We start from the raw sequence: 53,975 nt of genomic DNA on the forward strand, positions 1-53,975 counted from the left end.
CAACAGAAAAATACACATGCAAAGACGAGGCCGTGGAGCTGCGCCGCGCGGGCCGCGGCGGCGGGGGCGGGACGAACATCGTCGGCGCACCCGAGGTGGGGGCCGACGGCGCCGGGGCGGGCGGGCGCAGGAACGGCAGCGGGCCCGGGTCGGCGGCGAGCTCGCTGCTCGACGCCTCGGCCTTCTTCTCCGCCTTCGCCTTCTCCGGCAGGACGGTCTTGATCACCTGCGTGTCGGTCGCGTCCGGCTGTGCGGACGTCTTCTTGCCGTCCGGGGTGTGGAACAGCTCGGGCCCGAACAGGTCGAGCGGCGTCTTCGTCTGCAGCGGGTACAGCCGGTGCCGGACGTCCCGCAGCGTGATCCGCCGCCCGGGCTCCTTCGTCATGAGTGCGCTGATGACGTCGGCGAGCGGGCCGGCCTTCGGCTTGGGCACCTTCCCGTTGACGACCTTGCCGACCGTCTCCAGCGGATCGCCGTCGGCGTCGTACGGCGGCGCGCCCTCGACCGCGGCGAACAGCGTCGCGCCGAGGCCCCAGAGGTCCGCGGCCGGCGTGACGGCGCCGCCGGAGGCCACTTCCGGCGCGATGTAGGCGGGCGAGCCGAGCATGATCCCGGTGCGGGTCATGGTCGCCTCGGAGACGTTGCGGGCGATGCCGAAGTCGGTCAGCTTGATCCGGCCGTCGCTGGCCACCAGGACGTTGCCCGGCTTGACGTCACGGTGGGTGATCCCGGCGGCGTGCGCGGCCTCCAGCGCGGACGCCACGGCGATGCCGACCGCGGCGGCCTGCCCGACGGTCAGCGGCCCGTGGTCGCGCAGGATGTGCGCCAGGCTGCGCGAGGGCAGCAGCTCCATCACCACGAACGGCTGGTCGTCCTCGCGGGCGACGTCGTGCAGGATGATCACGTTGGGGTGGGAGAGCACCGCGATCGCGCGCGCCTCGCGCAGCGTGCGCTCCCGCAGCTCGTCCGCCTGCGCCGCCGGGATGCCCGGCGGCACCTTCATCTCCTTGACGGCCACCTGCCGGTGCAGGAACTCGTCGTAGGCCGACCAGACGGTGCCCATCGACCCGGAGCCGAGCACCGAACGCAGCCGGTAACGACCGGCGACCACTCGCGTCTCTTCGCTGGATGGGGGCACCCGCCAATTGTGGCGTACGGGACCGACAGTCCCTGCAGGCTGGCCCCCAACCTCGCCGCGGCCCGTCCCCGGCGCGACCAGACTCACAGGTCGAGCGCGCCGAGTGCCTCTACCATCACAGGTTATGACTGATGTGGCCGGTCCGGAGTCAGTGCCGATCTCCGAACTCGACCTCGCGGCCGAGTTCCCGCAGGCGACGCGCGCGCAGTGGCAGGAGCTGGTCGCGGGCGTCCTGCGCAAGAGCGGGAAGCTGCCGGAGGACTTCGCGGGCGCCCCGGAGAGCAAGCTCGTCACGCGGACCTACGACGGGATCGAGATCCAGCCGCTGTACACGGCCGAGGACGTCCCGGGCGACATCGGCTTCCCCGGTCTGCCGCCGTACGTGCGCGGAGCCCGCCCGGAAGGCCAGGTCAGCACCGGCTGGGACGTCCGCGCCCGGTTCACCGGCGACGACGGCCGCGCGGTCAACCAGGCGATCCTCGCCGACCTCGAAGGCGGCGTGACGTCGATCTGGCTCTCGGTGCCGCCTCCGGCACTGGCCGACGCGCTGAACGAGGTCTACCTCGACCTGGCGCCCGTGGTCCTGGACGCCGGTGCTTCGTACGAAGCCGCGGCTTCGGAGCTGCTGACGCTCTTCGACGAGCGGGAGATCCCGCCGAGCGAAGCCACCGCGGTGCTCGGCGCCGACCCGATCGGGCTGGCGGCCCGCTCCGGCACCGAAGTGCCGCTGGAACCGGCCGCCGCGCTCGCGGCGCGTGTCGCCGGGAAGTACCCGAAAGTGCGGACGATCGTCGCCGACGGCCTGCCCTTCCACGAAGCCGGCGGGTCGGACGCGCAGGAGCTGGGCGCGCTCGTCGCCGCCGGCGTCACCTACCTGCGGGCGCTGACCGAGGCCGGGCTGGCCGTCGAAGCCGCCGCCGGGCAGCTGGAGTTCCGGCTCGCCGCGACCGCCGACCAGTTCTCCACCATCGCGAAGCTGCGCGCGGCCCGCCGCCTGTGGGCGCGCGTCGCCGAGGTCTGCGGCTTCACCTCGCCGATGCGCCAGCACGCCGTGACGTCGCCGGCCATGCTGACCAGGCGTGATCCCTGGGTGAACATGCTGCGCACGACCGTGGCCTGCTTCGGTGCGGGCGTCGGCGGCGCGGACGCGGTCACCGTGCTGCCGTTCGACGCGGCGATCGGCCGTCCGGACGCTTTCTCCGCTCGGATCGCCCGCAACACCCACGCCGTGCTCCTGGAGGAGTCCAAGCTGGCCGGCGTCGCCGACCCGGCGGGCGGCTCCTGGTACGTCGAGAAGCTCACCGACGACCTCGCGCACGCCGCCTGGGCCGAGTTCACCGCCATCGAAGGCGCGGGCGGCCTGGTCGCCGAGCTTTCTTCGGGTGCGCTCGCCGGGCGGCTGGCTTCAACGTGGGAGAAGCGGTCCAAGCGGATCGCGACGCGGCGCGACCCGCTCACCGGCGTCAGCGAGTTCCCGAACCTGGCCGAGAAACCGGTGGTCCGGACGCCCGTGGAGGCCACTGTGGAAGGTGGGCTGCCGCGGCACCGGTACGCCGAAGGGTTCGAAGCCCTGCGGGACGCTTCGGACGCGTACCTCGCTTCGCACGGTGAACGGCCGAAGATCTTTCTCGCGACCCTCGGCCCGGTCGCCGCGCACACCGCGCGCGCCGGGTTCGCCGCCAACCTGTTCCAGGCGGGCGGGATCGAAGCCGTCAACCCGGGCGCGACCGACGACCTGCCCGGCGCGTTCCGCGCGTCCGGCGCCCGCGTCGCCTGCCTCTGCGGCACCGACGACGCGTATGCGGCTCAGGCGGCCGACGTCGCCGCGGCCCTCGGCGCCGAGTACGTCCTACTGGCGGGGAAGGGCTCCTACGACGGCGTGGACGGGAACGTCTTCGCCGGCTGCGACGCCCTGGAAGTCCTCGACGGCCTGCACGCCAAGCTGGGAGTTGCGCGATGACCATCCCGAACTTCGCCGGTCTCGACTTCGGCACGCCGTCACCGGGCGACCGCGACGCGTGGGCCCGCGCGGTGGAGAGCGCCACCGGCAAGGGCCCGGACGCCCTCGCCTGGGAGACGCCCGAAGGCATCGGCGTCAAGCCCGTCTACACCGCCGCCGATCTGTCCGATGTGGACTTCCTCGGCACCTACCCGGGCATCGCGCCCTTCCTGCGCGGGCCGTACCCGACGATGTACGTCAACCAGCCGTGGACCATCCGCCAGTACGCCGGGTTCTCCACCGCCGAGGAGTCCAACGCGTTCTACCGGCGCAACCTCGCCGCCGGGCAGAAGGGCCTTTCGGTCGCCTTCGACCTGGCCACCCACCGCGGCTACGACTCCGACCACCCGCGCGTCTCCGGCGACGTCGGCATGGCGGGTGTCGCCATCGACTCCATCTACGACATGCGGCAGCTCTTCGACGGCATCCCGCTCGACAAGATGTCGGTGTCGATGACGATGAACGGCGCGGTGCTGCCGGTACTCGCCCTCTACGTGGTGGCGGCCGAGGAGCAGGGGGTGAAGCCGGAGCAGCTCGCGGGGACCATCCAGAACGACATCCTCAAGGAGTTCATGGTCCGCAACACCTACATCTACCCGCCGCAGCCGTCGATGCGGATCATCTCCGACATCTTCTCCTTCACTTCGCGGCACATGCCGAAGTACAACTCGATCTCCATCTCCGGCTACCACATGCAGGAAGCCGGGGCGACCGCCGACCTCGAGCTGGCCTACACGCTGGCCGACGGCGTCGAGTACCTCCGCGCCGGCGTCGACGCCGGGCTGGACGTCGACAAGTTCGCGCCACGGCTGTCGTTCTTCTGGGCGATCGGCATGAACTTCTTCATGGAGGTCGCGAAGCTCCGCGCGGCGCGCCTGCTGTGGGCGAAGCTCGTGAAGGGCTTCAACCCTGCTTCGCCGAAATCGCTGTCGCTGCGGACGCACTCCCAGACGTCGGGCTGGTCGCTGACCGCTCAGGACGTCTACAACAACGTCGTGCGCACCTGCGTCGAGGCGATGGCCGCGACCCAGGGTCACACGCAGTCGCTGCACACCAACGCCCTGGACGAGGCCCTCGCCCTGCCGACCGACTTCTCCGCGCGGATCGCCCGCAACACGCAGCTGCTGCTGCAGCAGGAGTCCGGCACGACGCGCGTCATCGACCCGTGGGGCGGCAGTGCCTTTGTCGAGAAATTGACCTACGACCTCGCGCGCAAGGCGTGGGGGCACATCAGCGAGGTCGAGCAGGCCGGCGGGATGGCCAAGGCGATCGACGCGGGCATCCCCAAGCTGCGCATCGAAGAAGCCGCCGCGCGTACCCAGGCGCGTATCGACTCCGGTCGGCAGCCCGTGATCGGCGTCAACAAGTACCAGGTCACCGGCGACGAAGACATCGACGTCCTCAAGGTCGACAACGACGGCGTCCGGGCCCAGCAACTGGAGAAGCTGCGCCGGCTGCGTGCCGAGCGCGATTCGTCGGCGACGGAAGACGCGTTGCGACGGCTCACCGAGGGCGCCCAGCGGGGCGGCAACCTCCTGGAACTGGCCATCGACGCGGCCCGCGCGAAGGCCACGGTCGGCGAGATCTCCGACGCGCTGGAAAAGATCTGGGGCAGGCACGCCGGCCAGATCCGGACCATCTCGGGGGTGTACCGGGAGGAGGTGGGGAAGACGCAGAACGTCGAGAAGGCCCGCAAGCTGGTCGAAGAGTTCGCCGAGGAGGAAGGACGCCGTCCCCGGATCCTCGTCGCGAAGATGGGCCAGGACGGCCACGACCGCGGCCAGAAGGTGATCGCCACCGGCTTCGCCGACATCGGCTTCGACGTCGATGTCGGCCCGCTGTTCTCCACCCCGGCCGAGGTCGCCCGCCAGGCGATCGAGGCGGACGTCCACGTCGTCGGCGTCTCGTCGCTGGCCGCCGGGCACCTCTCGCTGGTGCCCGCACTGCGCCACGAGCTCGCCGAGCTGGGCCGCGAGGACATCATGGTCGTCGTCGGCGGCGTCATCCCGCCGCAGGACTACCCGGCGCTGCGCGAGGCCGGAGCGGCGGCGATCTTCGGGCCCGGCACGGTGCTCGCGGACGCGGCCATCGACCTGCTCGGCCAGCTGACGGCGCAGGAGTCCTGACCCTTGCCGCGCAGGATCGACGTCACCGCCTACGCCAAGGGGGTGCTCGCGGGCGACCGCGGGACGCTGTCGAAGGCGATCACGCTGGTCGAGTCGCAGCGTGAAGACCACCGGGGTTTGGCCCAGGAATTGCTGGTCGAGCTGCTGCCTTCTTCGGGTGGCGCGCGGCGCGTCGGCATCACCGGCGTCCCCGGTGTCGGCAAGTCGACATTCATCGACCAGCTGGGCACCGACCTGACCGCCGCCGGGCACCGCGTCGCCGTCCTGGCCGTGGACCCGTCGTCGACGCGGACCGGCGGGTCGATCCTCGGCGACAAGACCCGGATGGCGCGGCTGGCGGTGGACCCGCAGGCCTTCATCCGGCCGTCGCCGACGTCCGGAACCCTGGGCGGCGTCGCGCGGGCGACCCGCGAGACGATCGTGCTGATGGAGGCCGCCGGCTACGACATCGTGCTGGTCGAGACGGTCGGCGTCGGGCAGTCCGAGGTGACCGTGGCGAACATGGTCGACTGCTTCCTGTTCCTGACGCTGGCCCGCACCGGCGACCAGCTGCAGGGCATCAAGAAGGGCGTGCTGGAGCTCGCCGACGTCATCGCCGTCAACAAGGCCGACGGTGACCACGAACGCGATGCCCGGCGGGCGGCGCGGGAGCTGGCCGGCGCGCTGCGGATGATCTACGGGCCCGAAGCGTCGTGGACGCCCCCGGTGCTGACCTGCAGCGGCCTGCACAACCTGCGGCTCGACGAGGTCTGGGGCGCGATCGAGCAGCACCGCGACACGCTCACGGCGTCCGGCGAACTCGACGCCCGGCGGCGGCAGCAGCAGGTCGACTGGACCTGGGCGATGGTGCGCGAACAGCTGCTGGGTCGGCTGGCGGCGCATCCGGACGTGCGAACGGTCGTTCCCGACGTCGAACGGGCGGTGCGGGACGGTGAACTGACGGCTACCCTCGGTGCACAGCGGATCCTCGACGCGTTCGGTCCACCGCGTGGTGGCTGACGGGCCGGGTGTCCGCGGGCAGAATGCCTGGTCGTGGCGAAAGGATGACATGGCGAAACTGCGGGGTCTGGTCCTGGTCGCGGTGCTGGGAGCGGTGCTGTTCACCGCGTCGCCGGCGCGGGCCGAGCCGGTGCGTCCGGCCGCCGTCACGATGAGCGTGGCGCACGCGTCCGCGGCGCTGGTCCCGGCGCAGACGCAGCCCCCGGGCCCGGTACTCGACCCGGCCCAGACGGACAAGGCCAACAGCGAAAAGACCAAGAACAAGCTGATCGCGGGCCTGCTCGCGGTGGTCCTGCTCGGCATCGTGATCTGGGGGCGCAAGATCCGTTCGAAGCGGACCAAGGGGACCTGAGGTTTTCGGCTTTGCCGAACTAGCGCACGCCGTTCAACGCAGATCCGGTACCGGCCGTCTAGGACGGCCGTTTTCGAGGCGCGGCTTGCCGCCTGCATGGTGCACGATCGTCTGCAAATGCGTACGACAGATCGATCGGCACGACGCGTGACCCCAGCCGCTGCGCGGGTTACCCGTGTTGCGGGAGGAGGTGCGGCGTGACGGTGTTGGATTCACGGCCGGACGTTCCAGGCGACCCCCATGGGCGCATCATCAACCCCATGGAGGGGTCGGAGGCGCTCATTTCCGAAGCCGGCGTAAGCATGGCTCCCGTGGAGGACCTTGGTGCGGGCCGCGGCCCGTTCTGGCTGGACGACTGGCTGCGCGCCAACGCGACCGACGTGCTCGCCTGGCGGCGGCACATCCACGCGCACCCGGAGCTGTCGCGGCACGAGTTCGCGACCACGGAACTGGTCGTCACGCTGCTGCGCTCGGTCGGGCTCAAGCCGTGGGTGCTGCCCGGCGGCACCGGGGTCGTGTGCGACATCGGCAGTGGTGAGCGGTGCGTGGCGCTGCGCGCGGACATGGACGCGCTGCCGCTGACGGAGGCGACGGGCCTGCCGTACGCGTCGACGATCGAGGGCGCGGCCCACATGTGCGGCCACGACGCCCACACGGCGATCCTGCTCGGCGCGGCCCGTGCCCTGGCCGGCGCGCCGGAGCTGCCCGGCCGGGTGCGGCTGATCTTCCAGCCGGCCGAGGAGGTCATGCCCGGCGGCGCGCTGGACATGATCGCGGCGGGCGCGCTGGACGGCGTCGAGCGCATCTACGGCCTGCACGTCGACCCGCGGCTCGAGGTGGGTTCCGTCGGGATGCGCGTCGGCGCCTTGACGTCGGCCGCCGACCTGATCGAGCTGCGCCTGACGTCGCCGGGCGGCCACACGTCCCGCCCGCACCTGACGGCCGACCTGGTGCACGCGCTGGGCACGGTGATCACGTCGCTGCCCGCGGTGCTCTCCCGCCGCGTCGACCCGCGGTCGGGAACGGTCCTGGTCTGGGGAGCGGTCCACGCGGGCCAGGCGGCCAACGCGGTCCCGCAGGACGGCGTCCTGCGCGGCACGCTGCGCACGGCCGACCACGAGGTCTGGACGGCCCTGGAGCCGCTGGTGGCGTCGTCGGTGGAGTCGCTGCTGGCTCCCACCGGTGTCGGCTTCCACCTGGACTACCGCCGCGGCGTCCCCCCGGTGGTCTCGGACCCCGAGTCGACGGCCCTGATGCGCGCGGGCACCGAAGCGGCCCTCGGCGAGGGAGCGGTGGCCCCCACGGAGCAGTCCTCGGGCGGCGAAGACTTCGGCTGGTACCTGGAGCACGTCCAGGGAGCCTTCGCCCGCCTCGGCGTCTGGTCCGGCCACCCGGCCCCCCAATCGGACATCCACCGCCCCACGTTCGTCCTCGACGAGCGAGCCCTCCTCTGCGGAGTCCGAACCCTGGTCCACACAGCCCTAACCACCCTCGCCTAACCCGTGTCGTCCGCCTACGTACGCGTGTCGTCCATCTAGGTACGCGTGTCGTCCGTTTGTGCACAGGAGTTGTCCCCAGGGTTATCCACAGGCGGGTAGTTATCCACAGTCGTTGAATCAGGCTCTTCCGGAGATCACGGAAGGGCCTGATTCTTGATGCTGTGACCGGGTGGGGAGGACGGCATGGTGCGGCTTCGCGTCGACGTGCCGTGGAGGTAATGGGGCAGCGTGCAGTGCGTGAGGCGTTGGCCAGCGGCTTGCTGGCGCAACCGTGGCGAGGCGTCGTCATGCGCTCGAGCGATGCACTGAAACTGAGGACGAGAGCTGAGGGAGCCCTGTTGGCGGTGGGTCAACCTGCAGTGTTGTCCGGCCCCACATCGCTTGCCCTGCATGGGATTTCGGCGTCAGCATGCGCGAGCATTCACGTCACGGTGCCCTATGAACGCCGGATCAAGTCAAAGCCCGGCCTCGTCGTTCACCAGGGCTACTACCGGCCGACGGACGTGATCGAAATCGACGGGCTTGCCACGTTTCCGATTGACCTCGCGTTGGCGGAGTTCCTCTGTGATGGTGATCGGCGAACGGCGTTCGCCGCTGTGGACGAGTGGCTCCGAACCTTGCCGCCGGACCACGACGGGAAGCTCCGGGAGAACATTCGGGACCGTCTCGAAGACCGTCGGGATCGACGAGGTATCCACAGGGCTCTGACACTGTTGGAACTCGCCACCGGCAAGGCCGAGTCGCCCCCGGAGAGCGTCCTGAGACTGATCGTGGTTGAGGCAGGGTTTCCCGTACCGGAGCCGCAGTACGAGTTGGCAGCCGTTGACGGTCGACTTCTCTACCGGCTTGACATGGCCTGGCCATCCCGGCGTATCGCCCTGGAGTACGACGGTTACGCGGCACACGAAGATCGAGTTGCCTACGACGCCGAGCGAGACGCCCGTATGGCGGCGCGTGGCTGGATCACGATTCGCGCCGTTGCTGCGGATCTTCGCGACTCGAGTCGGCTACTGCGGGACCTCGGCGAGGCGTTCCGGCTCCGCTCCACCTAGACGTCGTACCAACCGGACGACACGCGTACTCAGATGGACGACACGAGTTAGCCGGTTATGCCGGAGCAGGGGCGGGTGCGGAGGTCGTCGACGTAGTCGGCCGGGGCGCCGGCCGCCTCGGCGGCGTCGGCCAAGACGCCCAGGTAGCGGGCGGACGGGAGGCCGCCTTCGTAGCCGTCCAGGACGTACAGCCAGGCCAGGACCGAGCCGTCCATGGTCTGGACCCGGAGGCGGATCTTCGAGTGGATCCCGAGCTCGCCGCCTTCCCAGCGGTCCAGCCCGGTCTCGTCCAGCGGGGTGACGTCGTAGAGCACGACGAACACCCGCGATCCGGGGTCCTCGACGATCGTGGCCAGGGCACCTTCCCAGCCGATATCTTCTCCGCCGAAAGTCAGGCGCCACCCCTCCAGCCAGCCGGAGCCGGCCATCGGGGAGTGGGGCGCGCGCTCCAGCATCTGGGCGGGCTCCATGTTCGATCCGTACGCGGCATACAACGGCACGACTACAGCGTAGCGACACCTTCCTCACCCGAGTGGACGCACTCGCCGTGTTCGCCCACTTCAGTGTCCGGTCACCTTCGCCGCGTACGGTGAGAGCACCGCACGGACTGCCAGAGGAGGACCCAGGTGACCAGGATCGTGATCATGGGCGGGGGCCCGGCCGGCTACGAAGCCGCGCTGGTCGCAGCCCAGCACGGGGCCGACGTCACGATCGTCGAGCGGGACGGCCTCGGTGGCGCCTGCGTCCTCTACGACTGCGTCCCCTCGAAGACGTTCATCGCGAGCTCCGGCGCCCTGGCGAAGATGCACGACCTCGGCGAGCTCGGCATCAACACCGACATGGCCGACACCAGCATCGACCTCCCGACCGTCCACGGCCGGGTGAAGGGGCTCGCCCTCGCCCAGTCCGCCGACATCCGCGCCCGCGTCCAGCGCGAAGGAGTCCGCGTCATCGCCGGCGAGGCCCGCTTCTGCGACGAAGAGCCCGGCCTGGCCACGCACAAGGTCGCCGTCACGACGAAGGACGGCACCGAAAAGCTGCCCGCCGACGTCGTCCTCATCGCCACCGGCGCCACCCCGCGCGTCCTGCCCGGCGCCGTGCCGGACGGCGAGCGCATCCTCGACTGGCGCCAGCTCTACGAGCTCCAGGAGCTGCCGGAGCACCTCGCCGTCATCGGCTCCGGCGTCACCGGCGCCGAGTTCGCGTCCGCCTACACCGAGATGGGCGTCAAGGTCACCGTCGTCTCCAGCCGTGACCGCGTCCTCCCGCACGAAGACGCCGACGCCGCCGCGGTGCTCGAGGAGGTCTTCTCGCAGCGCGGCACGACCGTCGCGAAGCAGGCGCGCGCCGACCGCGTCGAGCGCACCGAAAAGGGCGTCGAGATCTTCCTCGCCGACGGCCGCGTGATCGAAGCCAGCCACGCGCTGATGACCGTCGGGTCGGTCCCCAACACCAAGGACATCGGCCTCGACAAGGTCGGCATCTCGCCCGGTCCCGGCGGGTTCATCACCGTCGACCGCGTTTCGCGCACCTCCGTTCCCGGGATCTACGCCGCCGGCGACTGCACCGGCGTGCTCATGCTGGCCTCGGTGGCGAGCATGCAGGGCCGCATCGCGATGTGGCACGCGCTGGGCGAAGGCGTCGCGCCGATCAAGCTCAAGACCGTCGCCGCCAACGTGTTCACCCACCCGGAGATCGCCACCGTCGGCATCAGCCAGCAGGCGATCGACTCCGGCGAGGTGCCCGCGCGCACCATCATGCTGCCCCTGGCCACCAACGCGCGCGCGAAGATGGAGGGCCTCCGCCGAGGCTTCGTGAAGCTGTTCTGCCGCCCCGCCACCGGCGTGGTCGTCGGTGGTGTCGTCGTGGCGCCGCAGGCGAGCGAGCTCATCCTTCCCATCGCGCTCGCCGTCCAGAACCAGCTCACAGTGGACCACCTGGCACTGACATTTTCGGTGTACCCGTCGCTCTCGGGCTCGATCACCGAGGCCGGGCGCCAGCTCATGCGCCACGACGATCTCGACTGATCCGGCACGCAACCCGGGCGCACCCGTCGCGTCTTGTCGGTTGTAAGGCTGAAGGACGCGAAGGGTGCGAACGTGCGCAAGACGGTGGTTTTCGTTGCGGCAGCGGTGATCGGCGCGACGGCGCTGACGGGATCGGCGATGGCGCAGAGCACCGGCCCGACGCCGAGCACGAGCGCGAACGCGAAGGCAGGCAGCGTCCAGCTCAACGTGAACACCGCGATCAACCAGACGCTGGTGGACAAGTACGTCCGCGACGCACCGAACGTGGCGCTGGCGAAGTGCGAGGGTCCTTCGCCGGCGTTCTCCTCGCCGGCGCTGACCTTCACCAACTACACCCCCGGCCCGTTCATGGGCGCCGACGCGAACATCAGCGCCGACGCCGAGCTCAAGCCCGGCACCGAGGCGGGGACGTACCCGCTGACCGTGACCTGCGGCGGCCAGACCTACACCACGCAGTTCACGGTGCCGGCCGCGCAGGTCGCGAAGGTGCCCTCCGGCGCCGCGAAGGCCGGCGACGGCAGCATGGCCGGTTGATTTCCCGGAAACGCCACGACCACCCCGGAGTCCTGCTCCGGGGTGGTTTTTTTAATGTCTCAGGCAACCTCTCCGCAGGTGGAGCGTCTTTCGAAGCACAACTCCCGGGGGAGGGAAAATGTTGCGAACGAAAAAGATCTTGGTTGTCGCCGCCGTTTCCGGTGGATTGCTGCTCTCGGCGCCGGCGGCCTTCGCGGCCACGCCGGCCGGGCACGCGGGGAACCCGAAGGCCTATCTCCGCGTCATGCCGAACGCGGCTCGCCCGGGTGCGAAGGTGCAGATCCGGCTCGGCTGCGAAGCCGGGAGCACGCGCGACCTGGCGTCCCAGGTCCTCACGATCGGCGCGCTCCGGCGCGTCGGCCCGCAGAATGATCCCGCCAAGGCCCCCGCCGCGGCCGCGGCGGCGACCGTGACGCCGGCGAAACCCGGCGTCTACCAGGTGTCGTTCTCCTGCGGCGGCGCGGAACTGACCACGAAGTTCACCGTCCTGGGTGAACGTCGGCAGGTCGCGAAGGTACCGTCGGGAGCGCCGCAGACCGGTGGCGGCCCGGTCGGCCACGGGCCGCTCGCCGCTGCGGGCGCCATGGGCGTGCTGGCCGTCGGCGGTGGTGGTCTGGTGCTGGCGCGGCGGTCGTGGCGACGCTGACCGCGGCCCGGCTCAACCGTCCGGCCCCACCGGACGTGTGGCCCGTGAGCGAGGAGGGGAGAGCATGAGCACGAGGAGCGCGGGCAGCAGACGAGGCTTCCTGATCGCCCTGGTCGTGGCGTTGGTGGCCGCGCTGGTGGTCCTGGCGCTGACGCTCGGCGGGCACCGCGACCCGGGCACCGCGCAGCCACCGCCCGCCCAGCCGGTCGCGGTCGACCCGGCGCCCCGGTCAGGCAGCCAAGACGCCGTCGCGGCGCTGCCCAAGGTCGAGCCCGTCTCGATCGACATCCCGAAGATCGGCGCGCACTCGTCGCTGGTCCCGCTCGGCCTCAACCCGGACAACACCGTCGAGGTGCCGCCGGTGACCACGCCGCTGCAGGCCGGCTGGTACACCTACGCGCCGACGCCGGGCGAGACCGGCCCGGCCGTCGTACTGGGGCACGTCGACGGCAACCACCAGAAGGGCATCTTCTTCCGCCTCAAGGAGCTGGCCCCCGGCGACCGGGTCTCGATCGCCCGCAAGGACGGCACCACGGTGGTGTTCGAGGTGACGAAGGTGCACCAGGTGCCGAAGAAGGACTTCGAGGGCGAAGGCGTCTACGACGACACGGCCGGTCCCGAGCTGCGGCTGATCACCTGCGGTGGCGTCTTCGACCGGAACGCGCACAACTACGTCGACAACATCGTCGTCTACGCCCGCCTGGTCCAGGCCTGATTTTCGGTTTTTGTCGGTGCCCGGTGCCAGACTGTCCCGGTCGTCACCAGCGGCGGCACAGACGAGGGGTTGGGAGTCGGCATGGTGTTCCGGGACGAAAGATGGCCCGACGGTACGCCCGGCTGGGTGGACCTGATGGTGCCCGATCAGGCGAAGGCGATCGCCTTCTACAGCAGCCTGTTCGGCTGGGACGTGCACCGGGGCGGTGAGGAGACCGGCTTCTACGGCATGGCGGAGCTGCGGGGACGCCCGGTCGCCGGCATCGGCCAGACCCCACCCGGCCAGGACATCCCGCCGTTCTGGACGACCTACCTCGCGGTGTCCGATGTGGACCGGACGGCCGCGGCCATCACCGAGGCAGGCGGGCGGATCGTCATGCCGGTGATGGAGGTGATGAAGGAGGGCCGGATGGCCGTCGCGGCCGATCCGGCGGGCGCGGTCTTCGGCCTGTGGGAGGCCGGGAACCACATCGGCACGCAGGTCACGGCGGCCCCGGGCACGCTGGCCTGGAACGACTGCATGAGCCGTGACTACGCGGCGGCGAAGCCGTTCTACGAGGAGATCTTCGGCTACGGCTTCCAGGACATCTCCGGCGACGACTTCACGTACGCGGTGGTGCTCATCGACGGGCGCCCGGTCGGCGGCCTCGGCGCGATGCCCGCATCGGTGCCACCGGAGGTGCCGTCGTACTGGGGGGCGTACTTCTGGGTGGCGGACGCCGACGCGAGCGCGGCCAAGGTGGCCGAGCTCGGCGGCACGGTCGACGGGAAACCGTTCGACTCGCCGTACGGGCGGCAGGTGCGGGTCGCCGACGACCAGGGCGTGCCGTTCATGGTCATCGCCCCGAACGAGCAGTCGGGCGAGCCGGAGGGCTGGGAGGTGTGAAGGGACGGGCCGGGAGAGCCACGAGGCGGCACCCCCGGCCCTCGCCGGTCAGTCCTCTTCGGAGACCCAGTCGAAGGTCTTGGTGACGGCCTTCTTCCAGTTGCGGTACTCGCGCTCGCGGCGGGCGTCGTCCATCGACGGATCCCACTGCTTGTCCTGGGCCCAGTTGGTGCGGATGTCGTCCTCGGACTTCCAGAACCCGACGGCGAGACCGGCGGCGTACGCGGCACCCAGCGCGGTGGTCTCGTTGACCACCGGGCGGATCACCGGCACGCCGAGGATGTCGGCCTGGAACTGCATGAGCAGCTCGTTGACGACCATGCCGCCGTCGACCTTGAGCGACTTCAGCGGGACTCCGGAGTCGGCGTTCATCGCGTCGATGACCTCGCGCGACTGGAAGGCCGTCGCCTCCAGTACCGCGCGGGCCAGGTGGCCCTTGTTGACGAACCGGGTGAGCCCGACGATCGCGCCACGAGCGTCGGAGCGCCAGTAAGGAGCGAACAGGCCCGAGAACGCCGGGACGAAGTACGCGCCGCCGTTGTCCTCGACGCTGCGCGCGTGGTCCTCGATCTCGGCCGCGGTCGTGATCATGCCGAGGTTGTCGCGCAGCCACTGCACCAGCGAACCGGTGACGGCGATGGAGCCTTCCAGCGCGTAGATCGTGTCGTTCGAGCCGATCTTGTAGCAGACCGTGGTGAGCAGCCCGTTCTGCGACATCACCTTTTCGGTGCCGGTGTTGAGCAGCATGAAGTTGCCGGTGCCGTAGGTGTTCTTGGCCTCGCCGGGCGAGAGGCAGGCCTGGCCGAACGTCGCGGCCTGCTGGTCGCCCAGGATGCCCGCGATCGGGACGCCGGCCAGCGCGCCCTTCTCGCGGACCTTGCCGTACTCCTCGGACGAGGAGCGGATCTCCGGCAGCATCGAAAGGGGGATGCCCATCTCGCCGGCGATGTCGGCGTCCCACTGCAGGGTGTCGAGGTCCATCAGCATGGTGCGGGAGGCGTTGGTCGGGTCGGTGACGTGCACGCCGCCGTCCGTCCCGCCGGTCATGTTCCACAGCACCCAGGTGTCCATGTTGCCGAAGATCAGGTCACCGGCCTCGGCCTTCTCGCGCGCGCCCTCGACGTTGTCCAGGATCCACTTGATCTTGGGGCCGGAGAAGTAGGTCGCGAGCGGGAGGCCGACCTTGTCGCGGTAGCGCTCCTGGCCGCCGCCGAGGTTGCCGAGCTCGGTGACGATCTTGTCGGTGCGGGTGTCCTGCCAGACGATCGCGTTGTACACCGGCCGGCCGGTCGTCTTGTCCCAGACGAGTGCGGTTTCGCGCTGGTTGGTGATGCCGACGGCGGCGATGTCCTTGGCGGTGAGGTCGGCCTTGGCCAGCGCGCCCGCGGCGACCCGGCGGGTGTTCTCCCAGATCTCTTCCGCGTTGTGCTCGACCCAGCCGGCGCGCGGGAAGATCTGCTCGTGCTCGCGCTGGTCGACCGAGACGACGCGGCCCTCGTGGTTGAAGATCATGCACCGGGTCGAGGTGGTGCCCTGGTCGATCGCGGCTACGTACGAAGTCATGTGTGCTCCCGGAATTGGCGTCGGAGGAGGCGATCAGGTCAGGTTGTGGACGGCGAGGTAGACGAGCGCGGCGAGGGCGCCGCCGGCCAGCGGGCCGACGACGGGGATCCACGAGTAGCCCCAGTTGGCGTTCGCCTTGTTCCGGATCGGCAGCAGGAAGGCGTACGCGATGCGCGGGCCGAGGTCACGGGCCGGGTTGATGGCGTACCCGGTCGGCCCGCCGAGCGAGGCGCCGATCACGAGCACCACGAACGACACGCCCGCGTAGCCCAGCGCGGAGTTGCCGAAGGTCGGCGTGCCGCCGTCGCCCATGGCGTAGGTGGGGCTGAGCAGGATCCACACGACCAGGACGAAGGTGCCGATGATCTCGGTGACGAGGTTCCACGCGGTGTTCGGGATCTGCGGTCCGGTGGAGAAGATGCCGAGGGTGTTCTCGGGCTCGGGGTGGTCGTCGAACTGCAGCTTGTAGGTGGCCCAGCAGAGCACCGCGCCGATGATGGCGCCGGCCATCTGCCCGATGATGTAGAAGGGCACGTCGGCCCACGGCGTCTTGTCGGCGATGGCGAGCCCGAGGGTCACCGCCGGGTTCAGGTGCGCGCCGCTCGGCGCGGCGATGCTGGCGCCGGTGAAGACCGCGAACGCCCAGCCGAGGTTGATGAAGAGGAATCCCGCGTTGTGACCGTTGTTCTTGCGCAGCACGTGGTTGGCCACCACGCCGTTGCCGAGCAGGATCAGCGTCGCCGTTCCCAGTAGTTCCCAGACGATTATTGCTCCAGCACTCACCGCTGCACCTCCACACTGGACACTCTGCGCAGGGTCGATCACGGCGTGCCACGGCACCGTTGCCGACCCACGTCCGCGCGACGTTACCGGGGCGTAGAAGCTAACTCCAAGCGCCGCGCAGCCGAATCTTTTCAAGATCGCGGAGGGTTACGCCACAAGTGTCATCCGTGGACGGGCGGATGATCACCGGGTCGTGCGATGCTGGAAGCCTCGCCGGCACGAGGAGGAAGTCACGTGGCTCAGCACGCAGCGGAGACCAACCCGGCTCGACTGGGCCCGGTCAAGCGGGAAGAGACGTGGCAGCGGCTCGGCAAGGAGACGTTCGACCTCGTCGTCATCGGCGGCGGCGTGGTCGGGGCGGGCACGGCGCTGGACGCCGCGACGCGCGGCCTGCGGGTCGCGCTCGTCGAGGCCCGCGACCTCGCGTCCGGGACGTCGAGCCGGTCGAGCAAGCTCTTCCACGGCGGCCTGCGGTACCTGGAGCAGCTCGAATTCGGCCTGGTCCGGGAGGCGCTGCGCGAGCGCGAGCTGATGCTGACGACCATCGCGCCCCACCTGGTGAAGCCGGTGAGCTTCCTGTACCCGCTGACGCACCGCGTCTGGGAACGGCCGTACACCGCGGCGGGCCTGCTGATGTACGACACGATGGGCGGCGCCCGCAGCGTCCCGGGGCAGAAGCACCTGACCCGCGCGGGCGCGCTGCGGATGGTGCCGGCGCTCAAGCGGTCGGCGCTGATCGGCGGGATCCGCTACTACGACGCGCAGTCCGACGACGCCCGCCACACGATGACGGTGGCGCGGACGGCGGCGCACTACGGCGCGGTCGTGCGGACGTCGACCCAGGTCGTCGGGTTCCTGCGCGAAGCCGACCGGGTGTCGGGCGTGCGCGTGCGCGACGTCGAGGACGGCCGCGAAACGGAGATTTCGGCGGCCGCGGTGATCAACTGCACCGGCGTCTGGACCGACGAGCTGCAGCGCCTGTCGGGCGGCCGCGGCCGGTTCCGGGTGCGCGCGAGCAAGGGCGTGCACATCGTCGTCGCGCGCGACCGGATCGTCTCGGAGTCGGGGATGATCCTGCGCACCGAGAAGTCGGTGCTGTTCGTCATCCCGTGGCGCAACCACTGGATCGTCGGGACGACGGACACCGACTGGGAGCTCGACCTGGCCCACCCGGCGGCGACGAAGCACGACATCGACTACATCCTCGAGCACGTCAACACGGTCCTCGCGACACCGCTGACCCACGACGACATCGAAGGCGTGTACGCCGGCCTTCGCCCGCTGCTGGCGGGGGAGAGCGAAGAGACGTCGAAGCTGTCACGCGAGCACGCGGTGGCGAGGGTGGCCCCGGGCCTGGTGGCGATCGCGGGCGGCAAGTACACGACGTACCGGGTGATGGCGGCGGACGCGGTCGACGCGGCGGCGGTGGACCTGCCGGGCCGGTCCCAGCCCTCGATCACGGACAAGGTCCCCCTCCTGGGTGCGGACGGTTACCACGCGCTGGTCAACCAGGCCGATCACCTGGCGGCGGAGCACGGCCTGCACCCCTACCGGGTGAGGCACCTCCTGGACCGTTACGGCTCACTGGTCCACGAGGTCCTGGCCACGGCGGAGGGCCGCCCGGAGCTGCTGAAGCCGATCGAGCACGCCCCGGACTACCTGGGCGTCGAAGTGGTGTACGCGGCTTCGCACGAAGGGGCGCTGCACCTGGAGGACGTCCTGGCCCGCCGGACGCGCATCTCGATCGAGTACGCGCACCGGGGAGTGGACTGCGCCGAGCAGGTCGCGGCGCTGGTGGGCGAGGTCCTGGGCTGGTCGCCCGAAACGGTGAAGCACGAGATCGAGGTCTACCGGGCCCGGGTGGAGGCGGAGCGCAAGTCCCAGTCCCAGCCGAGCGACGAGGCAGCGGACGCGTTGCGGTCGGCGGCTCCGGAGGCCCGCGCGGGCATCGTGGAGCCGGTGAGCTGAGGTCCTCCCGGGGGTGAACCCTCGGGAGACCCCGTCATCGCGGGATTTTCGCCGACGCGGTGGCGGTCAAGCTCAGCAGTTCGCGCAGCACCTGCGCGGCGATGTCGGCGAATGACCGCTGCTCGTCCTCGCGGATCCACTGGGTGAACGCGATCGCGAACACGGTGGAGCCCGACTCCGCGGCCAGGGTGGCGGCCACCTCGTCGACGCCCCGGCGGCGCAGGGCGCCGGCGACCGTGGTGGCGATGCTGGCGAGCTTGTGCCGCTCGCGTTCCTGCAGCGCCGGGTTCTGGTCGATGACCGATTGCCGGAGCCGGGAGTGGGCGCGGCGCTCGGCCGGGAAGGCGGACGTCGCGGTCTTCAGCGCGGAGGCGACGATCTCGATCGGGGACGCCTCCGGTGGCGCCGCGTCGACACCGGCGAGGAACGCTTCCGCCAGCAGCTGCTGCCCGTGGAAGAGGACCTCGCGCTTGTCGCTGAAGTGGCGGAAGAAGGTGCGCTCGGTCAGGCCGACGGACTCGGCGATCTCCGTGGCGGTCGTCTGCTCGAACCCGCGCGAGGCGAACAGCTCGAGAGCGGCTTTCTGAAGCCGCTCGGCAGCTCCCGGTTCCCAGCGCACCATGCGAGCGAGTGTAGTGATGACAGCGACTGACTTGAAGTGTACGTTGATGTCTGTGACTGACGTCAGTCACGGACATCAGCCGCTTCGCCCCATCGCGGAGCCGTCGGAGGAGATCACCCATGCACGTTTTCGTCACCGGAGCATCCGGCTGGATCGGCTCGGCCGTCGTCACCGACCTGCTCGGCGCCGGCCACGAAGTGACCGGGCTGGCCAGGTCCGAAGCGTCCGCCGCCGCGGTGGCGGCGAAGGGCGCCCACGTTCGCCGCGGTGACCTGGACGACCTGGACGGCATCCGCGCCGGCGCCAAGGACGCCGACGCCGTCATCCACCTCGCGAACAAGCACGACTTCGCCAACCCGGCCGTCTCGAACGCGGCCGAGCGCGCCGCCGTCCAGACCATCGGCGACACGCTCGCGGGCACCGGCCGCCCGTTCCTGCTCGCCTCCGGTGTCGCCACCCTCGCCCAGGGCCGGCCCGCCACCGAGGACGACGCCTCCCCGTTCCACGGCGCCGACTCGCCGCGCGGCGGGAGCGAAAACCTCGCGCTCGAGTTCGCCGACCGCGGGGTGCGCACCGTGAGCCTGCGCTTCGCGCCGAGCGTCCACGGCACCGGCGATCACGGGTTCATCGCCATCCTCGCCGCGATCGCCCGCGAGAAGGGCGTCTCCGGCTACCCCGGCGACGGCACCAACCGCTGGGCCGCCGTGCACCGCACCGACGCCGCCCGGATGGTCACCCTCGGCCTCGAGACGGCACCGGCGGGCACCCGCCTGCACGCCGTCGCCGAAGAAGGCGTGCCGACCCGCGAAATCGCGCAGGCGATCGGCCTCGCGTTCGACCTGCCGGTCGCCTCGATCCCCGCCGACGACGTCCCGGCCCACTTCGGCTGGATCGGCACCTTCTTCGCCATGGACCTCTCCGCAACCAGCACCGCGACGCAGAAGCTGCTCGGCTGGACGCCCGGCGGGCCGACTCTCGTCGACGACCTCGCCGCGGGGGCGTACTCGGTGTAGGCGCTGGTCGAGAGCCGTCCGCCGGTCAGGACGTCCGGTGCCACCGGATCAACCGCTCACCCGTCGGCGCTCGCTCGGGCTCCGGGCCGACCAGCGTGAACCCGCAGCGGTCCGCCACGATCGCCGAAGGCGCGTTGCTCTCCTCGTACCGGTAACTCACCTCGGTCAGCCCCAACCCGCCGAAGCCGAACCGCAGCGCCGCGTTCAACGCCGTTGTCGCGATTCCCTTGCCCCGCTCCGCCGGGTGGACCCAGATCGTCGCCTCCGCGTACGCCGCGTCCAGGTTCAGCTCGCGCAGCCCCACCTCGCCCAGCAGCCTCCCCGAGGTCGGCTCCGCGATCGCCCAGGAACAGCGCTCGTCGCCGGCCCACTGGGCCGCGCGCAGGGCCACGTACTCCGTGGCCTCGTCCAGCGTGCGCAGCCGGTAGTTCAGCACGTACTTGCGGTGCGTCGGATCGGCGAACGCCTCCATCAACAACGGGCGGTCGTCGATGTGGCGATCGGCGCGCAGCTGGCGCAGGTAGTACGTGCCCGCGTTGATCTCCACCGGTTCCACTCCACCCAGCCTAGCCAGGCCGGGAGCACACCGCCCCCGGCCTGGCGATCAAGGCGGGGTCACGGGGTGAAGCGCCAGATCACCGGCACTCCGCCCTCGTCGAGCGGGCCGTTCGACGCCCAGCCCGCGAACACTCCGTCGTCGGTGACGTGGCCTGCTGCGTAGCCCGTGTACGTGCCCGGCTGCTTCAGCTCGCCGGCCGGGGTCGTTCCGCGCCACGCCGTCGGCTTGCCGTGGAACGAACCCGGGATCGGGGCTTCGCCGACCGTCAGGCCGCGCGCGTTCAGGTCGCCCGCGTAGTCGCCGCCGGTCAGCGCGACCGGTGTCTCCGGCGTCGTCCAGCGGATCGCCTGCGACGCGTTTCCGTTCGACGCGAACCCGACCACGACGCCGTTGCGGATCGCCGAACCGTGCGGGTACGAGAAGCCGGCGATGTCGGCCAGCGGCCTGCTCACCCCGTCCTTCAAGACGATGTCACGGTCGAACCCGCTGAACAGGATCGCGCCGTCGTCGTCGATGTCGGTCACGGAGTCCGCGCCTGCCGGGTAGGCCAGGACCGTGGGGGCAGCCGCCCCAGCGGGCCAGACGGCCGGCACGTACGTCGCCGGGGTACCGGTGGGCAGGGTGCCCAGTGCGTCGCCGTGCCGGTTGACCGCGCAGATCCCGAAGTCGCCATAGCCCGGCGGGGGCGCCCACAGGTGGAAGCCGGTGGCGTCGAGGGTGAAGGTCCGGTTGACGTCGGTGTCGTAGTCGAGCGCCTCGCCGTAGATCCGCCCCGCTCTGTCCTCCCCGACGACCCTCGCCCACTCGAAGCCCGCCGGCGTCCCGCGCAGCACCGGCTTGCCGCCGCGCCAGCTCACCACCTGCAGCTTGTCGCCCACGATGAACGACCCCGCGTACTCGCCGTGGCCGTCCGAAGCGTTCAGAAAACCGCGCCCCGCCGGGTCGGCTCCAGCGGGCAACGGCAGCAGCGTCGCCTGCCAGCCCAGTCGGCCCGTCGCGGCCTGCGCCGGCCCCGCCGCCAAAGCCGCGACGGCGATCGCCACGGTGGCGAGCACCCCCGATCGCGCCCATATCCTGTTCATGATTCCTCCCTTTCCCCGACCTGCGTGAGCACCACGTCGGAACGCGGGAGCAGGTTGCCCGGCGAAAGGAGCAATCACGAACGGCGGCGGCGTGCCCCGGCGATCATCGCGACGACCAGCGGCAGCGCGACCGAAATGATCAGCAGCCTGCCGCGGGACAGGATCAGCACCGCGATCGCGAGGACGATCGCGATCGGCACCGCGCCCGCCGTCAGGAACCGCACCAGCGCGTTGTCCTCCGAGGACATCACCGGGACCCCCGGCGCGGAAACCCCGTTGAGCAACGCACTCGGGCGGGGCGACGGGAGGTCGTCGAACAGCGGGGCGAGCTCGCTGACCCGCTTCGCCGCGGTGACCTTCGCGGACCGGGACCCGTACTCGTCGATGTCGAGCCGGCCGGTGCGGACGTGCTCTTCGAGGACGTCCAGGGCGTCCTGGCGTTCCTCGTCGCTCAACCGCATGTCGCCCACGGCGGGATCAGCGGTCCAGCCCGCGCCGGTGGTCGCGATAGGAGTCGCGCAGCTCGCGCCGTCGCTCCCGGTCGCGCAGGTGCCGGTCGCGGCGGTCGTGGTTCGGGTTCCATTCGTGGCCCCACATGGACTTGCCGAAGACGGTGAGCCCGATCGGTACGAAGATGACCGGCCACAGGGCACCACTGACGGCGGCGATCAGCGCGATCGCGGCGATCCAGGTCAACGGCACGATCGCGGCGACGAACCGCTGCGGCGGCGACCAGTTGTCGGGTGTCCGCGGGCGGGCCGGCTCGGGTGCCGCGGCCGCGGGCCCGGGAGCGGCGACGGCCTGGGGAACGCCGTCGTACCTCGGGTGCGGGGCCGGCAAGTCCGCGAAGATCTCGCCGAGCTCGCCGCGCGTCTTGGCCGCGGTGATCCGGGCCGAGCGTTCGCCGTACTCGTCGATGTCGATCCGCCCCGCGCTCATGTGCTCCCCGAGCGCGGACAGCGCGGACTCACGGTTCTGGTCGCTGATCCGCAGCTGCGGAGACGGGACTTCGGTCACGTAGTCGATGGTAGGCCGCCCCGGGGGCGGCCCACCACGACATCCGTAACGAACCTCGCTACTTGATCTCGAGAAGCTGTGTGCCCTGCGTCACGGCGGCGCCGACCTCGACCGAAAGACCGGTGACGGTGCCCGCTTTGTGCGCGGTGACCGGGTTCTCCATCTTCATCGCCTCGAGGACGACGATCAGCTCACCGGCTTCGACCGTCTGGCCCTCTTCGACGGCCACCTTCACGATCGTGCCCTGCATCGGTGCCGTGACGGCGTCGCCGCTCACCGCGGCCTTGGTGCCGCCGGCGCGCTTGCGCGGCTTCGCCTTGACGGCGGTCCCGCCGCCACCGCCGCCTTCGAGCGCGAACCCGCCCGGCAGCGACACCTCGAGACGCCGCCCGCCGACCTCGACGACGACGTTCTGCCGCGGTTCCTCCTCGGCGGCTTCGACGTCCGGCGCCACGAACGGCTCGATCTTGTTGTCGAACTCCGTCTCGATCCAGCGCGTGTGCACGCTGAAGCCGTTCTCGTCGCCGATGAACGCCGGGTCGTCGACGATCACGCGGTCGAACGGCAGGACCGTCGCCATGCCTTCGACGACCATCTCCGCGAGCGCGCGGCGGCTGCGCTCGAGGGCGTTGTTCCGGTCGGACCCGGTGACGATCAGCTTGGCCAGCATCGAGTCGAACTGCCCGCCGATGACGCTGCCGGATTCGACGCCGGAGTCGACGCGCACGCCCGGGCCGCTGGGCGCGACGAACTTCGTCACCGTGCCCGGTGCGGGCAGGAAGCCGCGGCCGGCGTCCTCGCCGTTGATGCGGAACTCGATCGAGTGGCCGCGCGGCTCGGGGTCCTCGGTGATCCGCAGCTTCTCGCCGCGCGCGATCCGGAACATCTCGCGCACCAGGTCGAGGCCGGTCGTCTCCTCCGACACCGGGTGTTCGACCTGCAGCCGGGTGTTGACCTCGAGGAAGGAGATGGTGCCGTCGACGGCGACGAGGTACTCGACCGTGCCGGCGCCGTAGTAGCCGGCTTCCTTGCAGATCGCCTTCGCGGACTCGTGGATGCGCTTGCGCTGCTCGTCGCTCAGGAACGGCGCGGGCGCCTCTTCGACGAGCTTCTGGTGCCGGCGCTGCAGCGAGCAGTCGCGGGTGCCGACGACGATCGCGTTGCCGTGCATGTCGGCGAGCACCTGCGCCTCGACGTGCCGCGGCTTGTCCAGGTAGCGCTCGACGAAGCACTCGCCGCGGCCGAAGGCGGCGACCGCCTCGCGCGTGGCCGATTCGAACAGCTCGGGGATCTCTTCGCGGGTGCGCGCGACCTTCAGGCCGCGGCCGCCACCGCCGAACGCGGCCTTGATGGCCACCGGAAGGCCGTGCTCGTCGGCGAACGCGACGATCTCGGCGGCGTCCTTCGCCGGCTCTTTCGTGCCCGGCACCAGCGGCGCGCCCGCGCGCAGGGCGATGTGGCGGGCGGTGACCTTGTCGCCGAGGTCGCGGATGGCCTGCGGGCTCGGCCCGATCCAGGTCAGCCCGGCGTCGAGGACGGCCTGGGCGAAGTCCGCGTTCTCGGAGAGGAAGCCGTAGCCCGGGTGCACCGAGTCGGCGCCCGAGCGCTTGGCGGCGTCCAGGAGCTTGTCGAAGTTCAGGTAGCTCTCGGCGGCCGTCGTGCCGCCCAGCGCGAAGGCTTCGTCGGCCAGGCGGACGTGTGGCGCGTCGCGGTCCGGGTCGGCGTACACCGCGACACTGGCCAGGCCAGCGTCCTTCGCGGCTCTGATGACGCGTACCGCGATTTCACCACGGTTGGCGACCAGGATCTTGGTCACCGGACCGCCCGTGGATTCGCCGACCTGCTCGGCCACCCCGCACCTCCTGCGTCCGACAGCTGCATTGCTGACCGCCCACGCGGCATCAGGGAAGTCTACGGATATGACGTCGCGAGTCTCTTGAGTGAGAGGTGAACCACGCTCAGACGTGGTGGCGCAGCTCCTCGGGCAGCGGCGAATCGAGCACGATCACGTCGTACGGGTTCGCGGAGTGCACCTTCGGCAGGTGCTCGGTGTTCACCAGCACCCACGGCTGGTGCTCGCCGCAGCAGTCGATCAACCGGTCCAGTGCGGTGAAGGCGACCAGCGCGGTGCGGCCGTCCGGGGTGCGGCGCAGCTCGATCGACGCGCCTTCGGTCTCGGCACTGGCCGGGCCGGTCGGCAGGTAGAGAGCGGGAGGCAGGTTCGGGTTCGTCACCGGGACAACATAGACGGGCACCCTCCGCTACCTGTGACCCCGTCGGGCACCCACGCTTTGGGGGGTCCGTGGGGGCGGAGCCCCCCGGGCGGGGTACGGGGGTTGCACCCCCGGGGGATTCAGTCACATCGCGACGGGGCGCTTCCGACACATGGTCGCGAAGCGGCTTACGCTCTGTCTTATGCGGACTACGGCAGCGCGGACGCCCCGGTCGGCGCTGCTCACCGCGGTGCTGGCCGCGGTGGTGACCGTCGGCGCGATCGGCGCGGTGTTCCTGCTGCGGCCGCGGCCCGAGGCGGCCCCCGGACTGGCCGAACCCGCCGCCGTACCGGTGACGCCCGCGGTGACCTGCGGCGGCGGGCCGTGCCGCCAGCTCGCAGCGGTGACGGTCGGGGGCACACCGGTGGTGCTGCTGACCGACACGGCAGGCGGCTCGGCCCGCCTGCGCGTCGGGCCCGAGCCGGGCACGGTGTTCGAGCTGTCGGTCGCGCAGCTGGGCGTGCGGCTGGACCAGAACTCGCTGCGCTGCATCGACGGCCCGGCCCCGGCGTGCCTGGTCCGCGGCGACGTCGGGGACGACGGGACGGCCGCGTACGGCGAGCTGCTCGTCAGCAGCGGGGGAGTGTGGCGCGACCCGGGCAAGCCGTTCTACGCGGACGCCGGGACACTGTCGCTCTACGACGTCACGGCCGACGCCAGCCCCGACGTGATCGTGGTCCGCCACGACTGCCCGGACTCCGCTGCCGGCACCCCGAAGTGCACGGCGGCGCCGGTGCTGGGCGAGGTGTACGACCTGGCCGGCCGATCGGTCGGCTGCACGCGGCGGGTGACGTCGCCGTCGGACCTGCGCGGCTGGCCGGACATCCGCCTGACCCGCGCCGACCTCCGCACCTGCCCGTCCTGAACGCCGTGAAGGCCGCCTCGAACACTCGAGACGGCCTTCACACACGGGCGGGGTCAGGCGGGGGCGGGTTCCGTGTGCCGGGCCGCCGCGCCGTCGTCGGTGTGCAGGGGGGTGTCCGTCGGCGCGTTGAGGACCTCGTCGTCGAGGAGGCCTTCGCCGCGGGCCACGATCGTCGGCACCACGATCTGGCCGGCCACGTTCGTCGCCGTGCGCATCATGTCCATGATCGGGTTGACCGAGTAGATCAGCGCCAGGCCCAGCGCGACCTGCTTGGCGTCGAGGCCGATGAACGACGTCGTCAGGGTGAAGGCCGTCAGCCAGCCCGTGGTCCCGGCGGTCGCCAGTGCGCCGACCACGGCGACCACGACGATGCCGGCGTACTGCCAGAAGTTCAGCGACACCCCGGCCAGGTTGGCGACGAAGATCGCCGCGATCGCCGGGAAGACCGCCGCGCAGCCGTCCATCTTCGTCGCGCTGCCCAGCGGGGTCGCGAAAGCCGCGTACGCCGGCTGGACGCCGAGGTTCACCGCGGACTGGCGGGTCAGCGGCAGCGTCGCGGCCGAGGACTGTGAGGCGAACGCGAACTGGATCGCCGTGCCCGCCTTCGCGAAGAACTTCAGCGGGCTGACCTTCGCCACGAACTGCAGCAGGATCGGGTAGACGACGAACAGCACGAGCAGGCAGCCGACGTACACCGCGAGCGTCGTCGAGAACAGCGGGCGGAACAGCGCGTCGCCGTAGTTGGACACCGCCGCGCCGATCAGGCCGATGATGCCGATCGGGGCGAGCCGGACGATCCAGCCGAGGTAGCGCTGGATGATCTCGAACACGCTCGTCGTGAAGTCCACGAACGGCTTCGCCTTGTCACCGAGGCTGTAGGCCGCCGCGCCGATGACCAGCGCGAGGAACAGCACCTGCAGCGTCTCGCCGTCGGAGAACGCTTTCACGAAGTTCTGCGGCAGCAGTCCGTCGATGAACGCGCTCCACGAGCCCCAGTGGTCGACGCTCTTGGCGGCCTTGTCGGCGTTCTTCGCGAGCGCCGTGGCGCCGCCGAGCCCACCGGCGCCGGGGTTGAAGATCCGGCCGACCGCGATGCCGATCAGCGACGCGATGAACGACGTGATCGCGAACCACATGACCGTCTTGCCGCCGAGGCGCGCGGCGGTGCGGCCGCCGCCGAGCCCGCGGAGGCTGTTGATGCCGACCACGATCGCCGTGAAGACCAGCGGGATCACCGCGATCTGCAGCAGCGTGGTGAAGATGGTGCCGATCTGGTCGAGGAGATCGGTCAGCCAGCCGGCCTCGGTCTGCCGCGCGACGACGCCGAGGAGGGCGCCGACGACGAGCGAGCCGAGAACCGCGGCCGCGAACACCCGCGGCTTGGTGTATGTCCGTACGAAAGACACGGGGCGACTCCGGTGCTCGAAAGTTGCTGTCTGTCTTGCCTCGTGAAGAGAACGTTAGGCAACGGAGCACTCTTCCGGATCACCCGTTGGTGTGGCGCCTTTCTCAGGATGCGGGACGCCGCCAGAGATCCACGACACTCACGCCGACCTCGGCCAGCAGCCGGCGCGTCAGCGGCAGGCTGATGCCGATGACGCTCGTGTGGCCGCCGTCGAGTCCTTCGACGAACCAGCCGCCCAGGCCGTCGATGGTGAAGCCGCCGGCGACGTTGAGCGGCTCGCCGCTGGCGACGTAGGCGTCGATCTCCGCCGGGCTCGGCGTGCCGAACCGGACCGTGGTCGATTCCCAGCCCGCGGCCTCCTTCGCGCGCGTCCCGCCGTCGAGCCGGACGACCGCGTGCCCGGTGAGGAGTTCACCGGAAGTTCCCGCCATCGCGGCCCAGCGGCTGCGCGCGATGTCCGGCGAACCCGGCTTGCCGACCATCTGCCCGCCGATGTTCAGCATCGAGTCGCAGGCGACGACGACGGCGTCCGGGTGCGCCGCGGCGACCTGGTCGATGACCGCCTCGGCCTTGGCCGCGGCGAGGGCCGCGACCAGTTCCGACGGGGACGGATCGGTCAGGGAGGCGGCGACCGCGTCCTCGTCGACGCCGGAGACGAACACGGCGGGATCGAGGCCCCCGGAACGCAGGAGGGCGAGGCGGGCGGGGGACTGGGAGGCGAGGACGAACTGCACGACTGAAACTTACTTGACCAGGCGTCCGTGACCGAATTGTGACCGGCGTCACTCGAAAGGGGAGCTAGTTTGTTGTGGCTCGCAACTTATGGATCGACGGATCGTCACGGAGAGAACAATGCCGCTCCTCCGCACCACGAGATCATTGCGAACCACTGTCCTGGCCGGCCTGCTCCTGTCGGGCACGGCCCTCGTCCCGATGGCGTCCGCGACCGCGACCGCGACGCCGCTCTACAAGAACCCGCACGCCCGGGTGGCCGACCGCGTCACGGACCTGATGGCCCGGATGACCCTGGACGACAAGGTCGGGCAGATGACCGAGGGCGAGCGCGGAGCCGCGACGCCCGCCCAGTCCGCCGCCGCCCGGCTCGGCTCCATCCTCTCCGGCGGCGGTTCGACACCGACACCGAACACCCCGCAGGCCTGGGCGGACATGATCGACGCCTATCAACGGGCGGCGACGTCGACCGGTCTCGGCATCCCGATCATCTACGGCGCCGACACCGTGCACGGCCACAACAACGTCTACGGCGCCACGGTCTTCCCGCACAACATCGGCCTGGGGGCCGCGAACGACCCGCAGCTGGTCGAGAAGATCGGCGCGATCACCGCGGACGAGTCCGCCGCCACCGGCGTCAAGTGGGGCTTCGCGCCCTGCCTGTGCGTCGCCCGCGACGACCGCTGGGGCCGCACGTACGAGTCCTTCGGCGAGGTCCCCCGCAACGCCGTCGAGAATTCCGTGGTCATCGAAGGCCTGCAGGGCCGCTCGCTCGGCGACCCGACGTCGATCATGGCCACGGCCAAGCACTTCATCGGCGACGGCGGCACCACCGGTGGCGTCGACCAGGGCAACACCCAGATCAGCCTGGACGAGCTGCGGCGCGTCCACCTGCCGCCGTTCCAGGCCGCGGTGAACCACGGCGTCGGCTCGGTGATGATCAGCTTCAACAGCTGGAACGGCGTCAAGGACCACGGCAACAAGTTCCTCATCACCGACCTGCTCAAGGGTGAGCTGCGGTTCTCCGGGTACGTGATCTCCGACTGGAACGGCATCGACCAGATCGACGGCCAGGAGGGGTTCACCCCCTCCGAGGTCAAGCAGGCCGTCAACGCCGGGATCGACATGATCATGGTCCCCAACGACTACCTGAAGTTCGTCAGCACGCTCAAGGCCGAAGTCCTCAACGGGCACATCCCGATGGCGCGCATCGACGACGCCAACCGGCGGATCCTCACGAAGAAGTTCGAACTGGGCCTGTTCGAGCACCCGTACACCGACCGCTCGCTGCAGAAGGACTTCGGCAGCGCGGCACACCACGCCGTGGCGCGGCAGGCGGTGCGCGAGTCGCAGGTGCTGCTGAAGAACGACGGCGTGCTGCCGCTGGCCAAGACGAACAACAAGATCTTCGTGGCCGGGAAGAACGCGAACGACATGGGCAACCAGGCGGGCGGCTGGACGCTGACCTGGCAGGGCCAGAGCGGCGAGCGGGTCATCCCCGGCACGACGGTTCTCGACGGCATCAAGGCCGGTGCCGGGAAGGGCACGGTGGTGACCTATGACCGTGCGGGTGGTGGAATCGACTCGAGCTACCGGGTCGCGGTCGCCGTGGTGGGCGAAACGCCGTATGCCGAAGGGCGGGGAGACCGGCCGGACGGTCTCGGCCTCGACGCCGAAGACCTCGCCCTCATCGGCAAGCTGAAGGCCTCGGGCGTGCCCCTGGTCGTGGTGACCGTCTCCGGGCGGCCGCTGGACATCTCGGCGCAGCTGCCGTCGATCAAGGGACTGGTGGCGGCCTGGCTGCCGGGCTCGGAAGGCGCCGGCGTCGCGGACGTGCTCTACGGCGACTACAACCCGACCGGGAAGCTGAGCTTCACCTGGCCGAAGAGCTCTTCCCAGGAACCCATCAACGCCGGTGACGGCAAGCAGGGCCTGTTCCCGTACGGGTACGGCCTGTCCTACCGCCGCCACCACCGCTAGGCCACCGCTCCCGCGGTCCGTGCAGGCCCCCGATCCGGTCCCGACACCCGGATCCGGGGGCCTGCGCGGTTTCAGGCCGCGGCGGCCTCGGGCGCCGGCGCCGGGGATGTCCAGCGCGGCTTGACCCGCTGCATCACCGCCGCCGAGACGACCCCGAGCAGGAGCACGCCCATCGGCAGCAGCATCGTCACCCGGGCCGCGTCGGTCAGTCCACTGTGGACAGCTTCGGTCGCCAGCTTCCCGGCCTGCGCGGCGATCTCGGCGGGCAGCCCCGGCATCGGGGACGGCCCGCCGGCTGAGCCGAACTCCCCGGTGCTCGCCGCCGCGTGCGCGATCCCCTCGGCGAACGGCGCCCGGTACTGCTCAGGCAGCTGCGAAGCCGCCTTCGTGGCCTCGTCCGCGATGGACGCGCTGATCCGCGCCTGCAGCAGCACGCCGATCGCCGCGCTGCCGAGCACGCCACCCACCTGGCGCGCGGTGTTGAAGATGCCGGACGCGGTCCCGGCGAGCCGCGGCTCGACCGAGCCCATCGTCAGGTTGCTCATCGGCGAGAAGATGCAGCCGATGCCGAGCCCGCACACCAGCAGCGCCGGGACGAACGTCCACGGGTTGCTGTCCGGCGTCGCCTGCAGCGCGATGATCCCGAGCCCGGCCGCGAGCGCCGCCAGGCCGAACATCACCAGGTACTTGCCGTTGACCTTGTCCGACGCACGCCCGACGAACGGCGCGATGATCCCGGAGAGCAGCGACATCGGGGCGGTGAGCAGCCCGCCCATGGTCGGGCTCAGCCCGAGCACCGACTGGATGTAGATGACCAGCGGCAGGAACATGCCGGTCATCGCGAAGCCGACGGTGGCCGCGGTGAGCGTCCCGGCCGAGAAGTTCCGGTTCGAGAACACCTGAAGCGGCAGCAGCGGCTCCCGTTTGTTGAAGCGCTGCCACACCACGAACGCGATCAGCAGCACCACGCCGGCGCCGATGATCTCGAAGACGGTGATCCCGCCGAAGACCGTGCCCCAGTCGTACTGCTGGCCGTTCTGGACACCGAACACGATGCAGAGCAGCGCGGCACTCGAGAGCACGATGCCCAGCAGGTCGAACGAGTGCGAGTGCTTCGGCTGCCAGTCCGGCACCAGGAGGAGGGTGAGCACGACGGCGATCACGCCGATCGGCACGTTGACGAAGAAGATCCACTCCCAGCCGAAGTGGTCGACCAGCACGCCGCCGAGCAGCGGGCCCGCGATCGTCGCCAGCCCGGCGACGCCGCCCCACATGCCCATCGCCGGGCCGCGCTTGGCCGGCGGGAACAGGTGCGTGATGAACGCCAGCGTCTGCGGCGTCATCAGCGCGGCGCCCAGCCCCTGCACGGCTCGCGCGGCGATGAGCATCTCGACGTTGCCGGACAGGCCGCACCACAGCGACGCGCCGGTGAACACGAGGAGCCCGGCGAGGAACACGCGCTTCGGGCCGAAGCGGTCACCGAGCCGGCTGGTGAACAGCATCGGCACGGCGTAGGTGAGCAGGTAGACGCTGATCACCCAGACGATCGAGTTCAGCCCGGCGCCCAGCTCGCGCAGCATGGTCGGGATCGCGATCGACACGATCGTCGTGTCGAGCAGGATCATGAAGAAGCCGAGGCACAGCGCGCCCAGCGCGGCCCACGGATTAGCTTGTCTTGCGTTCATCGTCGTCTTCCTGGGTGATGAGCGTGAGCTTGGGTGGTTGGTTGTCCTGGAACGGGATCCGCCCGGACCGCAGGTCGTCGGCGAGGCGTTCGGTCCACTCCAGTTCGAACAGCCGGTGGTCGCAGCTGTAGCGCCAGTCGAGCCAGTAGATCTCCGGCGTCTTTTCCTCGGCGAGGTGCTGCAGCACGGCCCGGTCCGAGGCCACTGCGGCACGCAGCCGCATGAGCCGGGTTTCGAGCTCGTTCAGGGTCGCCTCGCGGCCCAGTTCGTCGATCACGGCGAGCCCGGACAGGTAGGCGGGGAACTCCGTGGCGACGTCCCCCAGGAGTTCGCGGCCGCGCCGGTTGAACTCGTCGAGCCCGGTCTGCGTCATGCCGTAGACGGTCCGTTCGGGCCGCCTGCCGTCGCGCTGGGTGTCGACGACCTCGATGAAACCGCTGCGGTGCAGGCGTTCCACGGTGTGGTAGAGCGAGCCCGCCTTCACGTTGACCCGCGTGTCGACGTACCGCTCGCGCATGAGAGCGGCCATCTCGTACGGGTGCATGGGCCTCTCGTGGAGCAGCTCCAGCACGGCGATGCCGAGTGGTGTCAGCTTGGCCGAGGCCATGATCCCTCCAAGTCGTTTATTCCACGTGGACTATACGGCTGGGAATAGCGTCGGGTCCACGGCCATTTCTGTGACTGTGCGTACACAGCATGGAGGCCCCCATGATCTCGTCATGGGGGCCTCCGCGGCGTCTCTCAGAAGGGCCAGTCGGCCTTCTTGCCTCGCTCGAGCAGCGGGATCATCCGGAACGCCTGGTCGGTCAGGCCGCCGAACGTGTGCCGGTGCCCGCTGCCGGACGGTGCGTGGCCGGCCCGGTAGCCCGCCAGGTTCCAGGTGTACAGCGGAACGTGGCCGGGAACTGCCTGCCCGACGTCGCCGTACGCGGCCTGCTCGTCGGTGAGGATCACGACGCGGTCGTGCTTCGCGAAGTGCTTCTTCACCGCGCCCGCCGTGTCGGTGCCGCCGCCGATGAAGAAGCCGTCGGACTTCCACCGCTCGACGTCGCTCAGCAGCGACCCGCCCCGGCGCAGCTTGAACACCTTGGTGCCCTGCTTGCGGTCCCAGTAGCCGTCCGAGAACGACACGACGTCGGCCTTCGCGCAGCGCCGGCCGAGCGCGAGGCCGAACACCGCGGCCGCGTCCCAGCGCATCAGGCTGCCGTCCTTGCTGAAGCGGTCGTTCATCGACGCCGACGTGTCGACGAGGATCAGCGTCCGGCCACTCAGCACGGGCACGTTGGCCAGCGCGTGCGCGATCGCCCGCTCCAGCGCCCACGCCCACCGCAGCGACGGCGCCGCGCGGTGGGCCGCGAGGAACCGCATCGGCAGCTGCCGCGACTTCGCGACCTGGGCCGGATCGGCGAGCCGCTCGGCGACCCGCTCCGCGACCGCGTCCGAGACGCCGGCCTCGTCGAAGTTGCGGAGGTTCCGCAGGAGAGCCATGTAGCCCATCGACGGGATCAGCGCCTCCCAGACGCGCGCGTCCAGCGGACCCTGCAGCCACCCGGCGACGGACTCCCACGTCATGCCCGCGGCGCGGAGCACGTCCGCGGCGTCGGGTCGACTGAACAGCTCACGACGGCGGCCGACGTCCCAGGACGACAGCTCGGCGCGGGCGCGCAGGGCCGTGAGGGAGTCCGGGATCGCGTTGCCGCGGTTGTGCCGCTCGTCGAGGATGTGCCGGAACAGCTCACCCCCGCCTTCCGGGTGGGTCAGCTCGAGGACGTCGGCGAACCGGAACGCTCGCGCGGCGGAGTCCCACTTGGCGAAGGACCGCTCGTCGTAGAGCTTCGCTGCCGCGTCGGCAACACCGCGCTTGACGGGCTTCGGCACGGCCCGGCCGTGCACGGCGGTCCAGTAGGCGAGCAGTTCACCGGGCTCGTCGGCCCGCTGCAGCACACCGGCGACGACCTGGCGGCTCAGGCCGTCGAGGCCGGCGTCCCGCCGTGCCTTGGCGAACTCGGCGGCACCGACGAGCGACGCCGTGCGCAGGTGCGCGCCGGAGCGCAGCCAGCGCAGGAACCGCGCGGTCCACCCCGGATCGTCCAGTGTGGACTGACGGACGAGCTCGGCGTAGCGCGTGTCGCGCGTGTCCGCGGACTCGTAGAAGGTGTGCTCGCCGACCATGTTGGTGACGGCGAGCAGGAAGAGCTCGGACTTGGTGTCGCGTGCGTAGCCGGCGCCACCCTCGTGCGTGACGGTGGACGGCGTGGCCTCACCGCGGACCGGAGAGGTCGCGGCGGGTGCTCGTGCGGTGTTGAACTTGCTCATTTCTCCCCCTGTTTCGTGGAGGGAGCCACGGCCACAGCGATGCCCGAGATCGAAGTCGGTGAAGGTACATAGCTGCTCTAGGCCACTGAGCTACCGGACCGCGAGTGGTCCGGGAGGGATTCGAACCCCCGACCTGCCCGTTAGAAGCGGAAGTAACCCTCGCCTGCGCACCGGGCATCGGTGTGGCCGTGGCTCCCGAGATCTGGTTCGCCTGGCTGGCGACGCACCGGGAGTGCGTGTGAAGTTGGGTGCCCGAGGTCTCGGCTGGAGAAGGTGTGCTGACCGGTCACCGTGAGGTGGCCGGGTTTGGATTCGAACCAATGATCACCGAAGTAACCTTCTCCGTCGCACCGGGCGGAACCCAAGGTAGCAAGCGATCGCCGGCGGCTCGACTCATTTTCCGGCCGGGCTGCGTGCGGTCTCGCCGCAGAGAAAGTCAACTAGTTCGTATCAAGAACTACTTATGCTATGTTCGTAGTACGAACTAACTGGGAGGAACCATGACGCACTTCGGCATCGGCGTGTCCACCGCGGTCACCGCGGTCACCGACACCCTGAAGCTGGCCGTCCAGGCCGACCGTGGCGGGCTCGACCTCATCACCGTGTCCGATCACCCCTACTACGCCGACCGGCTCGATGCGTACGCCGAAATCGGTGTCCTGCTGGGAAAGACCGAACGGGTCTCCGGGCTGGTCAGCGTCACCAACCTGCCGACGCGGCCCGCGGCGATGCTCGCCCGCACCGTCACCTCCTTGTCCGCGCTGACCGGGGGCCGGATCGTGCTCGGCATGGGCGTCGGCGGGTTGTGGGACGACATCGCGCGGCTCGGCTTCACCAAGCTGACGCCGGGGCAGGCCGTTCGCGCTTTCGAGGAAGGCATCCGGCTCGTGAAACTGCTCGGCGGGGGCGGTGAGCCGGTCACCTTCGACGGCGAGTTCTACCAGGTCACGAACCTGGAACCGGCCGCGGGAGCGATGCCGCCGGTGTGGACCGGCTCGGTCGGGCCGAAGTCGCTCGCCGTCACCGGGCGCGTGGCCGACGGGTGGATGCCCGGGCGCGCCGCCGACTGGCTCAGTGAGCGCTACCGCACTTCGCGCCCGCTGATCGACGAGGCCGCGGTGGACGCCGGGCGCGACCCCGGTGACATCGCCACCGTCTACAACTTCCCCGGGCGCATCACCGCGGAGCCGCTCGCGAAGACCCGCGCCGAGGACGGAAGCTGGATCGGCGGCTCGCCCGCGCAGTGGATCGAGGAGCTGACCGGTGCGGTGCTGGAGCACGGCGCGGCCGGATTCGTGCTCTTCGGGGCCGACCGCACCACACCCGACGAGGTCGCCGCCGCGCGCTGGGCCGAGGAGATCGTGCCCGCCGTGCGCGAGGCCGTCGCGAAGTAGGCTGACCGGATGGGGAAGAGCGGGGCGGACATCGGTGTGGTGGCCGGGCTGGTGCGGGCGTCGTTCCTGGTGAACGCCGTCTACGCCGAGTCCGCCCGCGAGTACGGGCTGACCGTGCAGCAGGGACAGCTGCTGTGTGTGCTGATGGCCCGGCCGTACGGCATGGGCGACCTGGGCGCCACGCTCGGCCTCGAAAAATCCAGCCTCACCGGCCTGGTCGACCGCGCGGTCCGGCGCGGGCTCGTCCGCCGTGAACCCGACCCGGACGACCGCCGGGCCGTCCAGGTCGTCCTGACCGGGGACGGCCACGAGCTGGCCGAGGACTTCTACGCGGTGACGTGCCGCCGCGTCGACGAGCTGGCCGCGGGCCTGAGCACGCCGGACCGCGACCGGCTCGCGGCGCTGCTGGGCGCGATCGTCCGGGAAAACGAAGCCCCGACGGTCTTCCTCGACGCCCTTCAGCCCTGAAGCAGACCCGAAGCGCGCCAAGCACCTTCGCCGGGGTGAAGCGGCCTACGCAGCGAAGCAGCGTGGTCGCCCCACCACGACGTACGCGGCTTCGGCTTCTCCGGCGCCTTCGCGACCGACGCCGCGGCGACGACCGCCGTCAGCGCCGCCAGCTCGGCGTCGCTCGGGTTTCCTCGGACCACCCGCAGCAGCGGCTTTTCCTCGCTCACAGCGGGATGTTCCCGTGCTTCTTGGGCGGCAGCGACTCACGCTTGTTCCGCAGCAGCGAAAGCGCGCGAGCCACGTGCCCGCGGGTGTGCGCCGGCGCGATCACCGAGTCGACGTACCCCCGCTCGGCCGCCGCGTACGGGTTCAGCAGCGTGTCCTCGTACTCCTGGATCAGCTCCGCGCGGAGCTGATCCACGTCGCGGCCCTCGTTGGCCGCGTTGGCCAGGGTCTTGCGGTGGACGATGTTCGCCGCGCCCTGGGCGCCCATCACCGCGACCTGCGCGGTCGGCCACGCCAGGTTGATGTCCGCGCCGAGGTGCTTCGACCCCATGACGTCGTACGCGCCGCCGTAGGCCTTGCGCGTGATGATCGTGACCAGCGGGACGGTGGCCTCCGCGTAGGCGTAGATCAGCTTCGCGCCGCGGCGGATGATGCCGTTCCACTCCTGCTCGGTGCCGGGGAGGAAGCCCGGGACGTCGACGAAGGTGAGCACCGGGATGTTGAACGCGTCGCAGGTGCGCACGAACCGCGCGGCCTTCTCGGACGCGTCGATGTCGAGGCAGCCGGCGAACTGCGTCGGCTGGTTGGCCACCACGCCGACGCTCTGGCCGTCGACGCGGCCGAAGCCGACGATGATGTTCGGTGCGAACAGCTCGTGGACCTCGAGGAAGTCGCCGTCGTCGACCACGCGGTTGATGACCTCGTGCATGTCGTACGGGGTGTTCGGCGAGTCCGGGATGATCGTGTCGAGTTCGCGGTCCGAGTCGGTGACGTCGTCGAAGAAGCCCGGCGGGCTGTCGGACGGCTCGAACACCGGCGCGTCGGACAGGTTGTTCTGCGGCAGGTAGGAGAGCAGTTCCTTGACGTAGGCGATCGCGTCTTCGTCGTCGTTGCCGAGGTAGTGCGCGACGCCGGACTTCGTGTTGTGGGTGCGGCCGCCGCCGAGCTCCTCGAAGGTGACGTCCTCGCCGGTGACCGTCTTGACGACGTCCGGGCCGGTGATGAACATCTGCGAGGTCTGGTCGACCATCACGACGAAGTCGGTCAGCGCGGGGGAGTAGACGTGCCCGCCCGCGTTCGCGCCCATGATCAGCGAGATCTGCGGGATCACGCCGGAGGCCTGCACGTTGCGGCGGAAGATCTCGCCGTAGAGGCCGAGCGAGACGACGCCCTCCTGAATGCGCGCGCCGCCGCCCTCGTTGATGCCGATGATCGGGCGGCCGGTCTTGATCGCCAGGTCCATCACCTTGACGATCTTCTCGCCGTAGACCTCACCGAGGCTGCCGCCGAAGACGGTGACGTCCTGGCTGAACACGCACACCGGGCGGCCGTCGACGGTGCCGTAGCCGGTGACGACGCCGTCGCCGTAGGGGCGGTTCTTCTCCTGCCCGAAGTTGGTCGAGCGGTGCCGGGCCAGCTCGTCGAGCTCCACGAACGAGTTCTCGTCGAGCAGCAGCTCGATCCGCTCGCGCGCGGTCTTCTTGCCCTTGGCGTGCTGCTTCTCCACCGCACGGGCCGAGCCGGCGTGCACCGCCTCGTCATACCGGCGATAGAGGTCGGCCAGCTTGCCGGCCGTGGTGTGGATGTCCGGTTCATCCTCGGGCGGCGTCCCGAGCGGCTCCGTCGCACTGCTCATGCCACGGGAGCTTAACTACTTGTCGGTCACTTGGCGTGTGGCGTAGGCAACGTCCATGGAGATCCGGACCCTCGCCGCCGCCGACCTGCCCGCCTGCTCCGACCTGGCCGAGTCCCGTTCGTGGCCGCGGGAACCACCGAAGTGGCAGCTGCTGCACGCGGTCGGCCGGGTGTTCGGCATCGACGCACCGGACGGCGACGGCCTGGCGGCGGCCGCCGTCCTGGTGCCGTTCGGCCCGGTGGCGTCGATCTCGATGGTCCTGGTCGCGGCCCGGTACGAGCGGCGGGGCCTGGGCCGGGCGATCACGGCGCACGTGATCTCGGCGGCGGGCGACCGGGTGGTCTGGCTCCACGCCTCGAAGTTCGGGCGGCCGTTGTACGAGTCGATGGGATTCGTCGCCGACGGCGGCTGCCAGGGCCACACCGGAACGTTCGCCGACGACGGCGGGCCGGGTGCTTCGCCCGGTTCGCTGTCCGACGTCTTCGTGCTGGATCTCGCGGCCCAGGGCGTCGACCGGCGGCCGCTGCTGGAACGGCTGGGGGCGCCCTACGTGGTCGACGGCGGCTTCGCGTTCGGGACGGACATCGGCCACGTGACGGTGATCGGCCCGGTCGTCGCGGCGACCGAGGAGCAGGCGCGGCGGCTGATCCGCGGGGTGGCGCGATCGGTGCCGGGCGAGGTGAGGGTGGATCCGGACTTCCGGTTCCCCGGCCTGGCGACGTGGATCCGCGAACGCGGGCTGGTCCCGGGCGCACCGGCACCGCGGCTGGTCCTGGCCGGCCGTCCGCTGCCCGGTGATCCCACGATGCGGTTCGCTCCGTTCACCCGGGCCGTGGGCTGAGGGGCTCGCCGGTCACCGCGTCCAGGTACGTCACGCGCAGGTAGGTGATCTTCGAGGCCGGGATGACCACCCGCCGCCAGTCCTCGCCGATGACCTTCGTTCCCGCGTCGTTCTCGCAGGTCAGGGCCTCGCCCTCGAGGACCAGCTCGCGCTCGGCGAGCGAACCTGACGGTGTGTACGAGCGGACGTACCCGTAGAACGACGTGCCGTTCTCCAGCTGCGCGTGCGCCCACGCGCGGCTTCCTTCGGGCCGGTCGGCGCGCAACGCCTGGGCCCACGCCGAGCGTTGCTGGACCGTGGCCGCTTCGCCGCGTCGGCGGGCGAAGAACGCTTCGAACCCCGTCGCGAGCGCGCACGCCACCGCCAGCTCGACGGCGACGCTGACGACGATCAGTGTCAGGTGTTCGCGCGCGTAGGCCTCGCCGCGGGTCAGCCAGTCCGCCGGGCTGACGAACAACCGGGCGCCGGTCGCCTGCACCGCCGTCATGAGCAGTACGGAGACCAGCGTGAAGACGAGACTGCCCAGGGCGACGCGGGAGGCTTCGCGGAACGCCGTCTCCTGGTGGCGGCCGCGGCGGCGTTCGCGGCGCAGCTCGAACACGATGCCCGGCGCGACGAGCGCCAGGAAGCCGGCGAGCGCGCCCAGGGTCTGGGGGATCACGACGGCTCAGCCGGTCGGGCCGCCGCGGCGGGGCGGGGGTCCGTCCTCCGAGTCGAGTTCGCGCATCGGCTGGTACGGGCCGTGGCCGGGCACCCCGCCCTGGTTGCCCCAATCGGGACGCGACTCCGGCTCCCAGTCCTCGTCCGGCGGCACGAGCGGCGGCGGGAGGAGCTCGTCCTCGCCCGGCTCGCGACGTTCGGTGCTCATCGGAATCCCCCTCGTGATCGGCCGCTCCCACCCTACTCAGGACGCCGTCGGCCGGACCAGCCCGGATTCGTACGCGGCGATCACCAGCTGCGCCCGGTCGCGGGCCGCGAGCTTGTGCAGGAGCCGGCCGATGTGGGTCTTCACCGTCGCGATGCCCAGGTGCAGGCGCACCGCGATCTCGTCGTTGGACAGCCCCCGCGCGATCAGCGACAGCACCTCCTGCTCGCGCGCCGTCACCCCGTCCAGCCGGGTCACCGGGCCCGACGGCAGCCGGGCGAATTCCGCCACCAGGCGCCGCGTCACCGACGGCGCCAGCAGCGCGTCGCCGGACGCCACGACCTCGATCGCCGCCAGGAGGTCCGCCGGGCGGGTGTCCTTCAGGAGGAATCCGCTCGCGCCCGCCCGCAGCGCCGAGTAGACGTACTCGTCGAGGTCGAACGTCGTCAGCATCAGCACCCGGACGTCGGTTTCCGCGCAGATCCGGCGGGTCGCCTCGATGCCGTCCATCTCCGGCATCCGGACGTCCATGAGCACGACGTCCGGCCGCTCGACGCGGGTCAGGGCCACCGCTTCGGCGCCGTCGGACGCCTCGCCGACGACTTCGAGGCCCGGTGCGCTGTCGACCAGCACCCGGAAGCTCCCGCGCAGCAGCGCCTGGTCGTCGGCGATCAGGACGCGGGTCATCGGGCCGCCACCGTTTCTTCGTAGGGCAGCCGCGCGAAGACGCGGAAGCCGGTTTCGCCGGGCGCCGCGGAGAATTCCCCCGCGTAGACCGCGACGCGCTCACGCATCCCGATCAGCCCGTGGCCGGGAACGGCCTCGCCGCCGCGGCCGTCGTCGAGCACCTCGATCGTCACCTCGCCGTCGCCGCCGGTGACGTGCACCCGGCAGGTCGCCGCGCCCGCGTGCTTGACCACGTTGGTCAGTGCCTCCTGCACGATCCGGTACACCGACTGGCCGACCCCGCCCGGCAGTTCGGTGAGGCCGTCGACGACCAGGTCGACGGCGGGACCCGCCTGTTGCGCGCGTTCGGCGAGCGCCCGCAGGTCGTCGAGCGACGGTGCGGGCGCCAGCGCCGGGACGCCGGTGCCGTCGCGCAAGACGCCGAGCATGCGCCGCAGCTCGGCCAGGGTCTCGCGGCTGGTGTCTTCGATGACGCGCAGCGCGTCGCGGGCCTGGTCGGGCTGTTCGAGGGCGACGTGGTTGCCGACCGCCGCCTTCACCGCGATCAGGCTCATGCTGTGCGCGACGACGTCGTGCATCTCCCGGGCGATCCGCAGCCGTTCCGCCGAAACCGCTTGCTGAGCATGGGTTTCCCGCTCGATCGCGGCGTGCTCGCGCCGGCCGTGGACGGCGATGCCGAGCGCGAACCCGACGATCAGCGCCGACGCGCCGAAGTTCACCGTCGTCGCCGTGCTCGGGTTCGGCACCGCGATGCTGATCACGCCGACGCCGACCAGCCCGGCCGCGAAACCGACCCGGGTCGCTCGGCTGCCGTGGGCCACCACGAAGGTGTACAGCGCGCAGCCCGCCGCCACGACGGCGATCGCCAGCACGGGCCCGCCGATCGGCACCGCCGCCGCGGTCATCACCAGCGACAGGATGTAGGCGGGCCGCGGCCACCAGCGCCGCAGCACGATCGGCACGACGCTCCCCACGAGGATGGTCCAGCCGAGCCAGGCGGGCAGCCACGGCGGCAGCGTCCACGCCCCGGCGGCGAGGTTGCCGCCGGCCCCCAGGGTCAGCACCAGGACGGCCAGCACGTCCAGAACGACGCGAATGCGCATGAACCGACCGTAATGCGGACCTTCCGCCCCGCGCGTCAACCTGGGGTCGGATGCTCCGCGTAATGCTTCTTCACGGCTTCGACGCGCTCGGGCGGCCAGTCCGCCAAGGTGACGTCGTGGGTGGCGGCGAACAGCTTGTCCAGCTGCTCGTGGCGCCGGGCCAGCTGCGCCGGGACGTCGTCGCCGGCCGGTTCGGTGAACTCGACGCGGGTGCCTTCGAGCGGGTCGTGGACCAGCTGCCAGCCGGGTTCTTCCGGGAGCAGCGGCCGGAGCTCCGCCAGGGGTTTCCAGCCGAGGTCACGGCGGAAGCGGATCGTGCCGTCCGCGAGGACTTCGCCGTCGTCGAGCCCGAATTCCTCCACATAGGACGCCATCCGCTCGTGCCACTGCTGCGGCTGCGCGAAGTCCTGCCCGGCCAGGCGCGCGGCGAGCGCGTCGAGGCAGACGTCCCAGCCCGCGGCGGTGCGGCCGCCGGCGAGCTTCGCGATCGCCGGGTCGCCGCGGCCGAAGGTGTGGGTGAACTCCAGGAGGCTGCCGTCGCCGTCGGGGGAGATCAGCCAGCGCAGCGTGTCGTCGTTCCAGACGAAGGTGAACTCGCGCGGCGCGTCGGCGGTGACGACCCGCCCGGTCGTCGTGTCGTCCGCGCCGGGGAAGGTGAACCGGATCTCGCCGCCGGCCCGCAGCTCGACGGCCACCTTCGCGGGGAACCAGTGCTCGAGCTCCGCCGGGTCGGTGACGGCGTGCCAGACCTTCTCGGGTGCGTGCTTCAGCCGGCGCTCCAGCCGGAGCACCGGACGCTCGCCGTCGGTCTGCAGCTTCGCTCGTCCGGACACGCGTCCTCCTGTGGGTTGCCTGTCCCCGTATATAACCACTGAGGAATATTAGGGTCAAGCGCCGCGGACGGCGGAGACGGCGGCGGCGAGTTCCGGGTCGCTCGCGGCCTTGTCGAGCGCGGTCCGCAGCACTGCGCAGTACGTCGGTTCGGTTTCGCTGTAGCGCTTGCGGCCGGCGTCGGTGATCACCGAGTAGACGCCGCGGCGGTCGTCTTCGCACAGGTCGCGGATGGTCAGGCCGGCGTCTTCGAGGCGGGCGCACATCCGGCTGACCGAGCTCTGGTTGAGGCCGATCGCGTCGGCGAGCTCCTGCATCCGCAGGCCGCCACGGGGGCCCGCGACGAGTTTGCCGAGCGCGCGGTACTCGGACAGGCCGAGCCCGTGGCGCCGCTGGAGCGCTTTGGCGAGTTCCTGCTCGATCCGGGCGTGCAGCACGAGTACGCGGCCCCATGCCTGTTCGTCGACGGTCATCTTCCGGCCTCCTCTTGACGCCAGGATAGTCCAGGGACAGTATTTATATGTACATGCAAGTACATCGAGAGGGTGGACATGAGCGACCGCAGCTTTCTGTTCCTGGTGGGCGCCGCGCGGGCCGGGGGCAACACCGAAATGCTGGCCCGGCTGGCGGCCAGGGAGCTGCCCAAGGACGTCGAACAGCGGTGGATCCGGCTGCCGGAGGTGCCGCTGCCGCCGTTCGAGGACCGCCGCCACGGCGCCGGTTCGCACCCGGAGCCCGGCGAGAACGAACAGCTGCTGATGGACGCGACGTTCGCCGCGACGGACATCGTGATCGCGTCACCGGTGTACTGGTACTCGGTGGCGGCGAGCGTGAAGCTCTACCTCGACTACTGGTCGGGCTGGATGCGGCTGCCGGTGGAGTTCAAGCCGCGGATGCGCGGCAAGACGCTGTGGGGCGTGAGCGTGCTGAGCGAGACGGCGCGCGAGGCCCGGCCGCTGATCGGCACGCTGGAACTGTGCGCGGAGTACCTGGGCATGAACTGGGGCGGGGTCCTGCTCGGCAACGGCAGCCGCCCCGGCGACGTGCTCCTGGACCCCGGCGCGACGGCGGGCGCGCGGACGTTCTTCGCCGGCGCGGACCTGGTCACCGCCTAGCTCAGGACGTCCTTCGCGATCAGGCGCAGACCGTTGACCAGGTCGGCGCCCGAAGGTGCGTGGTCCGGGTCGATGAGCCACTGGAGCATCACGCCCGACAGCAGGGCCTGGTGCACCGTGCCCGCGGCCCGGGCCTCGGCACTCCCGTCGTCGAGGCCCTGGAAGAGGTTCGCCAGGCCGTGCCGGGCCAGTTCGACGGCGTCCGCCAGCTGGGCCCGGACCTGCTCGTCGAGGTCCGGCTGGGAGCAGGCCTCGAAGCTCACCGCCCACATCCGGCGGTGCTCGCCGAACGAGTCGATCACGCGCTGCCAGATCAGCTCGAAGCGCTCGGCCGGTGACGTGTCCGGCGGTGTCTCCACCTGCAGCGTCTTCGCCAGCGTTTCACCCCACTCCTCGTTCGCCTCGATCAGCGCGGCGTTGAGCAGCGCTTCGCGCGAGCCGAAGTGGTAGCCGATGGCCGCCATGCTCACGTTCGCCGCCGAGGCCAGGTCCCGCACCGTCGTGCGGGCGTAGCCCTTCTCGTGCAGGCAGTGCTTCGCGGCCGCCAGCAGTGACTCTTTGTTGCCCATGAAGGGAGCCTAGCACGAGCGCCTTAGGCGAACGTCTTGCGCGATCGCCCAAATCGGGGTTACCGTTCCCGTCATGCAGAACAGACGAGTCCTCATCTCCGGCGCGAGCGTCGCCGGTCCCGCGCTGGCCTTCTGGCTCCGCCGCCACGGCTTCACGCCGACGGTCGTCGAACGCGCTCCCGAGCTGCGCGACGGCGGCTACGCGGTCGACTTCCGCGGCGCGTCCCTGCGGGTCCTCGACCGCATGGGCCTGCTCGGCGCGGTCGAAGCGGCGGCGACCCGGATGGGCGAAGTGACCTATGTGGACAGTGCGAACCGGCCGCTGGTGGTCACGCCGCCGACCTACCAGAGCGGCGAGCTCGAGATCCTGCGCGGCGACCTCGCGCGCATCCTGTACGACGCGACGCGGGACGGCGTCGAGTACGTCTTCGGCGATTCCGTCACCGGCATCGCCGAGCACGGCGACGGCGTCACGGTCACCTTCGCCCACGGCGAGCCGCGCGAGTTCGACCTGGTCATCGGGGCCGACGGGCTGCACTCGAACGTCCGGTCGCTGGCTTTCGGCGAGGAGTCCCGGTTCCGCCGCGACCTCGGCTACTACGTCTCGATCTTCACCGTGCCCAACCACCTCGGCCTCGACCGCGCCGGCCGGTTCTACAACGAGCCGAACCGGACCGTCGGCGTCTACAGCGCGCGGGACAACACCGAGGCCAAGGCGCTGTTCTGGTTCGGTTCCGACCGGCTGGACCACGACCACCGCGACGTCGGGCAGCAGCGCCGGATCGTCGAGGAGACGTTCCGTGACGTCGGCTGGGAGACGTCGACGCTGCTGAGGGCCATGTGGGACGCGCCGGACTTCTACTTCGACTCGGCGAGCCAGATCAAGCTGGACTCCTGCGCACGCGGGCGCGTCGCGCTGGTCGGCGACGCCGCGTACTGCGCCGCGCCGCTCTCCGGGATGGGAACGAGCCTGGCGATCGTCGGCGCGTACGTGCTGGCGGGCGAGCTCGCGGCCGCGGGCGGCGACCACGCGACGGCGTTCGACGCCTACTCCCGCGAGATGCGCGGCTTCGTCGACACCTGCCAGAAACTGGCCGAGGGCAACGGGAAGTGGTTCGTCCCGCCGACGCGCGGGTGGCTGAAGTTCCGCAACCTGAACTACCGGCTGCTGCCGTACCTGCCGTGGCGCAAGCTGATCGAAGAGCTGCCGCTCAAGGCGGGCAACGCGATCACGCTGAAGCCGTATGCGGTGGCGCCGGCGTGACGCCGCGGCGCTTCGCGATACCGGCCATGTTCTCCTCGCCCCAGTCGCCCAGCGGCAGCAACGCCGTGTTCAGCCGCTGACCCAGCCCGGTCAGCGAGTATTCGACCTTCGGCGGGATCTCGTGGAACACCTCGCGGTGCACGAGCTCGTCGGCCTCCAGCTCCCGCAGCGCCTGGATCAGCATCTTTTCGCTGATCCCCGCCACCTTCCGCTTCAGCTCGCCGAACCGCAGCGGCTCGGCGTGCAGCGCCCAGAGGATCAGGGCCTTCCAGCGGCCGCCGATGACGTCGACGGCCGCGTCCAATCCGCAGCGGTACGTTCGAGGCTGCATCCAGGATCCTTACGTTTTGGTGGGTACCTGACTTATTAGTCGGTACTTGTCCAGTGTAAAGCGCGTCAGCAGCATGGAACCCATGGGAGAAAGCAAGAAACACGTGGGCGTGCTCGGCCTGGGGCGGATGGGCGCCGCCCTCGCCGGCGCGCTCTTGGGGGCGGGGCACGACGTCTCGGTATGGAACCGGTCGCCGCTCAAGGCGGGGCCGCTGCTCGACCGCGGCGCGCGCCTCGCGGCGACACCGGCGGAAGCGGCTTCGGCCGACATCGTCCTCAGTTGCCTGTCCACATACGACGTTCAGCGGCCGGTGCTCGAAGCCGCTTCGCCGAAGGTGCTCGTCAACCTCACGTCCGGGACGCCGGAGCAGGCGCGTGCCGCCGCGAAGTGGGCGGCTTCGGAGGGCATCGACTACGTGGACGGCGTGATCATGGCCGTGCCGCAGGGCATCGGGACGCCGGCGGCGCAGGTCCTCTACGGCGGTTCGGAACCGGTGTTCGCGGCGCAGCGCGACGTGCTGGAGGTGCTGGGGACGCCGGTGTTCCTCGGCGAGGACGCCGGCCTGGCGGCGCTGTACGACCTGGCGCTGCTCGGCATGATGTGGTCGACGATGGCCGGCTACCTGCACGCGCTGGCGCTGGTCGGCACCGAGGGTGTCACGCCTGAGCGGTTCGAGCCGCTGGCGTCGGCGTGGCAGTCGGCGGTCGGCGGGTTCCTGCCCCGCATCGGCGAGCAGTTCGCGAGCGGCGACTACGCCACCGACGTGTCCGCTTTGGACATCAACGCGGCGGGACTCGGCCTGCTGGTCGAGACGAGCCGCGCGCAGGGGATCGGCACGGCGGTACCCGCGGCGCTGCGGGAGTTGTTCGACCGAGCGGTCGCGGCGGGCCACGGTTCGCACGCGATCGCCAGCGTCATCGAGAAGATCCGGTGAAGTACCAGGGCAAGAAGGCCGTCGTCACCGGCGGCACGCACGGAATGGGGCTCGCGGTGGTGCGCGCCCTGCTCGACGGCGGCGCGGAGGTGCTGCTGACCGGCCGGGACGTGACCCCGCTGCGGGGAACGCTGCCGGGCAAGGCGCACCTGCTGTCCTCGGACGCGGCGCGCTTGGCCGACGTCGCCGAGCTGGGCGAGGTGGCCGCGGACACGCTCGGCGACCTGGATCTGGTGTTCGTCAACGTCGGGTTCTCGACGCTGACGTCGTATGAGGAGGCGACGCCCGAGCTCTACGACCGGACGTTCGACGTCAACACCAAGGGCGCGTACTTCACGGCCCGGCGGCTGGCCCCGCTGGTCCGGTCCGGCGGCTCCTTCGTCTTCACGACATCGGTCGCGGCCGAGGCGGGGATCGCCGGGATGGGCCTGTATTCGGCGGCGAAGGCGGCGGTGCGCTCGTTCGCCCGCACGTACGCGGCCGAGCTGGCGCCGAGCGGGATCCGGGTCAACGTGGTCAGCCCCGGCTACACCGACACGCCGACGATGGGCGTCACCGGCGTGCCGGAGCAGGTGCTGGCCGAGTTCAAGGCGATCGGCGACGAGAGCACCCCGTTGAAGCGCCACGCAACCGCGGAGGAGGTCGCGGCGGCGGTGCTGTTCCTGGCGTTCGACGCAACGTTCACCACGGGCGCCGACCTTCCGGTGGACGGCGGTCTGGGGCAGCGCTTGACCTTGCCCGCGTGAGGTGAGCGCCCGCGCCGATCGCCCCGGCTCGCGCGCGGGGCCGTTCCTCACTTTGCCTGCGTGAGGTGGGCGGCCAGGCCCGTGACCCCTGGTGCGCGGTCGGGGCGGAGGACCAGGTCTTCGTCGTAGTCGCCGCCGTTCTGCGTGCGGAACGGGATGGGGTCCGTCGTGGCCAGCGTCCGCAGGCGTTCGCGAAGCCGGTCCCGTGCCTCGGCGAACCGGTCGTCCGGCACCCGGTCGGCGCCGTAGACCGCCACCGGCGGCAGCACCGACATCCCGGCGTAGAAGAGCGTCCCGTGGTGCAGCGGGAACAGGACCTCGTCCAGCGCGCCGTTCACCCCGCGCGGCCCCATGGCCGGCTCGCGGGCACCCGCGGTGAGCACCACCATCGCGCGCTTGCCCGCGAGCCGGCCCTCGCCGTAGCGCAGGGTCCGGCCGTCCTCGGCGCGGACGCCGTACCCGAAGCCCTTCACGAAGACGCGGTCGAACCAGCCCTTGAGGATCGCCGGCAGGCCGTACCACCACAGCGGGAACTGCACGACGACCGCGTCCGCCCACTCAAGTTTGTCCTGCTCGGCGACGATGTCCGCGCTCAGTTCGCCGCGCGCGTGCGCCCGGGCCGACGTCGCCCCGACGACCAGCCGGCCGTCCCCGGCCTCGGCGCCGAAGTCGGCGGCGTCGACCACCGGGTTCCACTTCATGGCGTACAGATCCGACTCCCGGACGTCGTGACCGAGCTCCCGGAGCGTCCGGAGCCCGTCGTCACGGAGGGCCCCGCTCAGCGAGCGGGGCTCGGGATGCGCGAAAACCCACAACACGTTCATGTCCCCGATGATCACGCGGCTGCTCGGCTCGATCGAGTGGCCGGAAAGCCAACATGTGCAAGAATCGAGCCATGGCCGAATTCGCGCACCCGAATCGCCACCACGTCGCCGTCCTGGTCCGCCACGGCATGCTCGTGATGGAACTCGGCATCGTCCACCGCCTGTTCGGCCAGGCCCGCTCGGCGGCGGGGGAGCCGCTGTACGAGGTCGTGACCTGCACGCTCGAGCCCGGCCCGGTGCGCACCGACGCGGATGTCGCCATCCCGGTCGACCGCGGCCCCGAGGTGCTGGCCGAGGCCGACACGGTGATCGTCCCGGCGTCCCTGGCCGAGTACGAGCCGATGGCGCGCGTGCTGACCCCGCCGCTCAAGGCCGCCCTCGACCGCATCCCGCCGGCCGCGCGCATCGCGTCCATCTGCACCGGCGCGTTCGTGCTCGCCGCGGCCGGCCTGCTCGACGGCCGCCGGGCCACCACCCACTGGCGTTCCGCGGAGGAACTGCAGGACCGGTTCCCCGAGGTCGATGTGGACCCGTGCGTGCTCTACACCGACGACGGCGACGTGCTGACGTCGGCGGGCGTCGCCGCCGGAATCGACCTGGTGCTGCACATGATCCGCCGCGACCACGGCGCGGCGGTGGCCAACGAAGTCGCCCGCGGCACGGTCGTGTCCCCGCACCGCGAGGGCGGCCAGGCCCAGTTCGTCCGGCGGCCGGTACCCGAGCCCCGCACGTCGTCGACGAAGGCGGCGCGGGCATGGGCGCTGGAGAACCTGCACCGGCCGCTGACCCTGCGCGAGCTCGCCGCCCGCGAGGCGATGAGCACGCGCACGTTCACCCGCCGCTTCCGCGAGGAGGTCGGCATCTCGGCCCTGCAGTGGCTGACCCAGCAACGGATCGAGCGCGCCCGCCAGCTCCTCGAGGAGACGGACTTGCCGGTCGACCGCGTCGCCACGGAAGCCGGCTTCGGCACGGCGGCCTCGCTGCGCCAGCACTTCCAGGCGGCGCTCGGGGTGTCGCCGAGCGCGTACCGGTCGACGTTCCGCGGAGAACTGGCTGTTCAAGCGGGCTGAAATTTCGCTAGCTTCACCAGTCATGGACGACTTCTACGTCAGCCACAGCCGGTTCAGCGACCCGGGCCCGCACGCGGACTGGCTCGACGCCACCCCGGCCGACCTCGCCGTTCTGCGTGAAGCGGCGTCCCAGCTGGTCTTCCACTACTGGGGTTCGGGCGACATCACCGAACACGGTTTCCCGGCCGCCCGCAACGACGAGATCACCCTGCGGTACGCCGCGGCCATGTGGGCGCGCCTGCGCGAGCTCGACCCGGCCCCACCCGGCGAGCCGCGGCCGCCGCTGCACCGGATCGTCGGCTGCTGCCGCGACTTCACGCTGCTGTTCGTCTCGATGGCCCGCCACCACGGCATCCCGGCCCGCGCCCGAGTCGGCTTCGCGAGCTACCTGATGCCCGGCTGGTACCTCGACCACGTCGTCGCCGAGGTCCGCACCGCCGACGGCTGGCGCCTGGTCGAGCCCCAGCTGTCACCCGGCTTCCGCGACCCCGTGGACGACGTCGCGTTCGACCTCCTCGACGTCCCCCGCGACCGGTTCCTGACCGGCCCCGACGCGTGGACCGCCGTCCGCTCCGGCGAGCTCGACCCGGCCCTGCTGGTCATTTCGCCGGACCTGGACGTGCCGTTCCTGCGCGGAATCCCGTACGCGTGGCACAACCTCGTGTTCGACCTCGCCGCGCTCAACAAGCACGAGATGCTCCAGTGGGACATCTGGGGCGCGATCGACGACTCCGCCACGCTCGCCCCGGCCACCCTCGCCCGCGCCGACGAGCTGGCCGAGCTGATGGCCGACGCGGACGTCGAGCAGCTGCGAGTGGCCTTCGAGGCCGACGACCTGCGGGTGCCGCCGGTGATCCACACCGTCACCCCGCCGGGACGGCTCCCGGCCGAGGTAGTGCTTCGCTGACTTCGGCGGCGGTCCGCACGAACCGCGCGATCCGCGGGTCCCGCGCCCCGGCCGGCCAGGCGAGGGCCAGCGAGTACGGCGTCGCGTCGACGACCGGCCGGTAGACGACGTCGTCCCGCGAGCGCAGCTCGGCGACCGACGCGGGCAGCAGCGCGACCGCCTGCCCGAGCGCGACGGTCTCCAGCAGCTGGGCGCTGTCGTGCACGATCGGTCCCGGCGTCACCGGCCCGCCGGTCACGTCCTGCCCGGACCAGTACGCCCGGTCCGCGGCCGAGGAGAGCGGCCAGCACGGCGTCGGCCGGCCGGCGAAGTCGGCGCAGGTCAGCACGGACCGGCCGGCGAGCTCGTGGTCCGACGGCAGTGCGGCCACCCGCGGCTCGCTGAACAGCACCTCGACGTCCAGGCCGTGGTGGGTGCCGCTGTGGCAGCCGAGCACGGCCACGTCCGCCCGGCCGTCCCGCAGCATCTCCGTCTGTTCGCCGAACCCGCTGACCCGGACGTCGACCGGGTCCGGGTGCGCATCGGCGATCCGCCGCAGCAGATCGGTCGCGACCCCCGGCTTCGCGGTGACGACCAGTGCCGGCGTCCGCTGCGCCGCCCGCCGCGTGCGCCGGACCGCCGCGGTGACGGCGTCCAGTGCCTTCGCCGACTCGGTGAAGAGGACGGCGCCGGCCGGCGTCAGCGAGACGTGCCGGCTGGTGCGTTCGAACAGCTGCACACCGAGCCGCCGCTCCAGCAGCCGGATCGCGCGCGACAGCGGTGGCTGCGCCATCCCGAGCCGCTCGGCGGCGCGGGAGAAGTTCAGCTCTTCGGCGACCGCGCGGAAATACCGCAGCTCACGGACCTCGACATCGTCCATATCGGGAGAGTATCGCGGCAGACTCCACAGGTCTTTCCCTTTCTCCTTCGCGCATGGTGGGCTTGGTGTCGATAACTCCACAAAGGACGGACATCGATGACGGAACCGCAGCACAACAAGGAAGTGGTCCTCGCTTTCCTCCGGCTGGCCTTCATCGAGAAGCGCCCGGTCGACGCCTTCGCCGAGTACGTCGGCGACGGCTACGTCCAGCACAACCCCCACGCCCCGGCGAGCGCGGAGGCCTCGGCCCGCTACCTGGCCGGGTTCGTGGGCCGGTTCCCGGAGCTCACCCTGGACGTCCGCCGGGTGATCGCCGAGGACGACCTCGTCTGCACGCACAGCCTCCTGCGCCTGACGCCCGGATCGCGTGGCAGCGCGATCGCGGACGTGATGCGGGTGCGCAACGGCCGGATCGTCGAGCACTGGGACGTGGTGCAGGAGGTCCCGGAGGCGACGGCGAGCGGCAACCCGATGATCTAGGCGTGCCGTCCCGCGCCGCGGGACATCACCCGTCGGCGACCGTGCCGGCCTCGTCCGCCTCCGGTTCGATCTCCCTCGGCGCGATGCCGTGCAGTGCGGCGCTCACCACCGAGTTCACCGGCGGCGGATCGAGGGGTGCCGTGTGCGGGAAGACCGTCGTCAGCACCGAGGCGTGGCAGTAGCCCACCAGCATCGCCGCCGTTGCGTCCACTTCGGACTCCGGGTCCAGGCGGCCCAGTGCCCGTTCCGCTTCGAGGTAGGCCACCAACCGGTCTCGCCAGTAGCCGGACCGCTCGCTGATCTCCGCGAACCGCTCCAGCACCCTGGGCTGCGCCACCAGGCCGCTGAACGCCGGCACGAGCGCCTTGTGCAGCGCCAGGCCGAACTCCACGTGGCGGCGGAGGTTCCCGATGATGGTGCCTTCGCCGGGCACCGGCAGCTCGCCCAGCTCCGCCTCGGTCGTGCGCACGTGCTCCAGCAGGGCCCGGGCCACCAGCTCCTCCTTGTCGGAGAAGTGGTTGTAGAGCACGCCGTCGGCGACGCCCGCCATGCGCGCGATCCCGCGCACGGTCATCCCGACGGTGCCGTGCGTGGCGATCATCTTCTGCGCGGTCTCGAGCAGCAGGTCGTGCAGTGACTGTCCGTCCTGCTGGGCGGCGGCTTTCCTCGGTGACATCACCGCCATCGTACGGGCGCCCCGCTACGGCCTCCTTCCCGTGACCAGCCACGCCGTGCCGCGCAGCCGGACCGCCTCCGGACCCGCGAACGGCTCGAGCGCCGCCGCGACGGCTTCGGTCGCCTTGGCCGCCGTCACGTTGTCGAGTAGGCCCAGGTGGTGGCGGACCGGGCCCCAGCCCGCCATGAACCGGGCCGCGTCGGGGACGTCGCGGCCCCAGACCTGGCCGGCCTCGACGGGAGTGCACACCACGTCTTCGAAGCCGGCTTCGGTCAGCACCGCCCTGGTCCGGTCCGGGTCCGCGAACGACGTCGGCCCGCTGCCGTCCGGCCCGGTCGGCTGCGGCAGGTAGGCGGCCATCGCGCCGAACACCCGGCCGAGATCGGTGCCGGCCAGCGCCGTCATGCAGAGGAACGCGAGCCGGCCCCCGGGGGACAGCGCGCGCCGGACGTTGCCGAACGCCGCCACCGGATCGGCGAAGAACATCACCCCGAACCGGCTGACCGCCAGGTCGAAACCGCCGTCGGCGAACGGGTGGACCTGGACGTCGCCCTGCTCGAACGTCACGTTCGGCACCTCGGCCGCCCGCGCCCGCGCGGTCGCGAGCATCGGCCCGGACAGGTCGATGCCGATCGCGGACCGGGCCCGCGCCGCGGCGAGCCGCGTCAGCTGGCCGTTGCCGCAGCCGATGTCGAGCACGCGATCGTCCGCGCCCACCCGCTCGAGCAGGAAGCCGTTGAAGCCGCTGTTCACGGCGTCGTAGCGGTCGGCGTGCGTCGCCCAGTGCTCTCCTTCGTAGCCGTTCCACGCCTCGGCCTGTGCGGTGTTGACGATCCCGGTCATCCCCATTCCCTCCCTGGTGAACACGCGTTCATGAACACCTGTTCATGCTCCCGCCGTGGCCACTCGCTGTCAAGGCATCGGCCACCCGCCGCCGGATGTCGGCCAGGTGGCAGATCTTCCGGGCAGGCGAACGCGGAAGACTTCTCGTCGTCAGGGCAAAGCGCCTCTGACCAGCGAAAAGGAGTTCGAAATGGCCGACGTCATCGCCAACATGTCCATGTCCCTCGACGGCTTCGTGGCCGACCCGGAAGACCGCATCGATCACCTGTTCGAGTGGTTCGGCAACGGTGACGTCGAAATCCCCACCGCCGTCGACTGGGCCACCTTCAAGACCTCCGAAGCGAGCGCGAAGATGCTGCGCGCGGCGATGGAGAACGTCGGCGCGCTGATCACCGGCCGCCGCCTGTTCAACCTCACCCAGGGCTGGGGCGGCACGCACCCGATGGGCGTCCCGGTCTTCGTCGTCACCCACGAGGAGCCCGCGGACTGGCCGCACCCGGACGCGCCGTTCACCTTCGTCACCGACGGCCTCGAAAGCGCCGTCGAGCAGGCCAAGAAGACCGCCGGCGAGAAGACCGTCGCGGTCGCCAGCACGACGATCGCCCAGCAGTGCCTCAACCTCGGCCTGCTCGACGGCGTCCAGGTCGACCTCGTCCCCGTGCTGCTCGGCTCCGGCGTCCGCTTCTTCGACCACCTCGACGCCACCACCAAGCTGACCGACCCCGAGGTCACCGAGGGCACCGGTGTGACGCACCTGTCCTACCGGATCAAGCGCTGAGGAGCGTGACGTGCAGCGCGGCGAGGCGGGCGGGGTCGGCGATCACCTCATACGCCGCCACCCGCTCGCCTTCGACCGCCACGGCCAACGCGAGCACCAGCCGTCCGCGGGGCGCGACGACGACGCCGACCGCGCCGTCGACCAGGGCCGCTTCGGCGAACCGGGCCCGTTTCCCGAACACCCGGGTCTCCTCGGCCACCGCGCGGGCCCCCCGCGTCTCGAGCGCCGCGCCCACCGGGAGCGCGGCGGCGTCGGCGCGGCGGACGACGTCCGGGGCCAGCACGTCGAGCAGTGAGGAGAGGTCGCCGCCACGGGCCGCGGCCAGGAACGCGTCGACCACCCGGCGGTGCCGGGCCAGATCGGCCGGGGGCAGCGGGGAAGTACCCCGGATCCGGTGCCGCGCACGGCTCGCCAGCTTCTTCGCCGCCACCGGTGTCCGGTCCAGCACCGGGGCGATCCGGTCGAACGGCACCGCGAAGAGGTCGTGCAGCACGAACGCGATCCGCTCGGCCGGTCCGAGCGCGTCCAGCACGACGAGCAGCGCCCGGCCCACCGCGTCGGCGAGCGCGGCTTCGTCCGCCGGATCGGCGTCGTCCACCGGTTCCGGGAACACCTCGAACGGCTCCTCGCGGCGGGCTTTCCGCGACCGCAGGACGTCGAGGCAGACGCGGGAGACGACCGTCGTCAGCCAGGCCGCCAGGTTGTCGACCGA

Annotated in this window: 57 protein-coding genes and 1 tRNA gene (1 of these 58 running past the window's edge); 26 read left to right on the forward strand and 32 right to left on the reverse strand. The window is 71.0% G+C overall.

The window, feature by feature from the left end; translation table 11 throughout:
- On the reverse strand, nt 1–1,063 hold a 1,063-nt coding region (locus tag ACFVYA_RS29740), incomplete at its 3' end, for a serine/threonine-protein kinase (RefSeq protein ID WP_387049744.1).
- 199 nt (nt 1,064–1,262) lie between these two features.
- On the opposite strand from ACFVYA_RS29740, the gene ACFVYA_RS29745 reads away from it, so the two are divergent.
- The 6 genes from ACFVYA_RS29745 (at nt 1,263) to ACFVYA_RS29770 (ending at nt 9,165) form a co-directional block, all read left to right on the forward strand.
- Nucleotides 1,263–3,098 carry a methylmalonyl-CoA mutase family protein gene (locus ACFVYA_RS29745; RefSeq protein WP_387049651.1) on the forward strand — a complete coding sequence of 612 codons (1,836 nt, stop codon included), beginning with the start codon at nt 1,263–1,265 and terminating at the stop codon, nt 3,096–3,098.
- Complete coding sequence (gene scpA / locus ACFVYA_RS29750) at nt 3,095–5,263, forward strand: methylmalonyl-CoA mutase (protein WP_387049653.1); 2,169 nt, start codon at nt 3,095–3,097, stop codon at nt 5,261–5,263. The genes ACFVYA_RS29745 and scpA overlap by 4 nt, the downstream gene beginning before the upstream one ends.
- A 3-nt stretch (nt 5,264–5,266) precedes the next feature.
- Complete coding sequence (meaB, locus tag ACFVYA_RS29755; protein ID WP_387049655.1) at nt 5,267–6,262, forward strand: methylmalonyl Co-A mutase-associated GTPase MeaB; 996 nt, start codon at nt 5,267–5,269, stop codon at nt 6,260–6,262.
- 49 nt (nt 6,263–6,311) lie between these two features.
- Nucleotides 6,312–6,614 (forward strand): hypothetical protein, encoded by a 303-nt coding sequence (locus ACFVYA_RS29760; RefSeq protein WP_387049657.1) that lies wholly within the window; start codon nt 6,312–6,314, stop codon nt 6,612–6,614.
- 197 nt (nt 6,615–6,811) lie between these two features.
- Entirely contained in the window at nt 6,812–8,113 is a 1,302-nt protein-coding gene (locus ACFVYA_RS29765) for an amidohydrolase (protein ID WP_387049658.1), read from the forward strand.
- A gap of 218 nt (nt 8,114–8,331) precedes the next feature.
- Nucleotides 8,332–9,165: a hypothetical protein gene (locus ACFVYA_RS29770; RefSeq protein WP_387049661.1), complete on the forward strand. Its 834-nt coding sequence runs from the start codon at nt 8,332–8,334 to the stop codon at nt 9,163–9,165.
- Nucleotides 9,166–9,212: 47 nt separating this feature from the next.
- Here the strand turns inward: ACFVYA_RS29770 and ACFVYA_RS29775 are convergent, their stop codons facing one another.
- Nucleotides 9,213–9,665: a gamma-glutamylcyclotransferase gene (locus ACFVYA_RS29775; RefSeq protein WP_387049662.1), complete on the reverse strand. Its 453-nt coding sequence runs from the start codon at nt 9,663–9,665 to the stop codon at nt 9,213–9,215.
- A gap of 126 nt (nt 9,666–9,791) precedes the next feature.
- On the opposite strand from ACFVYA_RS29775, the gene ACFVYA_RS29780 reads away from it, so the two are divergent.
- From ACFVYA_RS29780 to ACFVYA_RS29800, 5 genes are all read left to right on the forward strand, one after another.
- Nucleotides 9,792–11,192 (forward strand): NAD(P)H-quinone dehydrogenase, encoded by a 1,401-nt coding sequence (locus ACFVYA_RS29780; RefSeq protein ID WP_387049664.1) that lies wholly within the window; start codon nt 9,792–9,794, stop codon nt 11,190–11,192.
- A 72-nt stretch (nt 11,193–11,264) separates the two neighbouring features.
- Nucleotides 11,265–11,726, forward strand: coding sequence for a hypothetical protein (locus tag ACFVYA_RS29785; RefSeq protein WP_387049666.1), 462 nt, complete (start codon nt 11,265–11,267; stop codon nt 11,724–11,726).
- A gap of 118 nt (nt 11,727–11,844) precedes the next feature.
- Complete coding sequence (locus tag ACFVYA_RS29790; protein WP_285988295.1) at nt 11,845–12,372, forward strand: hypothetical protein; 528 nt, start codon at nt 11,845–11,847, stop codon at nt 12,370–12,372.
- A 64-nt stretch (nt 12,373–12,436) separates the two neighbouring features.
- Complete coding sequence (locus tag ACFVYA_RS29795) at nt 12,437–13,087, forward strand: class F sortase (RefSeq protein WP_387049668.1); 651 nt, start codon at nt 12,437–12,439, stop codon at nt 13,085–13,087.
- Nucleotides 13,088–13,168: 81 nt separating this feature from the next.
- Complete coding sequence (locus tag ACFVYA_RS29800) at nt 13,169–13,972, forward strand: VOC family protein (protein WP_387049670.1); 804 nt, start codon at nt 13,169–13,171, stop codon at nt 13,970–13,972.
- 48 nt (nt 13,973–14,020) lie between these two features.
- Here the strand turns inward: ACFVYA_RS29800 and glpK are convergent, their stop codons facing one another.
- On the reverse strand, nt 14,021–15,535 hold the full coding sequence (gene glpK, locus ACFVYA_RS29805) for a glycerol kinase GlpK (protein ID WP_387049672.1): 1,515 nt from the start codon (nt 15,533–15,535) through the stop codon (nt 14,021–14,023).
- Between the two features lie 33 nt (nt 15,536–15,568).
- A complete protein-coding gene (locus ACFVYA_RS29810) occupies nt 15,569–16,318 on the reverse strand; it encodes an MIP/aquaporin family protein (RefSeq protein ID WP_285988299.1) in 750 nt (249 codons plus the stop codon).
- A 198-nt stretch (nt 16,319–16,516) separates the two neighbouring features.
- On the opposite strand from ACFVYA_RS29810, the gene ACFVYA_RS29815 reads away from it, so the two are divergent.
- Complete coding sequence (locus ACFVYA_RS29815; protein ID WP_387049675.1) at nt 16,517–18,286, forward strand: glycerol-3-phosphate dehydrogenase/oxidase; 1,770 nt, start codon at nt 16,517–16,519, stop codon at nt 18,284–18,286.
- 34 nt (nt 18,287–18,320) lie between these two features.
- On the opposite strand, the gene ACFVYA_RS29820 is transcribed toward ACFVYA_RS29815, so the two are convergent.
- Nucleotides 18,321–18,908 carry a TetR family transcriptional regulator gene (locus ACFVYA_RS29820; protein ID WP_387049676.1) on the reverse strand — a complete coding sequence of 196 codons (588 nt, stop codon included), beginning with the start codon at nt 18,906–18,908 and terminating at the stop codon, nt 18,321–18,323.
- Between the two features lie 119 nt (nt 18,909–19,027).
- On the opposite strand from ACFVYA_RS29820, the gene ACFVYA_RS29825 reads away from it, so the two are divergent.
- A complete protein-coding gene (locus ACFVYA_RS29825) occupies nt 19,028–19,921 on the forward strand; it encodes an SDR family oxidoreductase (protein WP_387049678.1) in 894 nt (297 codons plus the stop codon).
- A 25-nt stretch (nt 19,922–19,946) separates the two neighbouring features.
- Here the strand turns inward: ACFVYA_RS29825 and ACFVYA_RS29830 are convergent, their stop codons facing one another.
- From ACFVYA_RS29830 to ACFVYA_RS29855, 6 genes are all read right to left on the reverse strand, one after another.
- Nucleotides 19,947–20,477: a GNAT family N-acetyltransferase gene (locus ACFVYA_RS29830; RefSeq protein ID WP_285988303.1), complete on the reverse strand. Its 531-nt coding sequence runs from the start codon at nt 20,475–20,477 to the stop codon at nt 19,947–19,949.
- A 59-nt stretch (nt 20,478–20,536) separates the two neighbouring features.
- Nucleotides 20,537–21,562, reverse strand: coding sequence for a hypothetical protein (locus ACFVYA_RS29835; protein ID WP_387049681.1), 1,026 nt, complete (start codon nt 21,560–21,562; stop codon nt 20,537–20,539).
- Nucleotides 21,563–21,636: 74 nt separating this feature from the next.
- A complete protein-coding gene (locus ACFVYA_RS29840) occupies nt 21,637–22,032 on the reverse strand; it encodes a DUF1707 domain-containing protein (RefSeq protein ID WP_285988305.1) in 396 nt (131 codons plus the stop codon).
- Between the two features lie 7 nt (nt 22,033–22,039).
- Nucleotides 22,040–22,579 (reverse strand): DUF1707 domain-containing protein, encoded by a 540-nt coding sequence (locus ACFVYA_RS29845; protein WP_387049682.1) that lies wholly within the window; start codon nt 22,577–22,579, stop codon nt 22,040–22,042.
- A 58-nt stretch (nt 22,580–22,637) separates the two neighbouring features.
- Entirely contained in the window at nt 22,638–24,431 is a 1,794-nt protein-coding gene (locus ACFVYA_RS29850; RefSeq protein WP_285988307.1) for an acetyl/propionyl/methylcrotonyl-CoA carboxylase subunit alpha, read from the reverse strand.
- 106 nt (nt 24,432–24,537) lie between these two features.
- The gene (locus tag ACFVYA_RS29855; RefSeq protein WP_387049684.1) at nt 24,538–24,813 is read right to left on the reverse strand and encodes an SAV_915 family protein; all 276 of its coding nucleotides are present in this window, start codon (nt 24,811–24,813) and stop codon (nt 24,538–24,540) included.
- A 181-nt stretch (nt 24,814–24,994) separates the two neighbouring features.
- Here ACFVYA_RS29855 and ACFVYA_RS29860 point away from each other — a divergent pair, with 181 nt between their 5' ends.
- The gene (locus ACFVYA_RS29860) at nt 24,995–25,717 is read left to right on the forward strand and encodes a hypothetical protein (protein WP_387049686.1); all 723 of its coding nucleotides are present in this window, start codon (nt 24,995–24,997) and stop codon (nt 25,715–25,717) included.
- Nucleotides 25,718–25,770: 53 nt separating this feature from the next.
- Here ACFVYA_RS29860 and ACFVYA_RS29865 read toward each other — a convergent pair whose 3' ends face one another.
- Together ACFVYA_RS29865 and ACFVYA_RS29870 are read right to left on the reverse strand one after the other, a co-directional pair.
- Nucleotides 25,771–27,123: a dicarboxylate/amino acid:cation symporter gene (locus ACFVYA_RS29865; protein WP_387049688.1), complete on the reverse strand. Its 1,353-nt coding sequence runs from the start codon at nt 27,121–27,123 to the stop codon at nt 25,771–25,773.
- A 103-nt stretch (nt 27,124–27,226) separates the two neighbouring features.
- Nucleotides 27,227–27,856 carry a Maf family protein gene (locus ACFVYA_RS29870; RefSeq protein WP_387049690.1) on the reverse strand — a complete coding sequence of 210 codons (630 nt, stop codon included), beginning with the start codon at nt 27,854–27,856 and terminating at the stop codon, nt 27,227–27,229.
- Between the two features lie 118 nt (nt 27,857–27,974).
- Between ACFVYA_RS29870 and ACFVYA_RS29875 the strand changes: the two genes are divergently transcribed.
- Complete coding sequence (locus ACFVYA_RS29875; protein WP_387049692.1) at nt 27,975–29,834, forward strand: glycoside hydrolase family 3 protein; 1,860 nt, start codon at nt 27,975–27,977, stop codon at nt 29,832–29,834.
- Between the two features lie 71 nt (nt 29,835–29,905).
- Here the strand turns inward: ACFVYA_RS29875 and ACFVYA_RS29880 are convergent, their stop codons facing one another.
- The 4 genes from ACFVYA_RS29880 to ACFVYA_RS29895 form a co-directional block, all read right to left on the reverse strand.
- A complete protein-coding gene (locus tag ACFVYA_RS29880) occupies nt 29,906–31,519 on the reverse strand; it encodes a DHA2 family efflux MFS transporter permease subunit (RefSeq protein WP_387049694.1) in 1,614 nt (537 codons plus the stop codon).
- Entirely contained in the window at nt 31,500–32,126 is a 627-nt protein-coding gene (locus tag ACFVYA_RS29885; protein ID WP_387049696.1) for a PadR family transcriptional regulator, read from the reverse strand. The genes ACFVYA_RS29880 and ACFVYA_RS29885 overlap by 20 nt, the downstream gene beginning before the upstream one ends.
- A gap of 134 nt (nt 32,127–32,260) precedes the next feature.
- The gene (locus tag ACFVYA_RS29890; protein ID WP_387049698.1) at nt 32,261–33,835 is read right to left on the reverse strand and encodes a TROVE domain-containing protein; all 1,575 of its coding nucleotides are present in this window, start codon (nt 33,833–33,835) and stop codon (nt 32,261–32,263) included.
- Between the two features lie 105 nt (nt 33,836–33,940).
- A tRNA-OTHER gene (locus tag ACFVYA_RS29895) sits at nt 33,941–34,009 on the reverse strand.
- Nucleotides 34,010–34,335: 326 nt separating this feature from the next.
- Between ACFVYA_RS29895 and ACFVYA_RS29900 the strand changes: the two genes are divergently transcribed.
- The gene (locus ACFVYA_RS29900; RefSeq protein ID WP_387049699.1) at nt 34,336–35,229 is read left to right on the forward strand and encodes an LLM class flavin-dependent oxidoreductase; all 894 of its coding nucleotides are present in this window, start codon (nt 34,336–34,338) and stop codon (nt 35,227–35,229) included.
- A gap of 9 nt (nt 35,230–35,238) precedes the next feature.
- A complete protein-coding gene (locus ACFVYA_RS29905; protein ID WP_285988317.1) occupies nt 35,239–35,697 on the forward strand; it encodes a MarR family winged helix-turn-helix transcriptional regulator in 459 nt (152 codons plus the stop codon).
- Here the strand turns inward: ACFVYA_RS29905 and ACFVYA_RS29910 are convergent.
- Nucleotides 35,688–35,906, reverse strand: a complete 219-nt coding sequence (locus tag ACFVYA_RS29910) for an acyl-CoA carboxylase subunit epsilon (protein WP_387049701.1) — start codon at nt 35,904–35,906, stop codon at nt 35,688–35,690. The genes ACFVYA_RS29905 and ACFVYA_RS29910 overlap by 10 nt on opposite strands.
- On the reverse strand, nt 35,903–37,540 hold the full coding sequence (locus ACFVYA_RS29915) for an acyl-CoA carboxylase subunit beta (protein WP_387049703.1): 1,638 nt from the start codon (nt 37,538–37,540) through the stop codon (nt 35,903–35,905). Before ACFVYA_RS29915 ends, ACFVYA_RS29910 begins: the two co-directional genes overlap by 4 nt.
- Before the next feature lie 55 nt (nt 37,541–37,595).
- Here ACFVYA_RS29915 and ACFVYA_RS29920 point away from each other — a divergent pair, with 55 nt between their 5' ends.
- Nucleotides 37,596–38,381, forward strand: a complete 786-nt coding sequence (locus tag ACFVYA_RS29920; protein WP_387049705.1) for a GNAT family N-acetyltransferase — start codon at nt 37,596–37,598, stop codon at nt 38,379–38,381.
- On the opposite strand, the gene ACFVYA_RS29925 is transcribed toward ACFVYA_RS29920, so the two are convergent.
- Genes ACFVYA_RS29925 through ACFVYA_RS29950 form a run of 6 tightly spaced genes read right to left on the reverse strand, consistent with a single transcriptional unit; the run spans nt 38,362 to nt 42,340 of the window.
- Entirely contained in the window at nt 38,362–39,042 is a 681-nt protein-coding gene (locus ACFVYA_RS29925) for a DUF6338 family protein (protein ID WP_387049707.1), read from the reverse strand. The genes ACFVYA_RS29920 and ACFVYA_RS29925 overlap by 20 nt on opposite strands.
- Before the next feature lie 6 nt (nt 39,043–39,048).
- Nucleotides 39,049–39,249, reverse strand: a complete 201-nt coding sequence (locus tag ACFVYA_RS29930; protein WP_387049709.1) for a hypothetical protein — start codon at nt 39,247–39,249, stop codon at nt 39,049–39,051.
- Between the two features lie 36 nt (nt 39,250–39,285).
- Entirely contained in the window at nt 39,286–39,933 is a 648-nt protein-coding gene (locus ACFVYA_RS29935) for a response regulator (protein WP_387049710.1), read from the reverse strand.
- A complete protein-coding gene (locus ACFVYA_RS29940; protein WP_387049712.1) occupies nt 39,930–41,036 on the reverse strand; it encodes a sensor histidine kinase in 1,107 nt (368 codons plus the stop codon). The genes ACFVYA_RS29935 and ACFVYA_RS29940 overlap by 4 nt, the downstream gene beginning before the upstream one ends.
- 35 nt (nt 41,037–41,071) lie before the next feature.
- On the reverse strand, nt 41,072–41,869 hold the full coding sequence (locus ACFVYA_RS29945; protein WP_387049714.1) for an SRPBCC family protein: 798 nt from the start codon (nt 41,867–41,869) through the stop codon (nt 41,072–41,074).
- Between the two features lie 54 nt (nt 41,870–41,923).
- Nucleotides 41,924–42,340, reverse strand: coding sequence for a MarR family winged helix-turn-helix transcriptional regulator (locus ACFVYA_RS29950; protein ID WP_285988327.1), 417 nt, complete (start codon nt 42,338–42,340; stop codon nt 41,924–41,926).
- Nucleotides 42,341–42,418: 78 nt separating this feature from the next.
- On the opposite strand from ACFVYA_RS29950, the gene ACFVYA_RS29955 reads away from it, so the two are divergent.
- Complete coding sequence (locus tag ACFVYA_RS29955) at nt 42,419–42,982, forward strand: flavodoxin family protein (protein WP_387049715.1); 564 nt, start codon at nt 42,419–42,421, stop codon at nt 42,980–42,982.
- On the opposite strand, the gene ACFVYA_RS29960 is transcribed toward ACFVYA_RS29955, so the two are convergent.
- Nucleotides 42,979–43,551: a TetR/AcrR family transcriptional regulator gene (locus ACFVYA_RS29960; protein WP_387049717.1), complete on the reverse strand. Its 573-nt coding sequence runs from the start codon at nt 43,549–43,551 to the stop codon at nt 42,979–42,981. The genes ACFVYA_RS29955 and ACFVYA_RS29960 overlap by 4 nt on opposite strands.
- 73 nt (nt 43,552–43,624) lie before the next feature.
- Between ACFVYA_RS29960 and ACFVYA_RS29965 the strand changes: the two genes are divergently transcribed.
- A complete protein-coding gene (locus tag ACFVYA_RS29965; RefSeq protein WP_387049719.1) occupies nt 43,625–44,815 on the forward strand; it encodes an FAD-dependent monooxygenase in 1,191 nt (396 codons plus the stop codon).
- Here the strand turns inward: ACFVYA_RS29965 and ACFVYA_RS29970 are convergent.
- Complete coding sequence (locus ACFVYA_RS29970; RefSeq protein WP_387049721.1) at nt 44,781–45,146, reverse strand: winged helix-turn-helix transcriptional regulator; 366 nt, start codon at nt 45,144–45,146, stop codon at nt 44,781–44,783. The genes ACFVYA_RS29965 and ACFVYA_RS29970 overlap by 35 nt on opposite strands.
- A gap of 82 nt (nt 45,147–45,228) precedes the next feature.
- Between ACFVYA_RS29970 and ACFVYA_RS29975 the strand changes: the two genes are divergently transcribed.
- Both ACFVYA_RS29975 and ACFVYA_RS29980 read left to right on the forward strand, forming a co-directional pair.
- On the forward strand, nt 45,229–46,080 hold the full coding sequence (locus tag ACFVYA_RS29975; protein ID WP_387049723.1) for an NAD(P)-dependent oxidoreductase: 852 nt from the start codon (nt 45,229–45,231) through the stop codon (nt 46,078–46,080).
- Entirely contained in the window at nt 46,077–46,826 is a 750-nt protein-coding gene (locus ACFVYA_RS29980) for an SDR family oxidoreductase (protein ID WP_387049725.1), read from the forward strand. Before ACFVYA_RS29975 ends, ACFVYA_RS29980 begins: the two co-directional genes overlap by 4 nt.
- A 47-nt stretch (nt 46,827–46,873) precedes the next feature.
- Here ACFVYA_RS29980 and ACFVYA_RS29985 read toward each other — a convergent pair whose 3' ends face one another.
- Nucleotides 46,874–47,650 carry an NAD(P)H-dependent oxidoreductase gene (locus ACFVYA_RS29985; protein ID WP_285988334.1) on the reverse strand — a complete coding sequence of 259 codons (777 nt, stop codon included), beginning with the start codon at nt 47,648–47,650 and terminating at the stop codon, nt 46,874–46,876.
- 71 nt (nt 47,651–47,721) lie between these two features.
- On the opposite strand from ACFVYA_RS29985, the gene ACFVYA_RS29990 reads away from it, so the two are divergent.
- Entirely contained in the window at nt 47,722–48,720 is a 999-nt protein-coding gene (locus ACFVYA_RS29990) for a GlxA family transcriptional regulator (protein ID WP_387049726.1), read from the forward strand.
- Between the two features lie 22 nt (nt 48,721–48,742).
- Nucleotides 48,743–49,627: a transglutaminase domain-containing protein gene (locus ACFVYA_RS29995; RefSeq protein WP_387049728.1), complete on the forward strand. Its 885-nt coding sequence runs from the start codon at nt 48,743–48,745 to the stop codon at nt 49,625–49,627.
- Here the strand turns inward: ACFVYA_RS29995 and ACFVYA_RS30000 are convergent.
- Complete coding sequence (locus tag ACFVYA_RS30000; protein ID WP_387049730.1) at nt 49,584–50,486, reverse strand: LysR family transcriptional regulator; 903 nt, start codon at nt 50,484–50,486, stop codon at nt 49,584–49,586. The two genes, ACFVYA_RS29995 and ACFVYA_RS30000, sit on opposite strands and share 44 nt — an antisense overlap.
- Nucleotides 50,487–50,582: 96 nt before the next feature.
- Here ACFVYA_RS30000 and ACFVYA_RS30005 point away from each other — a divergent pair, with 96 nt between their 5' ends.
- Nucleotides 50,583–50,966: a nuclear transport factor 2 family protein gene (locus ACFVYA_RS30005; protein WP_387049731.1), complete on the forward strand. Its 384-nt coding sequence runs from the start codon at nt 50,583–50,585 to the stop codon at nt 50,964–50,966.
- Nucleotides 50,967–50,991: 25 nt separating this feature from the next.
- Here the strand turns inward: ACFVYA_RS30005 and ACFVYA_RS30010 are convergent, their stop codons facing one another.
- Nucleotides 50,992–51,651, reverse strand: coding sequence for a TetR/AcrR family transcriptional regulator (locus ACFVYA_RS30010; protein WP_353068272.1), 660 nt, complete (start codon nt 51,649–51,651; stop codon nt 50,992–50,994).
- Nucleotides 51,652–51,666: 15 nt separating this feature from the next.
- A complete protein-coding gene (locus ACFVYA_RS30015; protein WP_387049734.1) occupies nt 51,667–52,485 on the reverse strand; it encodes a class I SAM-dependent methyltransferase in 819 nt (272 codons plus the stop codon).
- A gap of 190 nt (nt 52,486–52,675) precedes the next feature.
- Here ACFVYA_RS30015 and ACFVYA_RS30020 point away from each other — a divergent pair, with 190 nt between their 5' ends.
- Nucleotides 52,676–53,263, forward strand: coding sequence for a dihydrofolate reductase family protein (locus ACFVYA_RS30020; protein WP_387049735.1), 588 nt, complete (start codon nt 52,676–52,678; stop codon nt 53,261–53,263).
- On the opposite strand, the gene ACFVYA_RS30025 is transcribed toward ACFVYA_RS30020, so the two are convergent.
- On the reverse strand, nt 53,253–53,975 hold the 3' portion of the coding sequence (locus tag ACFVYA_RS30025) for a sigma-70 family RNA polymerase sigma factor (protein ID WP_387049737.1). Its footprint extends 132 nt past the window's final position; 723 of the gene's 855 nt are visible here — the last part of the coding sequence; its start codon lies off the right edge, out of view — the gene reads right to left on this strand; its stop codon occupies nt 53,253–53,255. The two genes, ACFVYA_RS30020 and ACFVYA_RS30025, sit on opposite strands and share 11 nt — an antisense overlap.

This window comes from Amycolatopsis sp. NPDC058278 (assembly GCF_042881395.1).
GTDB lineage: Bacteria > Actinomycetota > Actinomycetes > Mycobacteriales > Pseudonocardiaceae > Amycolatopsis.

What these genes read in the sequence shown, in the direction of transcription:
- ACFVYA_RS29890 (WP_387049698.1), bottom strand. Translation starts at nt 33,835, where the DNA reads ATGAGCAAGTTCAACACCGCACGAGCACCCGCCGCGACCTCTCCGGTC.
- ACFVYA_RS30005 (WP_387049731.1), top strand. Translation starts at nt 50,583, where the DNA reads ATGACGGAACCGCAGCACAACAAGGAAGTGGTCCTCGCTTTCCTCCGG.
- ACFVYA_RS29985 (WP_285988334.1), bottom strand. Translation starts at nt 47,650, where the DNA reads ATGAACGTGTTGTGGGTTTTCGCGCATCCCGAGCCCCGCTCGCTGAGC.
- ACFVYA_RS29795 (WP_387049668.1), top strand. Translation starts at nt 12,437, where the DNA reads ATGAGCACGAGGAGCGCGGGCAGCAGACGAGGCTTCCTGATCGCCCTG.
- ACFVYA_RS29900 (WP_387049699.1), top strand. Translation starts at nt 34,336, where the DNA reads ATGACGCACTTCGGCATCGGCGTGTCCACCGCGGTCACCGCGGTCACC.
- ACFVYA_RS29880 (WP_387049694.1), bottom strand. Translation starts at nt 31,519, where the DNA reads ATGAACGCAAGACAAGCTAATCCGTGGGCCGCGCTGGGCGCGCTGTGC.
- ACFVYA_RS30015 (WP_387049734.1), bottom strand. Translation starts at nt 52,485, where the DNA reads ATGACCGGGATCGTCAACACCGCACAGGCCGAGGCGTGGAACGGCTAC.
- ACFVYA_RS29955 (WP_387049715.1), top strand. Translation starts at nt 42,419, where the DNA reads ATGAGCGACCGCAGCTTTCTGTTCCTGGTGGGCGCCGCGCGGGCCGGG.
- ACFVYA_RS29970 (WP_387049721.1), bottom strand. Translation starts at nt 45,146, where the DNA reads ATGCAGCCTCGAACGTACCGCTGCGGATTGGACGCGGCCGTCGACGTC.
- ACFVYA_RS29800 (WP_387049670.1), top strand. Translation starts at nt 13,169, where the DNA reads ATGGTGTTCCGGGACGAAAGATGGCCCGACGGTACGCCCGGCTGGGTG.
- ACFVYA_RS29995 (WP_387049728.1), top strand. Translation starts at nt 48,743, where the DNA reads ATGGACGACTTCTACGTCAGCCACAGCCGGTTCAGCGACCCGGGCCCG.
- ACFVYA_RS29820 (WP_387049676.1), bottom strand. Translation starts at nt 18,908, where the DNA reads ATGGTGCGCTGGGAACCGGGAGCTGCCGAGCGGCTTCAGAAAGCCGCT.
- scpA (WP_387049653.1), top strand. Translation starts at nt 3,095, where the DNA reads ATGACCATCCCGAACTTCGCCGGTCTCGACTTCGGCACGCCGTCACCG.
- ACFVYA_RS29860 (WP_387049686.1), top strand. Translation starts at nt 24,995, where the DNA reads ATGCGGACTACGGCAGCGCGGACGCCCCGGTCGGCGCTGCTCACCGCG.
- ACFVYA_RS29965 (WP_387049719.1), top strand. Translation starts at nt 43,625, where the DNA reads ATGCAGAACAGACGAGTCCTCATCTCCGGCGCGAGCGTCGCCGGTCCC.
- ACFVYA_RS29875 (WP_387049692.1), top strand. Translation starts at nt 27,975, where the DNA reads ATGCCGCTCCTCCGCACCACGAGATCATTGCGAACCACTGTCCTGGCC.
- ACFVYA_RS29975 (WP_387049723.1), top strand. Translation starts at nt 45,229, where the DNA reads ATGGGAGAAAGCAAGAAACACGTGGGCGTGCTCGGCCTGGGGCGGATG.
- ACFVYA_RS30010 (WP_353068272.1), bottom strand. Translation starts at nt 51,651, where the DNA reads ATGGCGGTGATGTCACCGAGGAAAGCCGCCGCCCAGCAGGACGGACAG.
- ACFVYA_RS29990 (WP_387049726.1), top strand. Translation starts at nt 47,722, where the DNA reads ATGGCCGAATTCGCGCACCCGAATCGCCACCACGTCGCCGTCCTGGTC.
- ACFVYA_RS29915 (WP_387049703.1), bottom strand. Translation starts at nt 37,540, where the DNA reads ATGAGCAGTGCGACGGAGCCGCTCGGGACGCCGCCCGAGGATGAACCG.
- ACFVYA_RS30020 (WP_387049735.1), top strand. Translation starts at nt 52,676, where the DNA reads ATGGCCGACGTCATCGCCAACATGTCCATGTCCCTCGACGGCTTCGTG.
- ACFVYA_RS29790 (WP_285988295.1), top strand. Translation starts at nt 11,845, where the DNA reads ATGTTGCGAACGAAAAAGATCTTGGTTGTCGCCGCCGTTTCCGGTGGA.
- ACFVYA_RS29760 (WP_387049657.1), top strand. Translation starts at nt 6,312, where the DNA reads ATGGCGAAACTGCGGGGTCTGGTCCTGGTCGCGGTGCTGGGAGCGGTG.
- ACFVYA_RS29950 (WP_285988327.1), bottom strand. Translation starts at nt 42,340, where the DNA reads ATGACCGTCGACGAACAGGCATGGGGCCGCGTACTCGTGCTGCACGCC.
- ACFVYA_RS29815 (WP_387049675.1), top strand. Translation starts at nt 16,517, where the DNA reads ATGCTGGAAGCCTCGCCGGCACGAGGAGGAAGTCACGTGGCTCAGCAC.
- ACFVYA_RS29835 (WP_387049681.1), bottom strand. Translation starts at nt 21,562, where the DNA reads ATGAACAGGATATGGGCGCGATCGGGGGTGCTCGCCACCGTGGCGATC.
- ACFVYA_RS29825 (WP_387049678.1), top strand. Translation starts at nt 19,028, where the DNA reads ATGCACGTTTTCGTCACCGGAGCATCCGGCTGGATCGGCTCGGCCGTC.
- ACFVYA_RS29930 (WP_387049709.1), bottom strand. Translation starts at nt 39,249, where the DNA reads ATGAGCACCGAACGTCGCGAGCCGGGCGAGGACGAGCTCCTCCCGCCG.
- ACFVYA_RS29960 (WP_387049717.1), bottom strand. Translation starts at nt 43,551, where the DNA reads ATGGGCAACAAAGAGTCACTGCTGGCGGCCGCGAAGCACTGCCTGCAC.
- ACFVYA_RS29770 (WP_387049661.1), top strand. Translation starts at nt 8,332, where the DNA reads ATGGGGCAGCGTGCAGTGCGTGAGGCGTTGGCCAGCGGCTTGCTGGCG.
- ACFVYA_RS29885 (WP_387049696.1), bottom strand. Translation starts at nt 32,126, where the DNA reads ATGGCCTCGGCCAAGCTGACACCACTCGGCATCGCCGTGCTGGAGCTG.
- glpK (WP_387049672.1), bottom strand. Translation starts at nt 15,535, where the DNA reads ATGACTTCGTACGTAGCCGCGATCGACCAGGGCACCACCTCGACCCGG.
- ACFVYA_RS29935 (WP_387049710.1), bottom strand. Translation starts at nt 39,933, where the DNA reads ATGACCCGCGTCCTGATCGCCGACGACCAGGCGCTGCTGCGCGGGAGC.
- ACFVYA_RS29940 (WP_387049712.1), bottom strand. Translation starts at nt 41,036, where the DNA reads ATGCGCATTCGCGTCGTTCTGGACGTGCTGGCCGTCCTGGTGCTGACC.
- ACFVYA_RS29905 (WP_285988317.1), top strand. Translation starts at nt 35,239, where the DNA reads ATGGGGAAGAGCGGGGCGGACATCGGTGTGGTGGCCGGGCTGGTGCGG.
- ACFVYA_RS30000 (WP_387049730.1), bottom strand. Translation starts at nt 50,486, where the DNA reads ATGGACGATGTCGAGGTCCGTGAGCTGCGGTATTTCCGCGCGGTCGCC.
- ACFVYA_RS29920 (WP_387049705.1), top strand. Translation starts at nt 37,596, where the DNA reads ATGGAGATCCGGACCCTCGCCGCCGCCGACCTGCCCGCCTGCTCCGAC.
- ACFVYA_RS29745 (WP_387049651.1), top strand. Translation starts at nt 1,263, where the DNA reads ATGACTGATGTGGCCGGTCCGGAGTCAGTGCCGATCTCCGAACTCGAC.